At 72.5% G+C, this 54,809-nt stretch carries 56 protein-coding genes and 3 pseudogenes (1 of these 59 running past the window's edge); 21 read left to right on the forward strand and 38 right to left on the reverse strand.

What is annotated here, in order from left to right:
- Positions 1 to 1,023: 1,023 nt before the first annotated feature.
- Together AB0R04_RS19265 and rpe are read right to left on the reverse strand one after the other, a co-directional pair.
- Complete coding sequence (locus AB0R04_RS19265; protein WP_363372636.1) at positions 1,024 to 1,983, reverse strand: pirin family protein; 960 nt, start codon at positions 1,981 to 1,983, stop codon at positions 1,024 to 1,026.
- Positions 1,984 to 2,119: 136 nt separating this feature from the next.
- On the reverse strand, positions 2,120 to 2,803 hold the full coding sequence (rpe, locus tag AB0R04_RS19270) for a ribulose-phosphate 3-epimerase (protein WP_363372639.1): 684 nt from the start codon (positions 2,801 to 2,803) through the stop codon (positions 2,120 to 2,122).
- Positions 2,804 to 3,067: 264 nt separating this feature from the next.
- Between rpe and AB0R04_RS19275 the strand changes: the two genes are divergently transcribed.
- Positions 3,068 to 3,919 (forward strand): hypothetical protein, encoded by an 852-nt coding sequence (locus AB0R04_RS19275; protein ID WP_363372641.1) that lies wholly within the window; start codon positions 3,068 to 3,070, stop codon positions 3,917 to 3,919.
- A gap of 44 nt (positions 3,920 to 3,963) precedes the next feature.
- Here the strand turns inward: AB0R04_RS19275 and AB0R04_RS19280 are convergent, their stop codons facing one another.
- The 6 genes from AB0R04_RS19280 to AB0R04_RS19305 form a co-directional block, all read right to left on the reverse strand.
- Positions 3,964 to 4,620 carry a C39 family peptidase gene (locus AB0R04_RS19280; protein ID WP_363372643.1) on the reverse strand — a complete coding sequence of 219 codons (657 nt, stop codon included), beginning with the start codon at positions 4,618 to 4,620 and terminating at the stop codon, positions 3,964 to 3,966.
- A gap of 204 nt (positions 4,621 to 4,824) precedes the next feature.
- Positions 4,825 to 5,382, reverse strand: a complete 558-nt coding sequence (locus tag AB0R04_RS19285) for a DUF4188 domain-containing protein (RefSeq protein ID WP_363372889.1) — start codon at positions 5,380 to 5,382, stop codon at positions 4,825 to 4,827.
- A 112-nt stretch (positions 5,383 to 5,494) separates the two neighbouring features.
- Entirely contained in the window at positions 5,495 to 6,145 is a 651-nt protein-coding gene (locus AB0R04_RS19290; RefSeq protein ID WP_363372645.1) for a TetR/AcrR family transcriptional regulator, read from the reverse strand.
- Between the two features lie 160 nt (positions 6,146 to 6,305).
- Positions 6,306 to 7,292: an aldo/keto reductase gene (locus AB0R04_RS19295; protein WP_363372647.1), complete on the reverse strand. Its 987-nt coding sequence runs from the start codon at positions 7,290 to 7,292 to the stop codon at positions 6,306 to 6,308.
- Between the two features lie 113 nt (positions 7,293 to 7,405).
- Positions 7,406 to 8,269, reverse strand: a complete 864-nt coding sequence (locus tag AB0R04_RS19300) for an ABC transporter permease (RefSeq protein WP_363372650.1) — start codon at positions 8,267 to 8,269, stop codon at positions 7,406 to 7,408.
- Positions 8,269 to 9,240 carry an ATP-binding cassette domain-containing protein gene (locus tag AB0R04_RS19305; protein ID WP_363372652.1) on the reverse strand — a complete coding sequence of 324 codons (972 nt, stop codon included), beginning with the start codon at positions 9,238 to 9,240 and terminating at the stop codon, positions 8,269 to 8,271. Before AB0R04_RS19305 ends, AB0R04_RS19300 begins: the two co-directional genes overlap by 1 nt.
- A gap of 100 nt (positions 9,241 to 9,340) precedes the next feature.
- Here AB0R04_RS19305 and AB0R04_RS19310 point away from each other — a divergent pair, with 100 nt between their 5' ends.
- Entirely contained in the window at positions 9,341 to 10,075 is a 735-nt protein-coding gene (locus tag AB0R04_RS19310; protein WP_363372655.1) for a TetR/AcrR family transcriptional regulator C-terminal domain-containing protein, read from the forward strand.
- Between the two features lie 29 nt (positions 10,076 to 10,104).
- On the opposite strand, the gene AB0R04_RS19315 is transcribed toward AB0R04_RS19310, so the two are convergent.
- The 5 genes from AB0R04_RS19315 to AB0R04_RS19335 all read right to left on the reverse strand — a co-directional run bounded on the left by AB0R04_RS19315 (position 10,105) and on the right by AB0R04_RS19335 (position 13,731).
- Positions 10,105 to 11,544 carry a pyridoxal-phosphate dependent enzyme gene (locus AB0R04_RS19315; RefSeq protein WP_363372656.1) on the reverse strand — a complete coding sequence of 480 codons (1,440 nt, stop codon included), beginning with the start codon at positions 11,542 to 11,544 and terminating at the stop codon, positions 10,105 to 10,107.
- 151 nt (positions 11,545 to 11,695) lie between these two features.
- A complete protein-coding gene (locus tag AB0R04_RS19320) occupies positions 11,696 to 12,073 on the reverse strand; it encodes a nuclear transport factor 2 family protein (RefSeq protein ID WP_363372657.1) in 378 nt (125 codons plus the stop codon).
- Between the two features lie 259 nt (positions 12,074 to 12,332).
- Entirely contained in the window at positions 12,333 to 13,082 is a 750-nt protein-coding gene (locus tag AB0R04_RS19325; protein WP_063346729.1) for a hypothetical protein, read from the reverse strand.
- Positions 13,083 to 13,099: 17 nt separating this feature from the next.
- On the reverse strand, positions 13,100 to 13,291 hold the full coding sequence (locus AB0R04_RS19330; protein WP_363372660.1) for a hypothetical protein: 192 nt from the start codon (positions 13,289 to 13,291) through the stop codon (positions 13,100 to 13,102).
- Positions 13,288 to 13,731 (reverse strand): ATP-binding protein, encoded by a 444-nt coding sequence (locus tag AB0R04_RS19335; protein ID WP_363372663.1) that lies wholly within the window; start codon positions 13,729 to 13,731, stop codon positions 13,288 to 13,290. The genes AB0R04_RS19330 and AB0R04_RS19335 overlap by 4 nt, the downstream gene beginning before the upstream one ends.
- 173 nt (positions 13,732 to 13,904) lie before the next feature.
- Between AB0R04_RS19335 and AB0R04_RS19340 the strand changes: the two genes are divergently transcribed.
- The 4 genes from AB0R04_RS19340 to AB0R04_RS19355 all read left to right on the forward strand — a co-directional run bounded on the left by AB0R04_RS19340 (position 13,905) and on the right by AB0R04_RS19355 (position 16,323).
- Positions 13,905 to 14,765, forward strand: a complete 861-nt coding sequence (locus AB0R04_RS19340) for a helix-turn-helix transcriptional regulator (RefSeq protein WP_363372665.1) — start codon at positions 13,905 to 13,907, stop codon at positions 14,763 to 14,765.
- Positions 14,762 to 14,995, forward strand: a complete 234-nt coding sequence (locus tag AB0R04_RS19345; RefSeq protein ID WP_363372667.1) for a DUF397 domain-containing protein — start codon at positions 14,762 to 14,764, stop codon at positions 14,993 to 14,995. Before AB0R04_RS19340 ends, AB0R04_RS19345 begins: the two co-directional genes overlap by 4 nt.
- Before the next feature lie 20 nt (positions 14,996 to 15,015).
- A complete protein-coding gene (locus AB0R04_RS19350; protein WP_363372670.1) occupies positions 15,016 to 15,249 on the forward strand; it encodes a DUF397 domain-containing protein in 234 nt (77 codons plus the stop codon).
- Positions 15,250 to 15,774: 525 nt separating this feature from the next.
- Positions 15,775 to 16,323, forward strand: a complete 549-nt coding sequence (locus tag AB0R04_RS19355; protein WP_363372673.1) for a YceI family protein — start codon at positions 15,775 to 15,777, stop codon at positions 16,321 to 16,323.
- 166 nt (positions 16,324 to 16,489) lie between these two features.
- Here the strand turns inward: AB0R04_RS19355 and AB0R04_RS19360 are convergent, their stop codons facing one another.
- Positions 16,490 to 16,918, reverse strand: coding sequence for a hypothetical protein (locus AB0R04_RS19360; RefSeq protein WP_363372675.1), 429 nt, complete (start codon positions 16,916 to 16,918; stop codon positions 16,490 to 16,492).
- Here AB0R04_RS19360 and AB0R04_RS19365 point away from each other — a divergent pair.
- A pseudogene (locus tag AB0R04_RS19365) lies at positions 16,916 to 17,296 on the forward strand (zinc-binding dehydrogenase); the annotation flags it as partial. The gene AB0R04_RS19360 and the pseudogene AB0R04_RS19365 overlap by 3 nt on opposite strands.
- 100 nt (positions 17,297 to 17,396) lie before the next feature.
- On the opposite strand, the gene AB0R04_RS19370 reads toward AB0R04_RS19365, so the two are convergent.
- Positions 17,397 to 17,651, reverse strand: coding sequence for a hypothetical protein (locus AB0R04_RS19370; RefSeq protein WP_363372677.1), 255 nt, complete (start codon positions 17,649 to 17,651; stop codon positions 17,397 to 17,399).
- A 275-nt stretch (positions 17,652 to 17,926) separates the two neighbouring features.
- On the opposite strand from AB0R04_RS19370, the gene AB0R04_RS19375 reads away from it, so the two are divergent.
- Complete coding sequence (locus AB0R04_RS19375; RefSeq protein WP_363372680.1) at positions 17,927 to 19,447, forward strand: glycosyl hydrolase family 18 protein; 1,521 nt, start codon at positions 17,927 to 17,929, stop codon at positions 19,445 to 19,447.
- 84 nt (positions 19,448 to 19,531) lie between these two features.
- Here the strand turns inward: AB0R04_RS19375 and AB0R04_RS19380 are convergent.
- A pseudogene (locus tag AB0R04_RS19380) lies at positions 19,532 to 19,675 on the reverse strand (transposase); the annotation flags it as partial.
- A gap of 58 nt (positions 19,676 to 19,733) precedes the next feature.
- Here AB0R04_RS19380 and AB0R04_RS19385 point away from each other — a divergent pair.
- The 3 genes from AB0R04_RS19385 (at position 19,734) to AB0R04_RS19395 (ending at position 21,747) form a co-directional block, all read left to right on the forward strand.
- Positions 19,734 to 20,147, forward strand: a complete 414-nt coding sequence (locus AB0R04_RS19385; RefSeq protein ID WP_363372683.1) for a hypothetical protein — start codon at positions 19,734 to 19,736, stop codon at positions 20,145 to 20,147.
- 84 nt (positions 20,148 to 20,231) lie between these two features.
- Positions 20,232 to 20,450: a ferredoxin gene (locus AB0R04_RS19390; RefSeq protein ID WP_363372684.1), complete on the forward strand. Its 219-nt coding sequence runs from the start codon at positions 20,232 to 20,234 to the stop codon at positions 20,448 to 20,450.
- Positions 20,451 to 20,541: 91 nt separating this feature from the next.
- The gene (locus AB0R04_RS19395) at positions 20,542 to 21,747 is read left to right on the forward strand and encodes a cytochrome P450 (RefSeq protein ID WP_363372685.1); all 1,206 of its coding nucleotides are present in this window, start codon (positions 20,542 to 20,544) and stop codon (positions 21,745 to 21,747) included.
- On the opposite strand, the pseudogene AB0R04_RS19400 reads toward AB0R04_RS19395, so the two are convergent.
- Positions 21,710 to 22,030: pseudogene (locus AB0R04_RS19400) on the reverse strand (transposase); the annotation flags it as partial. The gene AB0R04_RS19395 and the pseudogene AB0R04_RS19400 sit on opposite strands and share 38 nt — an antisense overlap.
- A 254-nt stretch (positions 22,031 to 22,284) precedes the next feature.
- Here AB0R04_RS19400 and AB0R04_RS19405 point away from each other — a divergent pair.
- The gene (locus tag AB0R04_RS19405) at positions 22,285 to 23,427 is read left to right on the forward strand and encodes a serine hydrolase domain-containing protein (protein WP_363372688.1); all 1,143 of its coding nucleotides are present in this window, start codon (positions 22,285 to 22,287) and stop codon (positions 23,425 to 23,427) included.
- Positions 23,424 to 24,026 (forward strand): hypothetical protein, encoded by a 603-nt coding sequence (locus AB0R04_RS19410; RefSeq protein WP_363372690.1) that lies wholly within the window; start codon positions 23,424 to 23,426, stop codon positions 24,024 to 24,026. Before AB0R04_RS19405 ends, AB0R04_RS19410 begins: the two co-directional genes overlap by 4 nt.
- Positions 24,027 to 24,129: 103 nt before the next feature.
- Here the strand turns inward: AB0R04_RS19410 and AB0R04_RS19415 are convergent, their stop codons facing one another.
- Positions 24,130 to 24,939 carry an alpha/beta hydrolase gene (locus AB0R04_RS19415; protein ID WP_363372692.1) on the reverse strand — a complete coding sequence of 270 codons (810 nt, stop codon included), beginning with the start codon at positions 24,937 to 24,939 and terminating at the stop codon, positions 24,130 to 24,132.
- 146 nt (positions 24,940 to 25,085) lie between these two features.
- Positions 25,086 to 26,600: a PQQ-binding-like beta-propeller repeat protein gene (locus tag AB0R04_RS19420; protein WP_363372695.1), complete on the reverse strand. Its 1,515-nt coding sequence runs from the start codon at positions 26,598 to 26,600 to the stop codon at positions 25,086 to 25,088.
- 171 nt (positions 26,601 to 26,771) lie between these two features.
- On the opposite strand from AB0R04_RS19420, the gene AB0R04_RS19425 reads away from it, so the two are divergent.
- The 4 genes from AB0R04_RS19425 (at position 26,772) to AB0R04_RS19440 (ending at position 30,169) form a co-directional block, all read left to right on the forward strand.
- Positions 26,772 to 28,229, forward strand: a complete 1,458-nt coding sequence (locus AB0R04_RS19425; RefSeq protein WP_363372696.1) for a protein kinase — start codon at positions 26,772 to 26,774, stop codon at positions 28,227 to 28,229.
- 178 nt (positions 28,230 to 28,407) lie between these two features.
- Entirely contained in the window at positions 28,408 to 29,109 is a 702-nt protein-coding gene (locus tag AB0R04_RS19430) for an alpha/beta hydrolase (protein WP_363372699.1), read from the forward strand.
- A 70-nt stretch (positions 29,110 to 29,179) separates the two neighbouring features.
- Positions 29,180 to 29,533 carry a DUF6204 family protein gene (locus AB0R04_RS19435; protein WP_363372700.1) on the forward strand — a complete coding sequence of 118 codons (354 nt, stop codon included), beginning with the start codon at positions 29,180 to 29,182 and terminating at the stop codon, positions 29,531 to 29,533.
- 72 nt (positions 29,534 to 29,605) lie between these two features.
- Positions 29,606 to 30,169 (forward strand): MarR family transcriptional regulator, encoded by a 564-nt coding sequence (locus AB0R04_RS19440; RefSeq protein ID WP_363372702.1) that lies wholly within the window; start codon positions 29,606 to 29,608, stop codon positions 30,167 to 30,169.
- An 82-nt stretch (positions 30,170 to 30,251) separates the two neighbouring features.
- On the opposite strand, the gene AB0R04_RS19445 is transcribed toward AB0R04_RS19440, so the two are convergent.
- Positions 30,252 to 30,797: an N-acetyltransferase gene (locus AB0R04_RS19445; RefSeq protein WP_363372705.1), complete on the reverse strand. Its 546-nt coding sequence runs from the start codon at positions 30,795 to 30,797 to the stop codon at positions 30,252 to 30,254.
- Positions 30,798 to 31,168: 371 nt separating this feature from the next.
- Here AB0R04_RS19445 and AB0R04_RS19450 point away from each other — a divergent pair, with 371 nt between their 5' ends.
- Both AB0R04_RS19450 and AB0R04_RS19455 read left to right on the forward strand, forming a co-directional pair.
- Positions 31,169 to 31,501, forward strand: coding sequence for a sulfurtransferase TusA family protein (locus AB0R04_RS19450; protein WP_063346746.1), 333 nt, complete (start codon positions 31,169 to 31,171; stop codon positions 31,499 to 31,501).
- A 122-nt stretch (positions 31,502 to 31,623) separates the two neighbouring features.
- Positions 31,624 to 32,094, forward strand: coding sequence for a hypothetical protein (locus AB0R04_RS19455; RefSeq protein ID WP_363372707.1), 471 nt, complete (start codon positions 31,624 to 31,626; stop codon positions 32,092 to 32,094).
- A 56-nt stretch (positions 32,095 to 32,150) separates the two neighbouring features.
- Here AB0R04_RS19455 and AB0R04_RS19460 read toward each other — a convergent pair whose 3' ends face one another.
- The 3 genes from AB0R04_RS19460 to def all read right to left on the reverse strand — a co-directional run bounded on the left by AB0R04_RS19460 (position 32,151) and on the right by def (position 35,213).
- Entirely contained in the window at positions 32,151 to 33,584 is a 1,434-nt protein-coding gene (locus AB0R04_RS19460; protein WP_363372709.1) for a transcription antitermination factor NusB, read from the reverse strand.
- Positions 33,585 to 33,652: 68 nt separating this feature from the next.
- Complete coding sequence (gene fmt / locus AB0R04_RS19465) at positions 33,653 to 34,597, reverse strand: methionyl-tRNA formyltransferase (protein WP_063346749.1); 945 nt, start codon at positions 34,595 to 34,597, stop codon at positions 33,653 to 33,655.
- Positions 34,598 to 34,667: 70 nt separating this feature from the next.
- The gene (gene def / locus AB0R04_RS19470) at positions 34,668 to 35,213 is read right to left on the reverse strand and encodes a peptide deformylase (protein WP_363372712.1); all 546 of its coding nucleotides are present in this window, start codon (positions 35,211 to 35,213) and stop codon (positions 34,668 to 34,670) included.
- Between the two features lie 313 nt (positions 35,214 to 35,526).
- Between def and AB0R04_RS19475 the strand changes: the two genes are divergently transcribed.
- Positions 35,527 to 36,168, forward strand: a complete 642-nt coding sequence (locus tag AB0R04_RS19475; RefSeq protein WP_363372713.1) for a hypothetical protein — start codon at positions 35,527 to 35,529, stop codon at positions 36,166 to 36,168.
- Positions 36,169 to 36,229: 61 nt separating this feature from the next.
- Here the strand turns inward: AB0R04_RS19475 and AB0R04_RS19480 are convergent, their stop codons facing one another.
- From AB0R04_RS19480 to pyrR, 14 genes are all read right to left on the reverse strand, one after another.
- On the reverse strand, positions 36,230 to 38,326 hold the full coding sequence (locus AB0R04_RS19480) for a primosomal protein N' (protein WP_363372715.1): 2,097 nt from the start codon (positions 38,324 to 38,326) through the stop codon (positions 36,230 to 36,232).
- A gap of 95 nt (positions 38,327 to 38,421) precedes the next feature.
- Positions 38,422 to 39,630, reverse strand: a complete 1,209-nt coding sequence (gene metK, locus AB0R04_RS19485; RefSeq protein WP_063346752.1) for a methionine adenosyltransferase — start codon at positions 39,628 to 39,630, stop codon at positions 38,422 to 38,424.
- A 150-nt stretch (positions 39,631 to 39,780) separates the two neighbouring features.
- Complete coding sequence (gene coaBC, locus AB0R04_RS19490; protein WP_063346753.1) at positions 39,781 to 41,028, reverse strand: bifunctional phosphopantothenoylcysteine decarboxylase/phosphopantothenate--cysteine ligase CoaBC; 1,248 nt, start codon at positions 41,026 to 41,028, stop codon at positions 39,781 to 39,783.
- Between the two features lie 154 nt (positions 41,029 to 41,182).
- Positions 41,183 to 41,449 (reverse strand): DNA-directed RNA polymerase subunit omega, encoded by a 267-nt coding sequence (gene rpoZ / locus AB0R04_RS19495; protein ID WP_030240625.1) that lies wholly within the window; start codon positions 41,447 to 41,449, stop codon positions 41,183 to 41,185.
- Positions 41,450 to 41,486: 37 nt separating this feature from the next.
- Positions 41,487 to 42,044 carry a guanylate kinase gene (gmk, locus tag AB0R04_RS19500; RefSeq protein ID WP_063346754.1) on the reverse strand — a complete coding sequence of 186 codons (558 nt, stop codon included), beginning with the start codon at positions 42,042 to 42,044 and terminating at the stop codon, positions 41,487 to 41,489.
- A 48-nt stretch (positions 42,045 to 42,092) separates the two neighbouring features.
- Positions 42,093 to 42,419 (reverse strand): integration host factor, actinobacterial type, encoded by a 327-nt coding sequence (gene mihF / locus AB0R04_RS19505; RefSeq protein WP_063346755.1) that lies wholly within the window; start codon positions 42,417 to 42,419, stop codon positions 42,093 to 42,095.
- Positions 42,420 to 42,801: 382 nt separating this feature from the next.
- Positions 42,802 to 43,635, reverse strand: a complete 834-nt coding sequence (pyrF, locus tag AB0R04_RS19510; protein WP_350877835.1) for an orotidine-5'-phosphate decarboxylase — start codon at positions 43,633 to 43,635, stop codon at positions 42,802 to 42,804.
- Between the two features lie 100 nt (positions 43,636 to 43,735).
- Positions 43,736 to 44,851, reverse strand: a complete 1,116-nt coding sequence (locus AB0R04_RS19515; protein WP_363372719.1) for a quinone-dependent dihydroorotate dehydrogenase — start codon at positions 44,849 to 44,851, stop codon at positions 43,736 to 43,738.
- Between the two features lie 106 nt (positions 44,852 to 44,957).
- Complete coding sequence (carB, locus tag AB0R04_RS19520) at positions 44,958 to 48,266, reverse strand: carbamoyl-phosphate synthase large subunit (protein WP_363372722.1); 3,309 nt, start codon at positions 48,264 to 48,266, stop codon at positions 44,958 to 44,960.
- On the reverse strand, positions 48,259 to 49,449 hold the full coding sequence (gene carA, locus AB0R04_RS19525) for a glutamine-hydrolyzing carbamoyl-phosphate synthase small subunit (protein WP_063346759.1): 1,191 nt from the start codon (positions 49,447 to 49,449) through the stop codon (positions 48,259 to 48,261). The genes carB and carA overlap by 8 nt, the downstream gene beginning before the upstream one ends.
- Complete coding sequence (locus tag AB0R04_RS19530) at positions 49,446 to 50,012, reverse strand: hypothetical protein (RefSeq protein ID WP_363372725.1); 567 nt, start codon at positions 50,010 to 50,012, stop codon at positions 49,446 to 49,448. The genes carA and AB0R04_RS19530 overlap by 4 nt, the downstream gene beginning before the upstream one ends.
- On the reverse strand, positions 50,009 to 51,313 hold the full coding sequence (locus tag AB0R04_RS19535) for a dihydroorotase (protein WP_363372726.1): 1,305 nt from the start codon (positions 51,311 to 51,313) through the stop codon (positions 50,009 to 50,011). Before AB0R04_RS19535 ends, AB0R04_RS19530 begins: the two co-directional genes overlap by 4 nt.
- Entirely contained in the window at positions 51,310 to 52,284 is a 975-nt protein-coding gene (locus AB0R04_RS19540) for an aspartate carbamoyltransferase catalytic subunit (RefSeq protein ID WP_063346762.1), read from the reverse strand. The genes AB0R04_RS19535 and AB0R04_RS19540 overlap by 4 nt, the downstream gene beginning before the upstream one ends.
- Before the next feature lie 5 nt (positions 52,285 to 52,289).
- Complete coding sequence (pyrR, locus tag AB0R04_RS19545) at positions 52,290 to 52,937, reverse strand: bifunctional pyr operon transcriptional regulator/uracil phosphoribosyltransferase PyrR (RefSeq protein WP_363372728.1); 648 nt, start codon at positions 52,935 to 52,937, stop codon at positions 52,290 to 52,292.
- 330 nt (positions 52,938 to 53,267) lie between these two features.
- Between pyrR and AB0R04_RS19550 the strand changes: the two genes are divergently transcribed.
- Entirely contained in the window at positions 53,268 to 53,771 is a 504-nt protein-coding gene (locus tag AB0R04_RS19550) for a transcriptional regulator (RefSeq protein WP_031072501.1), read from the forward strand.
- 124 nt (positions 53,772 to 53,895) lie between these two features.
- Here AB0R04_RS19550 and AB0R04_RS19555 read toward each other — a convergent pair whose 3' ends face one another.
- Positions 53,896 to 54,809, reverse strand: partial view of a hypothetical protein gene (locus tag AB0R04_RS19555; protein WP_363372730.1) — the 3' portion only. The gene runs 28 nt beyond the window's last position; 914 of the gene's 942 nt are visible here — the last part of the coding sequence; the start codon falls outside the window, past its right edge; the stop codon is at positions 53,896 to 53,898.

Raw genomic sequence — 54,809 nt, forward strand, 5'->3', positions numbered from 1 at the left:
GGCTCGCCCAGGGCCGCTCCAACGCCGGCATCGCCCCGGGCCACTTCAACACCGAGAAGGCCGCGCCGCGGCGGACGCCCCCCGGCCGCCCTGCTACGGGTGCAGCCGCAGCCGCCGGAACCGGCATCGCGCCTGACCGGCGGCGGTGACCAGAGCGCCGATTCCGGCGAACCGCCACCCCGACCGTCTGTCGGCACATGCCAACGGCACAGTCGCGGCCGGGGCGACCGAGCCGAGGGAGACCGAAACTCGCCAGTAATCAAAGCCGGACGGCCTTCGGGCCGGCAGCGGGACACTGGTACGTTCGGTGGTGATCACGGGACGCATCGACCGCCCCGTGAGGGCGTAGCAGTGCATGACACTCCTCCGCTCCGGGCCCCGGCCGACGGTGGACAGACCATGGCCGGGGCTGCGCTTTCTTGACGCTGAAAAAGGTACTCCTCCGTGAAAGCGGTTTGCACCGCAGATGTCTCAACTCGGTGCTGCACGTGCTGATGGGAATGGCATTGCCGGTGAGATCCAGCAGTGCCTGCGGACCTCGCAGCGGCACCGGTTCCGCTCTCACCGTGGCGTGACGATCGGACAGAAGCGGGCATGTGTTGACGCCATCCGGGCTCTACCGATCGGTAATAGCCGATTTCCGGGCCGGTGCACCGCGTGGCGACTACAGGGCCGTAGATGGACGGGCCGGTTTTCGGTATTCATCGAATTGCAGATGCAAGCAATCGGATGATGAGATTCCACAAAAGCCGTGATGCAAGTCACATGATGTGGCGGTCGTGGGCGGCGATCATCGCGCGAGCGCACGGTACGGACAGATCGCCCGGCCCCATGCGCCGCAGCCTCAGGAGGACCCGACGGGTCCGCTGGCAGCTCGTCAGCAAAGGCGGCAAGAGGTCGGCAAAAGGTCAGCATCGGTCCGATTGAAGGCTGCCGCGCCGCCCCGAACGCGCGAGTCGACGTGACATCCCACAGGGCCCTCCCACCCAACCAGCGCGCGCCTCACGAGCGCATTTCGCCAGGTCAGCGCACGCGCCCTCGCGCCTTCAGCGGGAGGGCGGGGAGCTCCGGCGCGCGCAGGCGGTCGCCGGCGTAGCCGTGGACGTCGCCGAAGCGGGCGGTGGACGTCCAGTCCTCGCGGGCCTGGGTGATCTCCTCGCCGGTGCGGCCGATGAAGTTCCACCACATGAGGATCTGCTCGTCGAAGGGTTCGCCGCCGAGGAGGAGGACGGCGGCGTCGGTGCGGGCGTGGAGGGGGAGTTCGGGGCGGCCGCAGCCGAGGTAGAGCATGGAGCCGGGTTCGACGCGGACGCCGTCGACGTCGACGCTGCCGGACATGGAGAGGACGGCGTACTCGAAGTCGGGGACGAGCGGGAGCTTGAGGTCGGCGCCCTCGGTGAGGGCGAGGTCGGCGCCGACGAGGGGGGTGTAGGCGGTGCCGGGCGAGGTGGCGGTGTCGAGGGTGCCGAGGATGACGGTGCCGTGCAGGCCGGGGGCGGTGACGACGGGCAGGTCGGCGTGGTGCTCGAAGGTGGGGGCGGTGTGCCGGTGGGCGTCCGGGAGGGCGACCCAGAGCTGGGCGCCGTGCAGGTAGCGGGCGTGCGGGCGCGGGGATTCCTCGGAGTGGGAGATCGCCCGGCCGGAGGTCATCAGGCCCAGTTCGTACGGGCGGACGGTCTGGAGGCTGCCGAGGCTGTCGCGGTGCAGCACTTCGCCCTGGTGGAGCCAGCTGACCGTCTGGAGGCCCATGTGGGGGTGGGGCGGGACCTGCATGCCGGGTTCGTCGGCGATGTCATCGGGTCCGTAGTGGTCGACGAAGCACCAGGCGCCGACCATCCGGCGGCCCAGGTTGGGGAGCAGGCGGCGGACCATCGTGCTCTCGCCGAGCTGGACCTGACGTCCGGTCAGCAGGTCCTTGACCGGTCCGGTGTCGGCCTCGCGGCCGCAGGTGGTCGGGGAGGGTTTGCGGTCGAGGTTGCTCATGTGCGGTTCCACCACCGTGCGGAGAGGGGCCGGGCGAGGGGCGTTCGCCAACGATCATCCCTGACGGCCGGTGGATCCTCCACCCCTCCCCGGGCCGGGGCCCTGGACGACGCCCCCTTAACGGCCCCGCCCGGGCTCAGTGCCCGCAGGCCCACCAGGCGTCCGCCGAGGCCTTGGTCGCGAGCTCCCGCAGCTTGCGCACGGCCTCGGCCGGGTCCTCGGCCCCGTACACCGCCGAGCCGGCCACGAACACGTCGGCGCCGGCTTCGGCGCAGCGCTCGATGGTGTCGGCGGAGACGCCGCCGTCGACCTGGAGCCACAGTTCCAGGTCGTGCTTGGCGATCAGCTCCCGGGTGCGGCGGATCTTCGGCAGCATGATGTCGAGGAACGCCTGGCCGCCGAAGCCGGGCTCGACGGTCATGATCAGCAGCATGTCGAGCTCGGGCAGCAGGTCCTCGTACGGCTCGATGGGCGTGCCCGGCTTGAGGGCCATGGAGGCGCGGGCGCCCTTGGCGCGGATCTCGCGGGCGAGGCGGACGGGTGCGGCGGCGGCCTCGACGTGGAAGGTGACGGAGCCGGCGCCTGCCTCGACGTACTGGGGGGCCCAGCGGTCCGGGTCCTCGATCATCAGGTGGCAGTCGAGCGGGGTGTCGGTGGCGCGGGCGAGCGACTCGACGATCGGGACGCCCAGGGTGAGGTTGGGGACGAAGTGGTTGTCCATCACGTCGACGTGCAGCCAGTCCGAGCCCCTGACGGCCTCGGCCTCGTCGGCGAGCCGGGCGAAGTCCGCGGACAGGATGCTGGGGTTGATCTGCGCCATTACCGACTACCTTCACACGAGGGTTCACACGAGGGCTGCGGCGTCCCGGGAGCGGGCACCTCGTCCCATCATCTCGCGCCGCCGCCCGGCCGGGTGCACACCGGGACCTCCCCGTGACCGTCATCACACCCGGTCCGGGATTACCGTGGCCGCCGCCGTGGTCATCAGCACTGAAGCGGCCCGCGCGCGCCCGATCCGTCGGCGCCCGCCGAGCCGCCCCGTCCGGCCGGGTTCGCCCCGCCCCTCTCCGAGGAAGGTCCTTCGATGGCCGATCTCGTCCACCCCGCCCGTGCACTGTGGTGGCTCTTCGAACCGGTGCACGCCGTCACCTACTTCCTGCCCGAGAGCCGCGAGGCCTACGAGGCGGCCGGGCTGCACGGCGGCTGGCGCGGCTACTTCGCCAGCCGGTCGGCGCCGCTGGGCGCGGTGGACGCGCCGCCGGTGATCGCCGCGTTCTTCAGCTTCTCCCCGGCGATGGTCGAGCGCGCGCTGCCGGAGGTGTGGACGCACGCCAGCCCGGAGGAGGCGCTGGCCGCCCGGCTGAAGGGCTCGGCGGCGGCGCTGGCCCGGCTGCTGGAGCACGTGGACCCGGCGCAGGTCGAACTGGTGGTGGAGGCCCTGGAGCGGGCCGCGGGCCGGCTCGACTGCGTCGGCCGGGTGCTGGCCGCCGCCAACGCCGCGCTGCCCCGCCCCTCCGGCCTGTACGAACGGCTGTGGCAGGCCGCCACGGTGATGCGCGAGCACCGCGGGGACGGCCACGTGGCGGCCCTGGTGGCGGCCGGACTGGACGGCTGCGAGGCGCTGGTGGTCCGGTGCGCGATGGACGTCCGGCGCGAGATGCTCCAGCCGATGCGCGGCTGGACGGACGAGGAGTGGGACGCGGCCGCGGCGCGCCTGGTCGATCGGGGCTGGCTGACCACGGCGGGCTCGGTGACCGAACTCGGCCGGATCCGGCACCAGTCCCTGGAGGCCGCCACCGACCTGGCCGCCGCGCGGGTCTGGGAGGACTACCCGCGCGCCGAACTCGACCGACTGGCCGCCGCGTTGAAGCCGATATCGGCGCTCTGTCGCAGCCAGCTCCCGGTCAACCCGGCCGGGCTGCCGGACAACCCCTGATCAGCCCCTGATCAACCCCTCGTGAGGTCCCGATCAGCCGCCGGTCAGTTCCCGACCGGTTGCTGGTCGGGAACCGATCGGGCGCCACCCGTGCCCGGCGGGCCGAGGACGATCCCCCGCCCGGCGTAGAAGCGCTCGAACGACCGCCACGGCACGTGCGCGAAGGACTGCGACTCTCCCGGGAATCCGGACGGGTTGTGGATCACCACCGCCGTGTCCGTGGCGCCCACCACCAGCACCAGGTGTCCGCCCCGCCGCACCGGCGCCGGACCGGCCGGCTCCCGGATCGCGGGATGCACCGACACCATCACCAGCCGCCCGCCGGCCACCTCGGCCGCCAGCTCCGCGGGCGCCAACTCCCGTGCCTGCGCGGCCAGTCCCCACCGCCGCCGGACGTAGTCGGCGAACGGCGTGTGGATCAGTCCGCGCAGGCTCTCGCCGTCCCGGACGTACGCCCCCGCCGCCACGCACTCCCCGGCCAGCGTGAGCGCCGGGGGCGCCAGGCCCCACCAGTGGTCGAGCGCCATCCGCAGGCAGGCCACCCCGCACAGCCGCCACGACCACCACGCGTACTCCTCCGGGGTGGCCGCACCGGACTGCCCCCACCGAGGGTCCTCGGCCGCGTCGACCTGTCCGTCGATGATCACCCGCACCAACTCGGCCGATTCCCACTGCGCGTGGTACGGCACCTCGTGCACCACGGGCCCGCCCACCGGCCCGCCCGTGGGCGCGCCCGTCGCTGCGCCCGCGTGTGCTCCGCCCGATGCGCCGGTCGGCGCGCTCGCCCGTACACCTCTCGGCGCGCCCGTCGGCATCCCGCCCTGCTCCTCCGCCATCCCCCGACGCTCTCACGCCGCGGCACCCGGGCCGACCCGCGACACTCCCTGGGCGCCCGGCGAGCACCCCTACTCGGGCACGCGCTCCCCCGAGCCTTCCTTCGAGCCCTCCTTCAGGCCTTCCGTCGAACCCTCCGACCGGTAGGCCAGTCGCTGCGACGCGCGGCGCCCACGCGCCTCGAGCGGCAGGGAGCCGGTGGCGCCCGCGAGACCGAACGGCGGCATGTCGAAGTAGATCGACTCGTACCCGCCCTCCGGCACCACGTACGTCTCGTGCCACAGCCCGACGTGCCGACGGGCCTTCCCCTCCCGCAGTTTGCGGTTGACGATGCCCCAGACGCTGTGGTGGAAGCCGTCCGGCGCGCTCGCGTAGCCGTACAGCTTCTCCTTCGACTCCCAGTACTGGACGACGTAGTACGTGCGCGGCGAGGCGGTGAGCAGGATCCGCCCGCGCAGGCCGCGTTCGGGGCTGCGCCCCAGTTCGTACAGCATCCGGAACATCGCGAACATCACCGGGCCCCAGTGGTGGACGGCCCAGAAGCGGTTGATCCGCATGCCGATCAGCAGCACCACGGTGTCGCCGGTGGCGCCCGCGGTGGTGTAGCCCGGCGTCGGCTTGGCGAACATCGATCGGACGAACGTCGTTCCCATGGACATCTCAGCCTCCCGCACCCCATGTAATCGGTGATTACATCAGGGCCGGGAAACCCGGTCAAGGCTCGCTGCACGCACAAATCGGTTACTGCGAAGGATGGTTGGCGATTCCCTGGCCGAAGGTGTCGAGCACCTTCCCGGCCAGCTCCTCCGCCTCCTCCCCCGGCAGGTAGCCGTCCACGATCATCTGCGCCAGCCCGAACACCAGCGCCTGCCCGGCCAGCCCCATCAACCCCGGATCCCCCGGGCGCAACCGGCCCGCCTCCTGGTCCGCCACGATCAGACCGGTGAACGCCCGGTCCATACCGTCCAGTTGATCCCGCAGCTCCGGCTCCCGCGAGGCCACGAACACCCGCGAACGCACCAGATCGAACCGGTGCGGATGGTGCAGCGCGTACCGGACGAACCCGAGCCCGACCGCCCGCATCACCGACCCCCCAACCGACCCCCCGACCGACCCCCCGACCGGATCCACCGCCGCCACCGCCGCCACCTCGGCCTCCTGGCACCGTACGAAGTCCGCCAGCACCCGGTCCGCCAGCGCCGTCAACAACGCCTGCCGGTCCGCGAAGTGGCGAAACGGCGCCCCCGCCGAAACCCCGGCCCGCCGCGCCACCTCCCGCATGCTCACCTTCTCCTGCCCGTACTCGTCCAGCAGCTCGAACGCCGCGGCGACCAGCGCCTCCGGCAGCGATCCGTGGTGGTACGAGCTGCGCCCGCCAGGCCGTTCCGTCATGCCTGCCTTGCTACCACAGCAGGCCGCCCCACCAGGAAACCGTCACCCCACCGATCGGAGCCCCATGCCCACGCACATGCCCACGCCCACACCGACCTCCGCGGGGACGGCCGCAGGACGGGCGCCGGGGGGCAGTAGGCCTCCCGGCGCCCGTGCGCGGCTACCAGGCGTAGTCCTCCGGGGCGGGCTGGTGGCCGGGGAAGAGTTCGTCGAGGCGGTCGAGGGTCTTCTGGTCGAGCTTCAGGTCGAGGGCGGCGACGGCGGCGTCGAGGTGGGCGGGGGTGCGGGGGCCGATGATGGGGGCGGTGACGGCGGGGCGGGTGAGGAGCCAGGCGAGGGCGAGGTCGGCGGGGTCGGTGCCGAGTTCGGCGGCGAGGTCCTCGTAGGCCTGGATGCGGTCGCGGTGGGTGGCGAGGAGCTCGCCGGCGTGGGGCATGGCACCGCGGACGCGGGTGCCTTCGCGTTCCTTGCGGAGGATGCCGCCGAGGAGGCCGCTGCGCAGCGGGGACCAGGGCAGCAGGCCGAGGCCGTAGTGCTGGAGAGCGGGGATGACCTCCAGTTCGATGGTGCGGTCGAGGAGGTTGTAGAGGGACTGTTCGCTCACCAGGCCGAGGAAGTGGCGGGAGCGGGCGGCCTCCTGGGCCTGGGCGAGGTGCCAGCCGGCGAAGTTGCTGGAGCCGACGTAGATGATCTTGCCCTGGGCGACCAGGACCTCCATCGCCTGCCAGATCTCCTCCCAGGGCGTGCCCCGGTCGATGTGGTGCATCTGGTAAAGGTCGATGTGGTCGGTGTTCAGGCGCCGCAGGCTGGCCTCGACGGCGCGGCGGATGCCGAGGGCGGAGAGTTTGCCCTCGTTGGGCCAGTCGCCCATCGGCCCGTACACCTTGGTGGCGAGGACGGTGCGTTCGCGGCGGCCGCCGCCCTGGGCGAACCAGCGGCCGATGAACTCCTCGGTCCGGCCCTTGAGGTTGCCCTCGCTGTCGCGGCCGTAGGCGTTGGCGGTGTCGAAGAAGTTGATGCCCCGCTCGTGGGCGGTGTCCATGATGCCGTGGGCCTCGGACTCCTCGGTGTGGGGGCCGAAGTTCATGGTCCCCAGGCAGAGTCGGGAGACGGTCAGGCCGGTGCGGCCGAGGTGGGTGTACTCCATGGCGCCCACCTTCGGCCGTACCGGCGCCGGTGTCCAGCACATTCCGTCAGACGAGCAGGCCCACAGGCGCGCAGACGAACCGGGTCGGACGGAATCGCCGGATTCCGGCCTGTTCAGCGCCCGTGCGTGGCGAACTTCCGTACGGCTAGCGGCACGCAGAGCGCGAGCAGCAGTCCGCTCCAGAGCAGCGAGGCGAGGACGGCGTGCTGCATGGGCCAGGCGCCGCCGGCCGCGGAGGGGTTGCCGAAGAGTTCGCGGCAGGCCTGGACGACGGCGCTGACCGGGTTCCAGTCGGCGACGACCCGCAGCCACCCGGGCATGCCGCCGGTGGGGACGTAGGCGTTGGTGACCATCGCGATCGGGAAGACCGCGACGGAGAGTTGGCCGGCGGCCTCCTCCTTGCCGATGGTCAGGCCGAGGCAGGTGCCGACCCAGGTCATCACGAAGCGGAAGAGCAGCAGCAGGGCGAACGCGCCTGCCGCGTCCCCGGCGCCCTCGCGGACGCGCCAGCCGGCGGCGAGGCCGACGAGCGCGAGGAGGGTCAGGACGACGAAACTGACGAGCAGGTCGGCGAGGGTCTGTCCGAGCAGCAGTCCGGTGCGGGAGACGGGCATGGAGCGCAGCCGGTCGGTGATGCCGCGGCCGACGTCGCGGGCGGCGCCGACCATGGTCACCATGATGCCGTTGGTGGCGACCATGGCGAACAGGCCGGGCATCAGGAACTCGCGGTAGTCGCCGCCGCCCGGGATCCGCATGGCGCTGCCGAAGACGTATCCGAAGACCACCACCATGATCACCGGGACGCCCAGCGAGGCGGCCAACAGGCCGGGCGAGTGGCGGTAGTTGAGGAGGATTCGGAGCATCGACGTCCAGGTGTCGACGGCCAGCCGGGCGGGTCGGGACGGTTTCGGCGCAGGGCGGGACGGTGTCGGCGCGGGGCGGGACGACATCGGCGCGGGGGTGTACGCGGCGGCCATCAGGCGGCCCTCCTCAGGGTTTCGGCGGATTCGCGGGTGAGCGCGAGGAACACGTCGTCCAGCGAGGGGGCCCGTACGGCGGCGTCCTCGGCGGTGATCCCGACGGTGTCCAACTCCCGTACCAGCGAGGGCAGCAGGACGGACACGCCGGGCTGGGTCAGTACCGTCACGGTCCGTTCGGCCGCGTCGACCTGCGCGTCGCCGCCCGAGAGGGTGGACAGCACCACGGCGGCGGCGGCGAGTTGGGCCGGGTCGGCGAGGGTGACGGACAGCTGGCTGCCGATCGCGGCCTTGAGCCTGGCTGGTGGGCCGGTGGCGATGGCGGCGCCGTGATCGACGACGACGATGTCGTCGGCGAGCCGGTCGGCCTCCTCCAGGTACTGGGTGGTGAGCAGCACGGTGGTGCCGCCGTCGGCCAACTCCTTGACGGTGTTCCAGATTTCCTGGCGGCTGCGCGGGTCGAGCCCGGTGGTGGGCTCGTCGAGGAAGAGCACCGGGGGGCTGGTGACCAGGCTGGCGATGAGGTCGAGGCGTCGACGCATGCCGCCGGAGTAGGTGCGGACGAGCCGGTCGCCGGCCTCGGTGAGGTCGAAGCGTTCGAGCAGTTCGTCGGCGCGGGCGCGGGCGCGGCGGGCGCCGAGGCGGTGCAGCCGGCCGAACAGGTGGAGGTTGTCGCGCCCGGTGATGCCCTCGTCGACGGCGGCGTACTGCCCGGCGAGGCCGATGGCCCGGCGGACGTCCTCGGCGGCGCGGGCGACGTCGTGGCCGGCGACGCGGGCGGTGCCCCGGTCGGGGGCGACGAGGGTGGCGAGGACGCGGACGGCGGTGGTCTTGCCGGCGCCGTTGGGGCCGAGCAATCCGCAGACGGTGCCGGCGGGAACGGTGAGGTCGAGGCCGCGGAGGGCCTCGGTGGTCCCGAATCGTTTCTCCACGCCTGCCATCTCGATGGCGGGTCGGGCGGTGTCGGACATGGCTCTGCCCCTTCTCTAGGTACAGCGTACGTAGAAGCGTGAGCCAAATGCTACTACGTACGTCGTACGTATCTAAGATGGGGGGCGAGGTGATCACCCAGTGCCGTCCAACGAACCCCCCAGCAACAGCGAGCGCCCAGCCACCCCCGAGGCGCCCGAACTGATCTGGCTACGCCCCGAACGCACCGGCCGCGGGCCGAAACCCGCCCACAGCCGGACGTCCATCGCCGCCGCGGCCGTCGAGATCGCCGACGCGGAGGGCCTGGACGCCGCCTCCATGCGCCGGGTCGCGGCCGCCCTCGGGGCGGGCACCATGTCGCTCTACAACTACGTGCCGAAGAAGGAGCACCTGCTCGACCTCATGCTCGACGCCGTCACCGCCGAGTACGAGCTGCCGGCCGCGCCGAGCGGCGACGTCCGCGCCGACCTCGCGGCGCTCGCCCGCCAGCAACTCGCCATCTTCCGCCGCCACCCCTGGCTGCCGGCCCTGGTGCTCGCCCGCCCGGGCATCGGCCCCAACGCCCTGCGCTACACCGACCACTTCCTCGCCGTCACCGCCTCCACCGGCCTGGGCGGCGGCGCCCGGATGGAGGCCATGGCCCTGTTCAACGGCTTCGTCTGCCAGTACGCCCAGTACGAGCAGACGGCAGCCGCGGGCGCCAAGTGGCAGGCGGAGCTGGTCGGTTACCTCACCCGGGCCGCCATGAGCGGCGAATACCCGCACCTGGCCCAGGCGTTCGCGACGTCCGGACCGCCCTCCGATCCGGACGCCGCCTTCGACCGCTCGCTGGACCGGGTGATCACCGCCATCCTGGCCACGCCGACGCCCGGCTGACGCCCCGCTGAGCCCACCGACCGGCCCCGCTAAGCGGCCCCGCCCTCAAGCCGCGCCCGCGACAGCACCGCCACCGCCCGCCCGTCGACCAGCACCAACACGGCCTCGTGCGCGCCCCCCAGCGCCGCCCGCGCCTCGGCCGGCGACTGCCCGACGCCCACCGCCGGCAGCGCCGGCCCGACCAGCACGCCCAGCGAATCACCCGACGGATCACCCAGCGGGTCACCCAGCGAACCACCCACCGGATCGCCCGGCTTGGCGCCGCCGTCCGCGAGCGCCGCCGCCAGCACCGCCCGCGACACCGAGCCGACCACCTCCGTCGCGCTCACCCCGTACGGCCTCGCCGCCCGCGCCAGCACCACCGGCGCCACCCCGCCGGGCACGGCGCGCAGCGCCTCCAGTGCCTCGCCGACCGTCGCGCCGGCGTCGACCGCGACCAGCGGGCCGGCCTCGGCGAGCAGCGGCCGAAGGCTGCCCGCTGCCGCCTCCTCCAGGAAGCCCCACTGCCGCATCCAGTCGTCGCTGTGCACCTTGGACAGGTACGAGCGCCCGGAGTCCGGCAGCAGCACCACGACCAGGTCGTCCGGCCCGAGCCGCCGCGCGACCCGCAGCGCCGCCGCCACCGCCGTGCCCGAGGAAGGACCGGCCAGGATGCCCTCCTCGCGGGCGAGCCGACGGGCCGTCAGCAGCGACTCGCGGTCGGGGATGCGCTCGAAGGCGTCCACCACCTCCGACCGGTAGGCCTGCGGCCAGCGGTCCTCGACGGTGCCGGGGTGGAGGAAGTGCCCGATGCTCTCGACGAACCACGGGCTGCCGTCCCCGCCCCCGTACATCGAGGACTCCGGGTCGGCGCCGACCACGGTCACGGATCCGCCGGACACCTGCTGGAGGTACCCGCCGGTGCCGGTGACGGTCCCGCCGGTACCGACGCCCGCGACGAAGTGGGTCACCCGGCCGCCGGTCTGCTCCCAGATCTCGGGGCCGGTGGTGCGCACATGGGCGTCCGGATTGGCCAGGTTGTCGTACTGGTTGGCGAGCCAGGCGCCGGGGATCTCCTCCACCAGCCGCTGCACGACGTTGAACAGGTGCGCCGGGTCCTCGGCGGGCACGGCCGTCGGGGCGAGCACCACCTCGGCGCCGTACGCCCGCAGGATGTCGGACTTCTCGGGCGCCGACTTGTCGGACACCCCGGCGATCACCCGGTAGCCGCGCTGCCGCCCGACGATGGTCAGCCCGATGCCGGTGTTGCCGGAGGTCGCCTCGACGATCGTCCCGCCCGGCCGCAGCAGGCCGTCCCGCTCGGCGGCCAGCACCATGGACAGCGCGGCGCGGTCCTTGACGCTGCCGCCGATGTTGAGGAACTCGGCCTTGGCGTAGATCGGCGCGGGCAGCCCGGCGCCGAGCCGGGCGAGGCGGAACAGGGGCGTCCCGCCGATCGCGTCGAGTACGGATTCGTGCACTGCGGCCATCACGGCCCCTTTCACTGGCTGTCCGCCCGAGCCTGCCCGAACGCGCGGCCAGATAGTCGCTGGTGCTGTGACCACGTGACCGACCGCGAACCGCAGCCCCGGAGTGCCGAAAGGGACAAGTTCACGAGAAGGACAGCGACAGAAGGACGACTCAGGAGGCGAACGGCTCGATCTCCCCCGCAAAGACGATGACCTGGTCGATGAGGCTCCGCCGCAGATGGACGACGTCCGTTCCCGCCAGGCGGGGGCCTCCATCCGGCGTGGTGAAGACCCACTGGTACCGGGCCCACTCGTCAGGCATGTCCACCGCTGAGCAGCGCGCCATCGTGCCGGTCCCCGCCGGGTGGTGCCGGATGTCCAGCACGAACCGCTCGACCGCCGCGATTCCTTCGCTGCGACCCAACGGCCCCCAGAAGACCACGTCTGAGGTCAGGGCCTGGGAGAGCAGGGCAGTCACATAGCTGTCGTCCGAGGCGTTGAACGCGGAGATGAAGGTGTCGATCGCGGAGCGTGCCGTCTCTTCCTGCATGCCCCAGTAATACCAGCCGTTGCTCGTGCGCTCGTCCCGCGAGCCGCCTTCCGATCACGGTGGGCCATCCCGGTCACAGCACTGGCAGCCCCGGATCGTCGAGGCCGAGTCGGCGAGGGTTCTCGACCGTAAAGGGGCGCGGACAAAGGCGCGTGGCGCCCATTGCGCGCCCCTCAGATTTGCCGCGCTCCAAAGTGCGCAACGGTACGGCCCGCGCCCGCCCCGCCGATCGGGTGTGTGCGGAGAGTGATCGGCGCGATCAGATCAGTGGGTCGAAGAGGTCGCGCCCCCAGTGTCCGAGCCAGGACGCGGTGGCGGACCACCGGGCCTGACCTTCCGCGCCTTCCGCACCTTCCGTCGACTCGTCGTACGGCAGCACGGCGGTCGGGGCGAGCCAGCCCTCCCCCGGGTCGATGCGGACCCGCAGCACCTTGAGCGGTCTGCGCAGGGCGACGAACATCCGCAGGTCGTCGGTGTGCGGGCAGTGGGTCTCGTAACGGTCGTGGACGGTACGGCAGATGGACTTGATGTCGGTGTCCGCGAGCAGGAGGTGGCGGCTGCCGGGGCCGAGGTTGACGCAGAGGCGGCGGCGGGCGGTGTCGCGGTCCGGGTACGGCAGGTTCTGGTGGTTGTCGACGTGCAGGCCGAGGCACAGGCCGCTCTCGGGCAACCGGTGGGTGACCAGCTCGCCGGGCGGGTCCTCGGCCGGTTCGAGGGCGACGTGCAGCGGATCACCGAGGAGGCCGACGAGCGCGGCGACGGTGTGGACGTCGGTGACGGTCCCGGGGAGGCGGAAGAACTCGACCAGGCCGCTGTCCTTGGTGAAGAGGCCCGGCGCGTAGCGCTCGGGGTGCTCCTCGGGGAGCGGGGCCCAGTCGCCGGCGGGGACGACGGCTCCGTTCTCGTAGTCGGGCTCACCATGGACTCTGCGGACGTTGCCGATGTCGCAGCGGGCGCGGAGGGCCGCCGGGTCGCGGAAGGCGATGGCGGCGGGGTGCATGGTCGTCATGAGGGGGGCTCCTCGGTTCAGTCGTTGTCGTCGTCGGAGTTGTCGCCGTGGCGGTTGATGCCGGTCATCAGGGCGGCGGCCAGGGTGGTCCACCAGACGACGTCGGCGGTGGCCGGCTCGCGCGGCGGGACGAGGTTCGAGGCGAAGCAGGCGAGGGCGAGGCTGGCGGCGGTGATCGCAGCCGTGGTGGCGAGCTTGATGACGCTCAACTTTCGGGCGAGGGAACGTTGCTGTCCGCGGTACGGAGGACGCGCGCCCAGACGCGCTTGCCCGCGCCGCACCGCGCGATCACCCCGAAGTCGACGGCGAGCCGGCGGGCGAGTTCGATCCCACGGCCGCACTCGTTGAAACGGCCCGGACGCGGCTCGCGAAGCGGGAGGTCGCTGCGGGGGTCCCAGACTTCGAGGCGGCAGCCGCCGTCGAACTCCTGGAGGTAGAGCCGGACTTCGCCGTCGCCGTGACAGGCGTGGACGACGGCGTTGGTCACGAACTCGGAGGCGATGAGGACGAGGTCGTCGACCGGGTCACCGACCCAGCCCCAGGAAGTGAGCTGGTCACGGACCAGGCGGCGGGCAGTACGGACCGAGGTTTCGTGCTCGGTGAGGGTGGTCTCCCAGGTTCGGAGGACCGGGTTACGCAAGGTGGACATGAGTCACCCCACACCTTCAGTGGCGTGTTCGTGCGGTCACAGTGAGTGTGGAGCCTCGGAATTCGAAAAGGCAACCTGAACGCCTTAGAAAATCGGTGGATCTTGAAACGGCTTGAGTCGAGGCGCCCGCAGCAGCAAGACTGACCATCAACATCCGTAGGGAGGGAACCCACTTGAGCACTGACCTCTCCGCCATCAGGCAGATCAGACTCGGCGACGAGCTTCGCGCGCTGCGAGTGGATCAGAACAAGAAGCTGGTCGAGGTCACGAAGGGACTGAAAGGGTGGAGCGCGGCTCGTCTGAGCAAGATGGAGCGCGCCGAACAGCCAGTCGGAGCCGCCGATCTGGCGACCCTTCTGGACTGCTACGGAGTCACCGGCGCCGACCGCGAGTACTACGAGAACCTGCTCGGGGGTGGCCCGCCGAAGCAGTGGTGGCGCAGTCTCGACTATGCCGACGCCATCACGCCCGCGTTCGCCGAGTACCTCGCGCTCGAAGCCGACGCTTCGCACATGGTGGACTACTTCTTCTCGGGCTTCCCTGGCCTCATCCAGACCGAGGCCTACGCCAAGGAGATGATCGCCGCCGGAACGGACGCACCCAACGAGGAGGAGGTCGATGCGGGCGCCGAGGTCCGCATTCTCCGCCAACGCCGGCTGACCAGAGACCCTCTGCTCACCTTCGAGGCGTTCTTCGGTGAGGTCGCGTTGCTGGTCGCCGGCGATCAGCAGGTACTCACCGAGCAGATCCGGCATGCGATCAAGGTGGCTCAGTACCCGAACGTCACCTTGCAGATGGTGCCGCTGAGTGCCGGACGCCCTGGAGTCCTCAACTCCGGACTCACGCTCATGCGGTTCCCCGGCGACCTCGAAAATGGCTTCGTATTCATCGAAGCCGTCGGCGGTATGCTCCCACGCAGACGGGGACGCGACGTACGGCGTGCCGAGAGGGTCTTCGCTCGCGTCAAGCGATTCGCGTTGTCGCCCGAGGACACCATCACCGCACTTGAACGTAAGTTGGAAGAGCTGACGTGAGCAAGAAGCACGACCCCTACGACCACAACCCCGCCAACGCCGAGTGGGTCAAGTCCCCCTTCTCCGGGGAAGGTAACGGCAACTGCGTGGTTATCGCGCGCTTCCCCAACGGCGACGTCTGGCTCGGCGACGACAAGAACCCGAATCGCCCCCACCTCGCCTTCGACCAGGCCGAATGGACCGCCTTCATCCAAGCCATCGAAGCCCACGACCCCCGCTTCACCCCCTGACCACCCACCAGGAGGCCAAGATGCGAGACCGCCACGACCCCTACGACCACAACCCCGCCAACGCCGACTGGACCAAGTCCCCCTTCTCCGGTGACGACAACGGCAGTTGCATCATCGTCGCCCGCTTCCCCAACGGTGACGTCTGGCTCGGCGACGACAAGAACCCGAACCGGCCCCACCTCGCCTTCGACCAGGCCGAATGGACCGCCTTCATCCAAGCCATCGAAGCCCACGACCCCCGCTTCACCGCCTAATACTGCAACCGCATCTGCGTGACGGATGTGGTGTTGGGTTCGTTGGTATGTCTGTGTGCTGATGAGCTGATGGTCGAGCAGGTCGAGTCGCCCCTCGGGTAGGACGATTTGCATTTCGGGGCTCGGCGCCCCGCAGTGCGGCGGGACGCCGAGCGGGTCCTATCGAATCTCCCTACCCAGAGCTGGAGTCGGTGGCCTATTCGCGGCCGCTTCGAGACAGCCTCGGGGTGCCGACGGTGGCACCTCCATCGCCGGCTCCGAGCGACGGGTCGCCGCAGCCGACCGTGATGGACTGCACCAATCTCCGAATCGCCAGGCAACTGCGCATCAACGCAAGTAGGGTGGAGCAGCGCCTGACACGCGTGTACCGGAACTCGACGTCAAACGCCGAAGAGACCTTCCCGTGGGCCTGCGCAACGACGGAACCACGACCGGGCGGACAGGCCCCGGAGGCCTCTGACACGGAGCACTCCCAGCCGTCCTCGCCCCCACCGCGGAACCGACTGCCCCTCCCTAAGGATTCATGTGCCGCACACCTCGGACGACCGACCGGCCACCCTTGCAGTCGGCACCTACACCATCGACGCCGGACGCAGCACGATCGCCTTCACCACGCGCCACTTCTTCGGCCTGGGCGCCGTGCGCGGAACGTTCGACCTTACCTCGGGGCAGGTGCACGTCGCCGCCGAGCCCACGCAGTCGTCGGCCACGGCTGTCATCGATGCCGACAGCTTCTCGACCGACAGCGGTACCCGCGACAGGGTCGTGCGCTCACCCAAGTACCTGGGCACAGCCGCACACCCCCACATGGCCTTCGCCTCGAACGCCGTCCAGTCCACGGACACCGGGTACGTCCTGCGCGGAGAGCTGACCGTCAAAACCACTACGCAGCCCATCGAACTTACCGTCGAGCAGCCGGAATTCACAGCCGATGGAATCCGGTTCCGCGCCACCACCAGAATCGACAGGTACGCATTCGGTATCACCGTCGACAAAGGCATGACCGCCCGTCACCTCACCCTTTCCCTCGACATTCTCGCCGTGCCCGCCGTAGGCGGCATCCCCGGCGACTAGTACTGCAACCGCATCTGGGGGTTGTGGCCTCGGCGTTTGTGGTGGGAGCGGCGGGCTCGGGCCTGGCTGCGTCGGCGGAAGCGTGACCAGCGCAGATGGTGCTCGTTGGTGTGGTGGCGGGGTGTGACGATGAGGTGGCCCATCAAGCGGCGGATCTCGGGGACGCTCAGGGGTATGAGCTCGTTTTCGTCGTCGCTGGTGCCCCTTTTGCGGCTTCTTGGGCCCGGGCGGCGGCCACCTTGACCAGGTCTTTGAGACGGGTGCCGACGGGGCCGTAGCAGACGTAGTAGGCGATCTCGCTGGGGTCGCTGACGGATCGGCGAGCCAGGACCCAGTGCCCGAAGCTGTCCTCCCACACCGGGCGGATCGCGACACGAGCCCAGTCGTAGATCCGCTCGCCATGCGCGCCCTGGCCGCCGGACAGGCGCCTCCGTGCCTGCCGGGGCAGCGAGTTGATCAGGGCGTCCACGCGGGTGTTCGTCCCATTGGTGGTGATCACCGTGTCGCTGACCTTGGTGGCCATCACGTGGGCGATGCGGCGTTCCTCCAGCCAGAACCGCAGGTGCTGAACCTGCCCGTACGCCTCGTCGGCCACGCGTACCTCTCCTGCCTCGGCGCCCTTCCCACGACCTACGGCACGGGCCTTGCCGAACGACTCGCCGACCTGGTCCCCCACGGGATTGACCTCGTGCTCGATACCGCCGCCTCCGGGTCCCTCGCGGACCTCGTCAAGATCGCCGGAAGCCCGAACCGCGTTGTGACGGTCGCCGACTACATGAATGCCAGCCGCCTGGGCGTCCACCTGGCCAATGCGGTGAACGACCCCGTGCTCCTCGCCGAAGCCGCCCGATTCGGCGCGCAGGGCCGTTACACGCCACGCGTCGAACGGACCTACCCCCTGGAAGAGATCGCACAGGCTCACGCCCACTCCGAGCGCGGACACACCCGAGGAAAGATCGTCACTCTCATCTAGGCCCTGTCCGGCCGATCTTGCCGGACAGGACCTAACCCCGGGCCCAGTGGCGCCCGCAGGAGCGCGCGCACAACCGGTAGATGCGTCACAGGTGCGCGTTTTACGCGTTCGGGTCCCACTCTGCGAGCTGCTCCATCGGCTCGGTGTCGCCGGTGTTCTCCAGACTGTCGAGAGGGATGCGGGCGTAGCAGTAGAGGACCAGGTCGCTCGCCGCGCCTCGTATCACCATGTCGCCCGGCTCCGCGTCGGCGGCGAGGTCGTCGCAGCGGACGCCGTCGGCGTTGAGGGTCAGGCGCCAGGAGTCGTCCTCAAACTCCGCGCACTGCTCGCCAACGGCGCCCTCGATGCGAACCACTGACCGAGGGCCGGGACCTGGAGCCGATACGGCGCCGGCGATCACAGCCGGTCACCAGCAGGCTGGTTCCATTGATCCCCGAGTCCGCACCCGGCGCCGCTCACCGCGTCCCCCGCGGCGAGCGGCGTCGGCATTACCGCTCATCTGATCGACCGTCAACCAGTTCATCCGAACTGCCCCACACTCACAGCTCCCGCCATTACGCTCCCAAGCGTGATCACGCCCGGCGTCGATCCGGGCGCATTCCGTCATCACCACCACAGGGAGCGCATGCCATGAGCGAGCTGGTGTACCCGTCCGACCCCGGCCTCAACGGCCACGCCGTGGACGCGGCCGAACGCACGTACAAGATGAACGGCTTCGACCCGGCGCGGGAGGACTCGAAGCTCTCCTACACCCCCTGCCGGGTCGCCAAGCCCGCCTTCAACACCTACCGCCGCAGCGGCGAGCAGACCGTGTCCGGCTTCCTGGACACCACCTGGGCCTACGACAGCCGCCTGACGGACGACAGCGGCGGCCCCACCGGCGGGCCGGGCGCGGACCTGACCCGGCTGGAGGCCGCGAACGGCGCCTTCGATGAGATCGTCCTCGGCCTGGTCGGCCTCGTCGGCGGCCAGGGCAGCCTGGCGGCCGCCACCGCCCAGGCCGCCCAGGACTTCGGCATCGCCTCCTCCGAGCGCGGCGCCGTGACCTTCATCGACGCCTGGAGCGCGGCGGCCGCCTACCTCGGCTACGGGTTCGACGGCTGGGTCTCCAACGACTACCAGGGCCTGTCCACCCAGCCGAAGGCCCAAGGCCTGCTGGGCGCCGCCCGGCGCCTCAAGGAGCGCAACCCGAACCTCTCGGTCGGCCTGCACATCGGCGGCTGGGACCTGAGCGAGGCGTTCCACTCCATCGCCCAGGAGCCCGCCTCCCGGCGGCGGTTCGCCCAGTCCGCCGTACGGATCTTCCGTGCCTTCCCGATGTTCTCCACCCTCCACCTGGACTGGCGCTGGCCCGGCTCGGCCGGCGCCCCGGAGGCCGGGTACGGCCCGGAGGACGCCGGGAACTTCGCCGAGCTCATCCGCGAGACCAAGGCCGCGCTGTCCGCCGCCGACCGGAACGCCACGATCGCCGTCGCGGTGCCGGCCTCCGCCGCCCAACTCGACGCGATGAACGTCCCGCTCCTGGTCGAGGCCGGCGCCGACCGACTGGACCTGATGTCCTTCGACTTCTTCGGCAGCCCCTGGTCCGAGGGGCTCGGACACCACACCTCGCTGCGCCGCGATCAGAACAGCGGCCAGACGGACTGCGTCGACAACGCCGTCACCCACCTCATCGAGCACGCCGGCGTGGCTCCTCACCGCATCCACCTCGGCTACGCCACCACCACCCGCAACGCCAAGCACGCACACATCACCGGCATTTCGCCCCTGCGCGGCAGGTACGACAACGGCTCGGGCGAGACGGTCGGCTCCTTCGCCCCCGGCACGAGCACCTGCGCCGACGTGCTGCGCAACTACCTCGACCTGGAGCAGGGCAAGGGCCGCAACGGCTTCGAGCTGTACACGGACGCCGTCGCCGACGCCGACTACCTCCACAACCCCAGCACCGGCGTCTTCCTCTCCCTCGACACCCCGCGCTCCGTCCGCGCCAAGGCCGAGTACGCCCGCGCCCGGGGCCTCGGCGGCCTGTTCGCCGAGCACGCCGAGGCCGACCCCGGCGTGCTCACCAACGCCGCCCGCGAGGGCCTGGGGCACACCGTCACCGCGACGGTCGTCGACATGAAGCCCCTCTACGTCACCGGCCGCAGCTGACGGCGGGCGGCGCCGTCCGCACCGCGGGCATCACGGGAGGTCCCGTGATGCCCGTCGTCGGCCCCCTGGGTTCTGTCCGCGCGATCATGAGCGGAGCCAGATGACCAGTGCGGCGACAGTGACCGTGCCGAGGAAGATGTACACGCGCTTGTCATACCTGGTCGCGACGGCGCGGAAGTTCTTCAACTTGTTGATCGCGCGCTCGACGACATTGCGCTTCTTGTCGCGCTCCTTGTCGAATCCGGGCGGCCGGGCGGCGGGCGAGCCGGGGCTCGGCCCATGGGCGATGCTCGGCACGACCTTCAAGGGGCTGACCGACCGGACGCTCGTTTGGCAGACCGGCGAGTTGCTCGCCCGGGAGACCGGGCGGGACGCCCGGGCGGTGCTGGTCCGGCCGGAACTGGTCGTCGAGGTCGCCTTCGACGGCCTCCGGCGCAGCCCCCGCCACCCCGCCGGGCTGGCCCTGCGGTTCGCCCGGGTGGTGCGCTACCGGCCGGACAAGAGCGCCGCCGAGGCCGACACGGTGGCCTCCGTACGGGAGTTGGCCACCGCCGAAGGGCCTGTGAGGCCGTCCGCGCGGCCGGGTCCGCCGACCCGTCCGGCGAAGTACCGCGGGCTGAAACGCATAGCGCCGCAATGGGGGTTCACACACAGGGGCCGAATCAGCCATTCTCGATCCGGCCACCGTACCCCTCCGTGAACGGACCAGCGATGGCTAGGTTGACCGTGACAACGAGAGGCGGCCGCCTGGCAGTCGGCGCCGCCCTGGCGAAAGGTGCCCGACATGCAGGTGAGCGTCGACCGGGACCGTTGCTGCAGCTCCGGCATGTGCGTGATGAACGCCCCCGCGGTCTTCGACCAGGACGACCGGGACAGTCTTGTGATGCTCCGTCAGACCGTCGTGCTGCCCGAGCAGTTCGACGACGTCAGACTCGCCTCCGAGCTCTGCCCGGGCCGGGCGATCACCGTCACCGGGGACGAGCCCGCGCGGACCGGGGCCTGACGGACCCCCGCCGCCGGCCCCGCAGGCCGCCGGGAACCTTCCCGGGCCCCGAACCCCACGAGAACACCCGCGACGTGAGGAGACCCCCGCCTTGACCACCGCACCCACCACCCCCGTCCTCCCACTGCCGGCCCGGCACTCCGGCGGCTGCCCGTTCGGCCCGCCGCCCGCGTACCCCGAGGCCGCCGCCACCGGGCCGGTGACCAGGGCCGAGCTGCCCGACGGCGACCTCTGCTGGCTGGTCACCGGCTTCGCCGAGGTCCGCACCGTGCTGTCCGACCGCCGGTTCAGTGCCGACATACGCCACCCGGCCTTCCCGCTGCTGGTCGCCGGCGCTCGCGAGCTGATCACCGACAATCCGGACTTCCTGCGGCTCGACGACCCCGAGCACGCCCGCCAGCGCCGCATGCTCACCGGGGAATTCCTGGTCAAGCGGGTGGAGGCGCTGCGCCCGGAGATCCAGCGGATCGTGGACGAGGCACTGGACCGGATGACCGCGGGCCGGACCACGGCCGACCTGGTCACCGACTTCGCGCTGCCGGTGCCCTCGCTGGTGATCTGCCTGCTGCTCGGCGTGCCGTACGAGGACCACGACCGCTTCCAGAACCTGAGCCGCACGATGCTCAACCAGGAGAGCACCGTGGAGCAGCTCCGGGAGGCCCAGGAGGAGATCCTGGACTACCTGCGCGACCTGACGGCCCGCAAGCGCGCACAGCCGGAGGACGACGTCCTCAGCCGACTCGCGGCGCGGGACGACCTGACCCCGGAAGACGCGGCCAGCATGAGCGTGCTGCTGCTGGTCGCCGGGCACGAGACGACCGCGAACATGATCGCGCTGTCGACCGCGCTGCTGCTGGAGCACCCCGAGCAGATCCCCGGCCTGGCCGACCCGGCCACCCTGCCGGGCGCGGTGGAGGAGCTGTTGCGGCTGCTGACCATCGTGCACACCGGCCTGCCCCGGGTGGCGCTGGAGGACGTGGAGCTGGGCGGCGTCACCGTCCGGGCCGGGGAGGGCGTGATGGCGATGCTCTCCACCGCCAACCGGGACGAGGCGGTGTTCGGCGGCGCCGGCCATCGGGCGACGGACGAGCTGGACCTGTACCGGGACGCCCGGCGGCAGCTGGCGTTCGGCTTCGGCGTGCACCAGTGCCTGGGCCAGCCGCTGGCCCGCGCCGAACTCCAGATCGCCCTGGAGACGCTGTTCCGCCGGCTGCCGGGGCTGCGGCCGGCCGGCGAGCGCGAGTTCCGTACCGAGTCGTTCATCTACGGGATGCGGTCACTGCCCGTGACCTGGTGAACGGGGCCCAATGGAGAACTCTCACCGGGCACCCGCCGCGTGAGCCTTTGCGCAGGCGGGCGGCCTGACCGTCCGCCTTCTCCGGGATCGTGTGCCGGATGCCGCGCCTGCGCAGGTAGGCGCGGCACGGTCCGTTGCTGTAGGCCTTGTCGGCGGCCACGCTGTCGGGCGTCTTCCGGGGCCTGCCCGGCCCTGTCCGCGGGACACGGATCTTCTCCGGTACCGGCTCGAACTGCGTGCAGCCCGCCCGCTGCCCCGGCGTGACGACCGGGGACAGCGGGCGGCACCGGCCGTCCGCCCCTTTGAGGCCACCGCTGGGACCACAGCGCGGTCAGCGCGTCCAGTGCTTCACGATCCACTCCGAGCCCTCCCCAGTCGTCTACCCTCATGCCCGACGACGGCTCCCCGCCCGACGAGGGCCGCCCCGACCGCTGGCCGGGAAACCGGTCGTGCCGAGCGGCCCGACCCCGTACCGTGGTCCGGTCGACGATCTTGGGGCAGCGGCTCCACGAGGACCAGAGGACGGGGCGGAACACCATGCAGCAGTACCAGGGCTGGGCCGATGAACGGTTCGGCGCCGTGGCGGACGTCTTCGCCCGCAACTTCGACGAGTTCCCCGAACTCGGCGCCGCCGTCACGGTGTTCTCCGGCGGCCGCAAGGTGGTCGAGCTGTGGGGCGGGACGGCCGACGAACGCACCGGCCGGGCCTGGACGCAGGACACCGTCGTCCCGGTGTTCTCCTGCGCCAAGGGCGCGGTGAGCATCAGCACCCACCTGCTCGCCCAGCAGGGCCGCCTCGACCTCGACGCGCCGATCGCCCGCTACTGGCCCGAGTTCGCCCGCCACGGCAAGCAGGACATCACCACCCGCATGATCCTCGGCCACCGCGCGGGCATCCCGGCCCTGGACGCGGTGCTCTCCTTCGAGGAGATCGCCGCCTGGGCTCCCGTCGTCCGCGCGATCGAGGAGCAGGAGCCGCTCTGGGAGCCCGGCACGGCCTACGAGTACCACGGCCACGTCCTGGGCTTCGCGGTCGGCGAGGTGATCCGCCGGATCACCGGGCTCACGCCGGGCGCGTTCCTCCGCAAGGAGATCGCCGAGCCGCTCGGCCTGCCGGTCTGGATCGGCCTGCCGGAGAGCGAACTCCCGCACCTGGCCCGGCTGGTGGAGGCGGAGGGCCGCCGCCCGATGCCCGGCCCGGAGCACCTGCTGACCCGGATCGTGACGATGAACGGCGCCCTGGTCTTCCCCGGCCTGGACGTGCCGCACGGCTGGAACGACCCGGCCCTGCACGCGATCGAGCTGCCCGGCGCGGGCGCGGTCGCCTCCGCCACCGGGCTGGCGGGGCTGTACGCGGCGGCCGCCACCGGCCTGGACGGCGGCCCGCGCCTGCTCTCGCACGAGACCGTCACCGACGCGGTGCGCGAAGTCTCCTCCGGCGCGGGCTTCCTGGGCTTCGACATGGGCGCCCGCTGGGGTTCCGGCCTGCTGCTCGACTCCCCCGCCTTCCGCCCGCTGCTGGGCGCGCGCAGCTTCGGCAACGACGGCGCGGGCGGCCAGTTCGCCTTCGGGGACGACGAGTTCGGCGTCGGCTTCGGCTACGTCGCCAACCGGATGATCGGCCACGGCGACGCCCGCGCCAACCGGCTGATCGAGGCGGTGCGGGGGTGCCTGGGGTGACGGACTTCCTCGCGCGGCTCACCGCGCTGGCGGCCACCGGCGGCCTGGACGGCCCGGACGGGCTGCGCTACAACGCCTCGCTGCCCGAACTCGCCGCCCACTACGGCGATCCCTGGGACGGCGGGCGGATCCACCGCGAGTCCCGCTGGCCGCACGGCTTCAGCTGGGGCGACGTGCAGACGGTGTTCTGCCACTGCCGCCGGCTCCAGTCGCTGTCCCTGCCCGTGTGGCACGGCGAACTCGAACTCCCGCTGGCCGGCGGCGGGTTGTTGACGCTCGACACGCACGTCACCGAGTCGGCCCTGATCGCCGCGCTGACCGCCGCCGGCTGCCGCTGGGAGACCGTGACGTACGAGAACGTCCCCGACCAGCGCACCCTGGAGGTGGCGGTGGCCGAGGAGGTCCGGGTGGCGTTCGTCCTCACCGACCGCGACGGCCACCAGGCCCTCGACGGCCACGCGGACCGCGAGGGCGGTGACGCGCCACCGCCCGAGGACTGGCTGCTGAACAAGGCCCTGCTGTGGGGCTACGACCACACCGACTGCCCCGAGCCGGACCGCACCCTCCCGGACGACGGCTGGGGCGCCTCGCCCAACTGACGCGTACGGCCGGCCCGTTGCGCTCAGCTCGTTCCGCCCCCGTTGCGCCCGGCCCGTTGCGCCCCCGCGCGCAACGAGCCGGGCGCGCGCCCGGAGTGACGGCTCACGCCAGGGCGCGCGGCAGCACCACCCGCACCCACTCCTCCGGCTGCGACAGGTGCGGTGCGTGGCCAGCACCCGGGTACAGGTGCCGTTCCACCTTCGCCAGGGTGAGGTCGATGATGTCCAGCACCTCGCCGTACATCGGCGGACTGTTGTCACTCTGCGTGAGCAGGGCCGGTTCCGTGAAGCGGGCCAGCGCGGTCAGGTCGAGGTCCAGGGCGTCCGGGTCCCGCAGCTCGTCCAGGTACGTCGGCGCGTTGCGCACGTACGTGTGCCGCACCGGCGCGGGCAGCTGCGCCCAGGCCCCCGGCCCGAAGGTGACCGTCTCCACGAACAGCTCCGCCGCCGCGGCCGACTCGGCCTGCTCCAGCAGCTCCCGGACGGCGGTGATCCGGTCGGCGAGCGCGGTGGCGACCGGCCGCAGCTCGGGGTCGGCGAGCAGGATGCCGGCGCCGGGCGGCTCGTGCACGGCGATCCCCCGCAGCAGGTCGGGCCGGGCGGCGGCGAGCCGCAGCGTGATCAGCGAACCGTACGAGTTCCCGCAGACGAACGCCGGCGCGAGCCCGAGCCCCTCGATCAGCCCGGCCAGGTCGGCCGCGTCCTCGTAGACCGAACCCTGGGTGAGCGGGTCCTCACTGCGGCTGTGGCCCCGCCGGTCGTAGGCGACGACGGTGGTCGACTCGGCCAGGCCCGGCATCACGCGCGCCCAGCTGTCGGCGTCGCTCCACGAGCCGTGCACCAGGACGACGCCGGGCCCCTCGCCACGGGCCTCGTAGTGCAGCGACACCCCGTTCACCCTGATCTCGGCCATCACGAGCCTCCCGATCTCGGCGGTGCTCCCCCACCAGCCTGACACAGCCGCTCGGGGCGGCACCCCGGGCCGCAACCGTCACCGAGCGTGACGAACAGCGGGCGGTCAAGGGCCGAGCTGAGAGACCAGGCGGGGGACGGACCGGCTCAGCCCATGCCCCGGGCCGGCGGCTCGTCCCGCGTGCCGTCCTCCGCCACCACCGTGAACCGGCCGGGCCCGGAGACCGACAGGTCCACCGGGTGGACGGACTTCGAGTCGTTGACGTCCAGTTGGCTGCTCTGTCGCCCGGTCGCGGCGTCGACCCGGGTCAGCTTGTCCCGGGTCAGCGCCCACACCGACGCGCCGTCCACCAGCAGCCCCGTCACCTGGTCGTCCAGCCCGGACGTCCAGCGCTTCCCGCCGTCGGCGAGCGAGTAGGCGACCAGGCGCCCGGTGGCGATGCGGCTGGGGTTCTTCCCCCCGCTGATCCGGACGTCGTCCGGCTTCTCGCCGGGGACGATCAGCTGGTCGCCGACGACCACCCCGCCGAACAGCGGACGGGCGGCGAACGCGTCGTAGGCGTGGGCGCCGCCCAGCATGACGTCGAGGTCGTACTCGTCCCCCGCGACCGGGATCGACGCCCGCTGCCGCCCCGCCCCGTCGAAGCTGAGGACGGCGTGCGTCCCGCGCTCGCCCTGCGCGTCGACCCACACCGCGAGGGGCTCGGTGGAGACCACCGCGACGTCCTTCAGCCCGCCCGTGACCGGCAGGGCGACCCGGGTCCGCTCCTGCCCGTCCGCCGGGGCCAGCGACCGCAGCACCGGCGCGGCGTCGCCGCACTGCGCGACCGTCACCACCTCCGCCGCCCCGCCCGCCACCTGCAACGGCGCGCAGCCGGCGTCCGCGTCGCCGCGCCAGGAAGCGCGCCCGTCGGCCAGGTGCACCGCGCGCCAGCCGGTCCGCTCCTGGAGGACGGCCTCGTCCCCGGCGACGGCGAGCAGATCGGGCGCCGCCGTGTCCCCGACGCGGCCGGGCGCGTCCGCCGCGGCGGTCCAGGCGGCCGTGCCGTTGGCGAGGTTGAGCGCCGTCACCGCCGCGCACGGCCGGTCGTGCGGGGAGTGGCCGAGCAGTCCGAGGCCGTGGCCCGTCCCGCGGCTCATGGCGCAGACGGAGTCCTCGCCCGGCGGCGTCCACCGCCACGCGACCTGCCCGGTGGCGCCGCGGTAGGCCACCACCTGGTCGGGCCGGACCCGCACCACCACGTCCCCGCTGGTCCAGCTGCCGACGGCGCGGATCGACGACGGCCGGTCCAGCGGCGCCTCCCAGGCGTCGTTGAGGCCGGTCCCGGCGAAGGAGACGAACACGGCGAGCCCGAACAGGATCCCGACGGCGACCGCGGGGAAGCCGCGCCGGGGGTGGAGCAGCGCCCAGAGCAGGCCGGCCCCGCAGGGCATCAGGCCGAGGATGCTGACGATGCCCATGAAGTCGAGGCTCTCGCCGCCGTACCCCTGGGACGGCCCGATCAGCACGGCCAGGCCCATGCTCGCGAACATGGCCCCCAGCACCCCGCCGGAGACCACCATCCAGGCCTCCTTGTCCATCGCGAACCCGCCCCTGGCGCGGCGGACGGACCTTCGGGCCCACCCGGCCCCGGCGGCACTGTCCACGGGCCCCTCGGCCATGTCGGTCACTCCCCCGTCAAGCGCCGCCCACCGCATGAGCGACGATCATCGGATGATCGCAGAGCCTCGCTGGATCCTGAACAAAGACAACGGAAAACTCCCGACCCCACCGACGGACGGTAGGTTGGCCCGGGGGCCGGGGCGCGGCACCGGGGCGCGAAAGGGGCGGGGATGCAGCCGGGCGACGTACTCGACGGGCGGTACGAGCTGGTCGAGCAGATCGGCGAGGGCGCCTTCGGCGCGGTCTGGAAGGCCCGCGACGCGCGGATCCAACGGCTCGTCGCCGTCAAGGTGATGCTCCCGGGCAGCAACAACACCCCCAAGGACGCGGCCCGGTTCGTCCGCGAGGTGGCCACCGCCGGCGCGCTCAACCACCCGTCCATCGTCACCGTGCACGACTTCGGCCAACACGACGAGGCCGGCCGGCCGTTCTACTTCCTGGTCATGGAACTGCTCGACGGCGCCCCGCTCAGCCGCCACCTCGGCGACGGGCCGCTGCCCCTGCGCCAGGCCCTCACCTGGGCCGTCCAGATCTCCCAGGCCCTCGCCACCGCCCACCGGGCCGGCGTCGTCCACCGGGACGTCAAACCGGCCAACGTGATGATCCAGTCCTCCGGCGAGGTCAAGGTCGTCGACTTCGGCATCGCCCGGGTCGGCACCGCCGACGACGGCATCACCAGCACCAACGTCATCGTCGGCACCCCCGCCTACATGGCCCCCGAACGCTTCGACAGCCGCGGCCTCGACGCCCGCTCCGACCTCTACGCCTTCGGCTGCCTCCTGTACGAACTCCTCACCGGCCGCACGCCGTTCCGCGGCACCCTCTACGAACTCATCCGCCAGCACGGCGAGGTCCACCCGGCCGCCCCCGGCACCCTGCGGCCCGGCCTGCCCGCCGACGTCGACACCCTCGTCCTCGAACTGCTCGCCAAGGACCCCGACCGGCGGCCGCCGCACGCCGACCAGGTCGCCGAACGCCTGCTCCAGCTCGCCGAGCAGGCCGAACAGCCCCCGGCCGGCTACCACGCCACCGTCCGGGACGTCCCCGCCGCCGAGGAGGACCCTTACGTCCTTGCCCGCCGACGGGAGGCGGACGCGCTGTTCCAGCACACCCGCGACCAGGCCGCCCAGGTCGCGCTGCAGTTCGAGACCAGCATCGCCCAGCGCCGCCGCCAGCTCGACCAGGACCTCGCCGACCAGCGGGCCCATGCCGAGGCCCGGGCGCAACAGATCGTCACCGACGCCCAGCAGCGCGGCGAGGAGCTCGAACGGGAGGCCGCCGCCCGGGCGGCCGCCAGCCTCAAGCAGCTCACCGAGGCCGAACAGCGCACCGACCTGCTGCGCCGGCAGACCGACAAGCTGCGCAACGACGCCGAGAGCCTGCGCCGCACGGTCGACAACGCCCGCCGCCAGGCCTCCGACTTCCTCGCCGACGCGGCCGCCAAGGCCGGCCTCGGCCCGGCCACCGAACCCCGCCGCTCGATCGCCCCGCCGGCCGGCACGCAAACCGGCTCCCAGAGCGGCGCGCAAACCGGCTCGCAGCGCCGGAAGCTCCCAAGCATGCAGGACCTGCTCTCCGGCCGGAGCCGCTCCACCGGCGGCGGCGACCAGCCGGGCCGCCCCTCCTGACCTCACCCCGACGCCTCGCCCCAACGCCTCGTACCCGGAGGCGAGTCGGCCCGCCAGGCCCAGTCCACGCAGGCCCCGCACCCGCGCCAGCGGCTGGGCCCTGCGGCCCCTGCTCACGCACCGCGACCCGCCCGCGGAACCGTAGAATCCGCAGGTAGACACCAGGGAGGGATTTCGCGTGTTCCAGGCGCAGCGGCCGCGCACCGCACAACTGACCCCACGACTCGGCGACGACGGGACGGGGCGGGTCGACGCCGTCGCCCTGCTGCTGCCCGGCGGGTTCCTGCGCAGCCGGCGCGGACCGCTGAAGGTCGCCGAACTGGGCCTGCGCCGCCTCACCGCCGAACTCGCCGACCGCGGCCGCCCGCACGGCCTCGCCGTCCACCTGCTGCGCTACCGCTACAGCGGCTGGAACGGCGCCGACGCCGACACCGCCGTCGACACCCGCTGGGCCCTCGACGAACTCGCCCGCCGCTACGGCGACGTACCCGTCGTCCTCATCGGCAACTCCCTCGGCGGGCGCGCCGCCTTCTGGTGCGCCGGGCACCCGAACGTCGTCGGCGTCGCCGGCATCGCGCCCTGGCTGCCCAGCGGCGACCCTGTCGACCACCTCGCCGGCCGGCGCGTCCTGATCGTCCACGGCACCGGCGACCACAGCGCCGCCAACGCCAACCAGTCCCTCGAATACGCCCTGCGGGCCCGCCCGGTCGTCCCCGACCTCGCCCGCTACGAAGCCCCCGGCGCCAACCACTACCTCATCCGGCAGACCGCCGACATCAGCGCCCTCACCACGGACTTCACCCTCGACACCCTCAAGGCCGAACCGGCCCCGCTCGCCTCCGGCACCGTCTGTACCCGCCTGCCCACCAGGCGCGCCTAGGAATCCGCTGTCGACCAGCGGCACGAAATCGGGTTGGCGGTCGACCGCCCGCCTTGCCTATGGTCGGGGGATGACCACTCGAACCTTCCGCATCATGGTGCGCGGCGTCTTCGACGGCCTCAGCGCCGAGCAGCACGCCGAACTCCTCGCCCACGCGCCCGAACACGACGTGCTGCGCGCGGCCTTCACCCGCGAGGGACACCTCAGCTACGACCTCGGCGCGCGGGCCGCCTTCACCTTCCGCTTCCTCGACTCGGGCGAGGCGGAGGAGGACATCCTGGCGGCCGCCGAGCGGGCCGAGCAGGCGGCGCGGGCCTGGCTGGCCGAGCGCGGCTACGGCTACAAGAACCTGCGCTCCCAGGCCGAGGACCTCTCGCAGGCACCGCTCGGCAAGCGGCAGCGCCGCGCCGCCAACGCCGGCTAGCCCCCTCCCCCCTCCCGCTACCTCCTTGACGGCTCACCGCACCGGTATGCTTGAGTAGTCAAGGAGGTAGCAATGACAGACCCGCACGCCAACCCGCACGCCAACCCGCACACGAACCCACCGGCCGACCCGCAGGCCAACCCCCAGACCGACCCACACCCGGGCACCCAGCCCGACCCGCTGGACACCGCCCTGCGGCTGGTCCGCGCCCAGGCCGCCGTGGCCAAGCGCTTCGACGCGGGCCTCAGCCGCCTGCACGGCGTGAGCCTGTCCGACTTCACCCTGCTCCTCCACCTCGGCCACGCCCCCGGCGGCCGGATGCGCCGGGTCGACCTCGCCGAGGCCCTCGGCGTCACCGCCTCGGGCGTCACCCGCGGACTGGCGCCACTGGAGCGGATCGGTCTGGTGAGCCGGGAGGCGGCGGCCCGCGACGCCCGGGTCGCCTACGCGGCCCTGACGCCGACCGGCCGCGAACGGCTCGCCGAGATGCTGTACACGGCCCGGAAGGTCGCGGCCGAGCTCTTCGCCCCCGACCAGTGGAGCCCCGACGACCTCGACCGCCTCGCCGTCCTGCTCACCCGCCTCGGCGGTACCGCCCCCGACCAGCGGCCGGGGGCGGCCACAGCCCGCGACTAGGCCCTGTCCGGCCGATCTTGCCGGACAGGGCCTAGCGGACTGTTGAACCGTCGGACTGTCGAACCGTCCGACTACGAAACTGCTAGATCCCGAACGGCGCCGCGTACCGCACCGTCCCGGACGGCAACGGGTGCCGCTCCGGGTCCAGGGCGAGAGCCATCAGCGCCTCGTCCGGCACCTCGATGGTCAGCCCGATCCCGTACCCGGAGGCCCGGCCGAAGCCGAACCGCGGGTAGTAGTCCGGGTGTCCGAGGACGACGACGAAGCGCTCGCCCAGCCGCCGCGCCGCCTCCAGGGCGGCGCGGGTGGCGGCGGAGCCGGCACCGGTCCGCTGGTACTCGGGCAGGACGGCGACGGGTGCCAGGCAGAGCGCCGGGGTGCCACCGATGTGGCAGCGCGTCAGCAGGGCGTGGCCGACCGGACGGCCGTCCTCGGCGAGGGCGAGCTGCGACAGTTCGTCGATCCAGGCCTCGTCCGCGCGCAGGGCGTCGACGAGGTCGGCCTCCCCCGGGGTGTCGAAGGCGGCCAGCACGATCTCCCGGACGGCTGCGGCGTCCGCGGCGGTCTCGACGCGGGTGGTCCACGGGGAGTGCGAGGGGGTGTGCGAGGTCACGTTGAACGTGGTCATGATGAACGAGGATCCGTTCCGGAGTGGTGTGTTCGTCCGAGGGCGTCAATGCGTCCTCGGCCCCGCGAGCTCACGCTCCCAGCGGGGACAGGGGGTTGGGGGGAAGGTCAGGCCGACGCCCGGGACGTGAGGGTGGTCCGGGCGCTGCACACGGCGACGGCCTTGGGCGCGGTCATCAACCCCACCTCCTCGTTTCCCTTGATCCTGGTCGAACACGAACTCCCCCACCGTAACACCGCCCCCTCGCGGCCGTCACCCGGATTTCCGAACCCTCCCAGCGCCCCGCCCCGGCCCACCTCCTAGGCTGAACCCGGCACCCCTGCACCCCTGCACCCCGGCACCGCCGCACCACCGCGAAGGGCAGCAACCCCATGACCCACACCCCCGGGCAGCAGCCCGGCCAGGAACCCGCCCCCGACCTGACCGTCGACGGCACCGGCCTGCTCTGCGTCCAACTGCTGCTGCGCCTGCGCGCCCGGATCGCCGACCTGCCGGCCGGCGCGGTGGTGCACATCCACACCACCGACCCCGCCGCCCCCCTCGACCTGCCCGCCTGGTGCCACCTGACCGGCCACGACTACCTCGGCCCCGTCCCGCACCCGGCCACCGACCGCGAGGTGTACGCCCTGCGCCTCACCGCCGCAGCCCGCCCGACCCGCGCCGACCGCCCCTGGCACCCCGCGCCGGACCCGGCCACCGACTGACCACCCCCGGCCCGAAATCCCCACGCGCCCCCGCCGGCCGCCCCGCCCGGCCCCCTTCGGCGGTCCGGTGTGCCACGATGGGGAGAGCCGAACGGCCAAGCCTCACAAGGAGGTTGACCACCATGGATCCGATCCTCAGCTGCCACTGGCACGACCAGGACGGCGAGTGGGCACTGTCCGTCAGCCGCAACGGCGGCGGCTGGGAGCTGCTCGCCGCCGCGCCCCGCTGGTCCGAGTCGCTCCCGTTCGCCGGGCCGGAGGACGTCCGCCGGCTCGCCCAGGCGCTGCTGGACCTGCCGTCCGATCCGGAGCCGTACGAGTTCGAATGGCGGCTCTCCCGGACGGAGTTCGAGCGCACCGAGAACGAGCGCACCCACTTCGCGACGCTCGCCGTCGGGCTGGACCCCACCGACGGCCACCGCCCCTACCTCGCCTACCAGTCGTACTACCACCGGGGGCAGGCGAGCGGGCTCGGCCTGGAGGTGATCTGCGAGGACCCCCCGGTCGACCGCCTCCGCGCCCAGGCCCACGCCCTCCTCACCGACCTCCCCGGCCCCCCGCCCGCCCGGCCGCAGCCCCCCTCACCCGGCTGAGCGCACCGCCCTCCCCAGTCCCCCCCACCGGGTCACGGGATCACCGGATCAGCGGATCACGCCGTCCGCCGCAGCAGCGCCAGGTACATCGCGTCCGTCCCGTGCAGGTGCGGCCAGAGCTGCACGTCCGGCCCGTCCCCGAGCGCGGGGACGCCGGGCAGCAGCGGGCGCGCGTCGATCCACTCGACCCGGCCGCCCTCGGCCCGCAGCACGTCGTCCACGACGGCCCGGGTCTCCGCGAGGTGCGGCGAGCAGGTCGCGTACCCGACCACCCCGCCGACCCGGGTGGCGTCGATCGCCGAGCGCAGCAGGTCCCGCTGGAGCGGGCCGAAGGCCGCGACGTCGGCGGGGCGGCGACGCCAGCGCGCTTCGGGGCGGCGGCGCAGGGCGCCCAGGCCGGAGCACGGCACGTCGACCAGCACCCGGTCGAAGCCGCCGGAGCGCCAGGCCGGGCGGGTGCCGTCCGCGGTGATCACCGTGTACGGGCCGGGGTTGCCCTCCAGCGCCCGGGCGACCAGCCGCGCGCGGTGCGGCTGCTTCTCGCTCGCGACCAGCCCGGCGCCGCGTTCGGCGGCCAGCGCCGCGAGCAGCGCGGCCTTGCCGCCGGGGCCGGCGCAGCCGTCCAGCCAGAGCCGGTCCGGGCCGTCCAGCGGGGCGTTGGCCAGGGCGAGGGCGACCAGCTGGCTGCCTTCGTCCTGGACGCCCGCCCGGTTGTCCCGGACGGCCTCCAGCGAGCCCGGGTCGCCGCCTTCGGCGAGCCGCAGCGCGAACGGGGACCAGCGACCGGGCTCGGCCTCGGGCAGCGCGTCGGCGAGTTCGCCGACGTCGACCCGGCCGGGGCGGGCGACGAGGGTCACCTCGGGCCGCTCGTTGTCGGCGCGCAGCAGGTCCTCCAGGGCGCTGCGCCCGGAGGCGTCGGGCTGCCAGCGGCCGAGCGAGTCCCAGAGCGCGGAGACGACCCAGCGCGGGTGCGAGTGGACGACGGCGAGGTGGTCCTCGGCGTCCTTCTCGTACGGCGGGGCGACCTTCTCGATCCAGGCGTCCAGGTCGTGGGCGCTGATCCGGCGCAGGACGGCGTTGACGAACTTGGCCTTGCCGTCGCCGAGCACCACCCGGGCCAGCTCGACGGTGGCCGAGACCGCCGCGTGGCTGGGGATGCGGGTGGTGAGCAGCTGGTGGGCGCCGAGCGAGAGTACGTCCAGGACCGGCGGGTCGACCTTGCTGAGCGGCCGGTCGATGCAGGCGGCGATGATCGCGTCGTAGGTGCCCTGCAAGCGCAGGGTGCCGTAGACGAGTTCGGTGGCGAGGGCGGCGTCGCGCCGGTCCATGCCCTTCTGCTCGGCTTCGCGGAGCAGCGACGGCAGGATCAGGTTGGCGTACGCGTCGCGCTCGTCGACGGCGCGCAGCGCGCGGAACGCGACGATCCGGGCCGGGTCCTTCTTCGGGCGGCGGTGCGGGCGGGGGGCGCGCTGAGCGCTGGGGGTGGTCACAGGGTGCCTCAAGGTGCTGCGGTGGTTATCGGTGGCTATCAGACGAACAGTAACGCTAAACCTGAGCCTCAGCCCTCGGAGCCGAAGCGCTCCCCGGACTCCAGCCGCGCCCCGCGCGCCCAGTCCGCCGCCCGCATCTCCTTCTTCCCCTGCGGGCGGACCTCCCCGAGTTCGACCTCGTGGCTGCCCGTCCCGACCCGCACGCTGTTCTTGCCGACCACGGCCAGCTCCCCGGGCGCCAGGGCGGACGAGTCGGTCAGCAGCTTCACCGGCCCGGTGATCTTCAGCCGCTCGCCGCGGAACTCCGTCCAGGCGCCGGGCGCCGGGGCGCAGCCGCGCACCACGCGGTCGATCCGCAGGGCGGGGTGGCTCCACTCGATCCGTGCGTCCTCGACGGTGATCTTCGGGGCGAGCGTGACGCCCTCGGCCGGCTGCGGGAGGGCGTGCAGGGAGCCGTCCTCGATGCCGTCCATGGTGGCGGTGAGCAGTCGCGCGCCGGACACCGAGAGGCGGGTGAGCAGTTCGCCGCTGGTGTCGGTCGGGCGGATCTCCTCGGTGATCACGCCGTAGACCGGACCGGAGTCCAGACCCTGCTCGATCAGGAAGGTGGCCGCGCCGGTGACCTCGTCGCCGGCCAGCACCGCGTGCTGGACGGGGGCCGCGCCGCGCCAGGCGGGCAGCAGCGAGAAGTGCAGGTTGACCCAGCCGTGCTTGGGGATCTCCAGGGTGCCGGGGCGCAGCAGCGCGCCGTAGGCGACCACCGGGCAGCAGTCGGGGGCGAGTTCGGTGAGCCGGGCGACGAACTCCGGGTCGCTGGGCTTCGCCGGCTTGAGGACCTCGATCCCGGCCTCCTCGGCGCGCTGGGCGACGGGGCTGGCGACCAGCTTGCGCCCTCGCCCGGCGGGGGCGTCGGGGCGGGTGACCACCGCGACGACCTCGTGCCGGTCGGAGGCGAGCAGGGCGTCCAGGGCGGGAACGGCGACCTCGGGGGTGCCGGCGAAGACGAGACGCATCAAGTGCCTTTCTGCAAGAAGACGTTGGAGATCAGAGGGTTCAGCGCCAGAAGGGTCGGCGTCAGAGGGTTCAGCGCGCGGCGCCGAACGTGCTGTGCGGGGAGACCTTGACGACCGGCGCGGGCGCGCCGCCCCAGTCGGTGTCGCGGATCGCCTTCAGCGCGGCCTTGCGCTGCTCGCGGTCGAGCCGGTCGATGAAGATGATGCCGTCGAGGTGGTCGGTCTCGTGCTGGATGCAACGGGCGAGCAGCCGGGTGCCCTCCAGGGTGACCGGATCGCCGTACATGGTGAAACCCTTGGCGACCACGCCGTAGGCGCGCTTGGTGTCGTAGCGCAGGCCGGGCAGCGAGAGGCAGCCCTCGGGGCCGTCCTGCTCCTCCTCGGTCAGCGACAGGTCCGGGTTGATCAGGTGCCCGGTGACACCGTCCACGTGGTAGGTGAACACCCGCAGGGAGACGCCGAGTTGGGGCGCGGCAAGGCCTGCACCAGGGGCGTTGAGCATGGTTTCGGTGAGATCGCCGACCAGGGTGCGCAGTTCCTTGTCGAACGTGGTCACCGGCTGGGCGGTGGCCCGCAGGACGGGGTCTCCGAAGAGCCGGATCGGCTGGATCGCCACGGGGTACGGGCTCCTGTCCGTCTAGGGTGCGGGGCTGCGGGCAACTACGGGTTCCCGGCAAGTCTATGCAACGCACCCGGCCCGCCGCCCATGCCCTCACACCGCCCCTCGCGCGGCCCCTCGCACCGCCCTTCGCGCGGCCCCGAACGCCCCTCCCCCACTCCGGCACCGGCTTCTGGCATATCCCGAGTCTGCCCGGCGGCGTTACCCCGGCCCCCGCTTCGGCGTTGGTCAAGTGAGATTGACCGGGGCCGGGCGCACGGGACACCGCGCCCCGGCCGAGCTGAACCGTACGGAAGGTGGCACGTAGGCCATGGCCGAGCAGATCAACCACGACGCCCGGGCGCGGGCGAGCCTGCACCTGCTGGTGCGGGACATCGAGCGGGTGAGGCGGCAGGTCGACGCGCTGCGGACGCTCACCGCCCAGTTGGGCAACGTCTACCGTCCGCGCCGGCCCAGCACGTCGGCCGGCTTCGTGGTGTACGGACGGGCGCCCGCGCCGACCGTGCGCCTGGCGCAGGAGCTGAGGGAGAGCGTGGAGACCCTGGTCGCGGCGGCGGTCGAGTTCGACCGGGCGCTGGGCTTCTCCTGGGACTCGGTGGGCTCGGCCCTCGGGGTCACCAAGCAGGCCGTGCACCGCCGGTACGGGATGCGCCGCCCGACCAGCGAACTCCTCGCCGCCAGCGGTGCCGTCCCGGGCCAGGGCCGCCCGGACCGCTCGGAGGAGCTGCCCGCCGTGCCGTCCGGCGGCCTGGCGGCGACCGTCCCGGCGGCCCGCCAGGGCGGCCTGGACCGCAGCAGCCTCGACCGCAACGCCCTGGAGCGCAACGCCCTCGACCGCAACGCCCTCGACCGCGGCAACCTCGACCGCCCCCCGGTCGACCGCACCACCCCCGAGCGCACCCCGATCGACCGCACCCCGATCGACCGCACCGGCATCCCGCTGCGCGGCTGACACCGCCGTCCGACCAACGCCATCCGGGGCGGGGTGGCCACTCACCCCGCCCCCGCCGGCCTCACCCGATGTCGGTCGGATCCACCCGCACCCGGACCGCCTCCGGCGTCCGCAGCGCGATCCGCGCGATCTGTGCCGCCTTGAGGGCCGCCGCCAGCGCCGCCCCCTGCCCGGGCGGCACCCGCAGCAGCGCGCGCTCCTGTTCCTCCCCGCGCAGGGCCGGGGCCGGTACCGGCCCGAGCACGTCCGCCTCCGAGGGCAGCCGGATCAGCCCCAGCAGGTCGGCCACGGCCGCCGGGCTGCCGCTGACCGACGCCATCCGCGACACCGGTGGGAAGTGCAGCTGCGCCCGCTCGTCGCGTTCCAGCCCGGCGTGGCCCAGCGGGTCCCAGCGGACCAGGGCCTGCACCGGCCGCGCCGACGGCTCGGCGACCACGACCACCGAGCCGCCCTCCTCGGCGGACCGGACCAGCGCGGCGGCCGCCAGCCAGAGCCGCAGCGTCTCCTCCCCGGCCCGCAGGTCGGGCCGGCCGAGCAGCGCCCAGCCGTCCAGCAGCAGCGCGGCCCCGTACCCGGTGCCACCGTCCACCACCGGCTCCGCACCGGGCGTGGAGATCACCAGCGACGGCTCGTCCGGGACGGTGGCCAGCACCGCGTCCCGTCCGGAGGTGCGCACCGGGATGCGCGGGAACGCCTTGCCCAGTTCCTCCGCCGTGCGCCGGGCGCCGACCACCTGGGCGCGCAGCCGGAACGGGCCGCACTCGGGGCAGTGCCAGTCCGTCTCCGCCTCCCCGCACCAGCCGCAGTTCAGCGCGGCGTCGGCTGCGGGCGCCTCCAGCGGGCCCTCGCACCGCCGGCACCGGGCGGGGGTGCGGCAGCGCGCGCAGGACAGCCGGGGCACGTAGCCGCGCCGGGGCACCTGGATGAGCACCGGGTGCCCGGCGGCCAGCGACTCCCGGGCGGCCTCCCAGGCCACCGAGGGCAGCCGGGCGGACTGGGCGGCGCCGTCGCGGTGCTGGTCCTGGTCGGTGACGGTCCGCACCCGCGGCGCGATCCGGCGCACGGTCTCCCGGTCGGCGGTCAGCGGGCGGGCCCACCCGGTGCTGACCAGCTGCGCGCCCTCCACCGTGACGGCGTGGCCGCCGAGCAGCACGGCCGCGCCCTCTTCGGCGGCGCGCAGCAGCGCGACCTCGCGCACGTGCGGGTGGGGGGCGCGCGGGTCGCTGTGGCTGTTGTCGCCGTCGGACCAGACGACGACCAGCCCGAGGTCGCGCACTGGCGCGAACATGGTGGCGCGGGTGCCGATCACGGCGTGCACCGAGCCTCGGCTCACCGCCAGCCAGCGCCGGTAGCGCTCGCGCGGGCCGAGGTCGGCCTCCAGGGCCACGTGCCGGCCCGCGCCGAGCAGTTCGGTGAGCGCCTGGTCGACCCGGGCCACCGACCGCCCCTCGGGCAGCACGACGAGCGCGCCGCGCCCGCCCGCCAGCGTGGCGGCGACGGCGCGCGCGATCTCGTACGGCCAGCCGGGGCCGGGCAGCGCCGCCCAGACGGCGCGCGGCGCGCCGCCGTCGGCCAGCGCGGCGAGGAAGTCGGGCCCGGCCGGGTAGCGCTGCCAGCCCCCGGGGGCTGGGGCCGGGGGGCGCGGGAGCGCCGGCGGCGAGGGCTCGGCCTCGGCCTTGGCGTGCCGGGGCGGTACGGCCAGTTGGAGGACGTCCGCGAGGGTGCCGGCGTAGCGGTCGGCGACGGTCCGGCAGAGCCGGAGCAGCTGGGGGGTGAGCACGGGCTCGGGCGAGAGCACCTGGGCGAGCGGGGCGAGCGGGCCGGGGAAGTCGCTCTTCTCCAGCCGGGCGACGATGAACCCGTCGTGCAGTTCCCCGCCCTCGCGCTGGCCCTTCACCACGCGCGCGCCGAAGCGCACCCGCACCCGGGCGCCCGGGCGGGCCTCCTCGGCCATCGCGGCCGGCACCTCGTAGTCGAAGAACTTGTCGATGGTGAGCACGCCCTTGTCCACCACGACCCGGGCCACCGGCAGGTGCTCGGCCCGCTTGGCGCCGCGCCACGTCCGGGGCTTGGCCCGTTTGACCGTCTCCCGGATGAACGCCAGCTGCTCCGGCTCGGCCCCGTTCTCCGTGTTCTCCGTCTCCCCTGTGCTGCTCATCGCTCCCAAGTACTACCAGGTCACACCGACAGAACGCACAGAAGCGGCGCCCACCCCGCCCGGGGGTAGGCGCCGCTTCCGGACGATCAGGCCGTTCAGTCCTTCACGGCCGCCTTCAGCTGCTCCACCCGGTCGGTGCGCTCCCAGGTGAAGTCGGGCAGCTCACGGCCGAAGTGGCCGTACGCCGCGGTCTGGGAGTAGATCGGGCGCAGCAGGTCCAGGTCGCGGATGATCGCGGCCGGGCGCAGGTCGAAGACGTCGGTGACGGCCTTCTGGATGGACAGCACCGGCACGGTCTCGGTGCCGAAGGTCTCGACGAACAGGCCCACGGGCTCGGCCTTGCCGATCGCGTACGCGACCTGCACCTCGGCGCGGCGGGCGAGGCCGGCGGCGACGATGTTCTTCGCCACCCAGCGCATCGCGTACGCGGCCGAGCGGTCGACCTTGGACGGGTCCTTGCCGGAGAAGGCGCCGCCACCGTGGCGGGCCATGCCGCCGTAGGTGTCGATGATGATCTTGCGGCCGGTGAGGCCGGCGTCGCCCATCGGGCCGCCGATCTCGAAGCGGCCGGTCGGGTTCACCAGCAGGCGGTAGCCCTCGGTGACCAGCTTGATGCCCTGGTCGGCGAGCGCCTTCAGCTCGGGCTCGACCACGAACTCGCGGATGTCCGGGGTGAGCAGCGACTCCAGGTCGATGTCACTGGCGTGCTGGGTGGAGACCACCACGGTGTCGAGGCGGACGGCCTTGTCGCCGTCGTACTCGATGGTGACCTGGGTCTTGCCGTCGGGGCGCAGGTACGGGATGGTCCCGTTCTTGCGGACCTCGGTCAGGCGGCGCGAGAGGCGGTGCGCGATGGTGATCGGCAGCGGCATCAGCTCGGGCGTCTCGTCGGACGCGTAGCCGAACATCAGGCCCTGGTCGCCGGCGCCCTGCTTGTCCAGGTCGTCCTCGTCGCCTTCGACCCGAGCCTCGTACGCGGTGTCGACGCCCTGAGCGATGTCGGGCGACTGCGCGCCGATGGACACCGACACGCCGCAGGAGGCGCCGTCGAAGCCCTTCTTGGAGCTGTCGTAGCCGATCTCCAGGATCTTGTCCCGGACGAGCTGGGCGATCGGCGCGTACGCCTTGGTGGTCACCTCGCCGGCCACGTGCACCTGGCCGGTGGTGATGAGCGTCTCCACGGCGACCCGGGAGGTCGGGTCCTCTCGCAGGAGAGCGTCAAGGATGGTGTCGCTGATCTGGTCAGCGATCTTGTCGGGGTGTCCCTCGGTGACGGACTCCGAGGTGAACAGGCGGCGAGACACAGCGCTCCCTGGGGTTGCAGCGGCTGCTGACTGAAGGCCCCCGGCGAACCGAGGACATCCGGAAAGACTTGATTCCTGGAGTCTAACGGGATGCCTCCGCCGAACGTCACCCGCTTCCGGAAATCTCGACCGATCTCCAGCAGGGCTTGATCAGTCGCCGACCGTTTCCAGCCGCTTGACGACCAGGTCCCAGACCACGTCCGCCAACGCCTCCTTCGGGCCCACCGGAACGGCCGTCTCACTGCCGTCCGAGCCCAGCACCACGGCCTCGTTGACGTCCGTCCCGAAGGCCTTGCCGTTGCCCACCTCGTTGACGACCAGCAGGTCGCAACCCTTGCGGGCGAGCTTGGCGCGGCCGTTGGCGAGCACGTCGTCGGTCTCCGCCGCGAAACCCACCACGAGTTGGCCCGAACGGGCGCGGTGCGCCGCCAGCTCGGCCAGGACGTCGGGGTTGCGGACGAGGGCGACCGGCGCCGGCTCCACCCCCTCGACCTTCTTGATCTTGCCGCTGGCGTACTCGGCGGGCCGGAAGTCCGCCACGGCCGCGGCCATGACCACGGCGTCGGCCGACGCGGCCGCCTTCAGCGCCGCCTCGCGCAGCTCCAGCGCGGTCGAGACGTGCACCACGTCGACCCCGGCCGGGTCGGCGAGCTCCGCGTTGGCCGAGACCAACGTCACGCGCGCCCCACGGGCCGCGGCCGTCACGGCGAGCGCGTAGCCCTGCTTGCCGGAGGAGCGGTTGCCCAGGAACCGCACCGGGTCCAGCGGCTCGCGGGTGCCGCCGGCCGAGACCACCACGTGCCGGCCCGCCAGGTCGGTCGGGGCGGCCCCGCCCCGGCGCAGCACGGCCCGGCAGGCGTCGAAGATCGCGGACGGCTCGGGCAGCCGCCCCTTGCCGGTGTCCTTGCCGGTGAGCCGCCCGACGGCCGGCTCCAGCACGATCACGCCGCGGCGGCGCAGCGTGGCGACGTTGTCCCGGGTGGCGGGGTGCTCCCACATCTCGGTGTGCATGGCGGGCGCCAGGACGACCGGACAGCGGGCGGTGAGCAGGGTGTTGGTGAGCAGGTCGTCGGCGAGGCCGTGGGCGGCCTTGGCGATCAGGTCGGCGGTGGCGGGGGCGACCACGACCAGGTCGGCCTGCTGGCCGATCCGCACGTGCGGCACCTCGTGCACGCGCTCCCAGGTCTCGGTGGCGGCCGGGCGGCCGGAGAGCGCGGCCCAGGTGGCCTCGCCGACGAAGTGCAGCGCGGCCTCGGTGGGCACCACGGTGACCTGGTGGCCGGACTCGGTGAACCGGCGGAGCAGCTCGCACGCCTTGTAGGCGGCGATGCCGCCGCTGACGCCGAGGGCGACGCGCGGCGCGTCCGCCGACCCGCTCCGGTCCGAAGTCGCGCTCATACTCCCGCTCTCCTCCACTCCTGGGACGTGCACACCCTACGGCCCCTCAGCCGCCGCGCGCACCGTGGTCGATCCCACAGCCCCCGGGAATGCCGAAGGGCCCGGCGGAAACGATTCCGCCGGGCCCTTCCACAAGAAACTTCGGAGCACCGCCTCAGGCGGCTTCGATCGCCTCGGCGGTCAGCATGCCCGCGTTGATCTCGCGCAGCGCGATCGACAGCGGCTTCTCGTGCACGTGGGTGTCGACCAGCGGGCCGACGTACTCGAGCAGGCCCTCACCGAGCTGGGAGTAGTACGCGTTGATCTGACGCGCGCGCTTGGCGGCGTAGATCACGAGGCTGTACTTGGAGTCGGTGGCCTCAAGCAGCTCGTCGATCGGCGGGTTGATGATGCCCTCGGGCGCGGTCATGGAAGAGGACACGCGAAAACCTTCCGAAAGGGTGGAAAAGACAGACAGGTCAGGCTACACCGAGCAAGGCTAGCAGTTCGCCCGCTACCTGCTCGACGGAGGTGTTGACAAGGGTCGTGTCGAACTCGGTCTCGGCCGCGAGCTCGACCTTGGCCGCCTCCAGCCGCTTCGCGATCACGTCCTGCGACTCCGTGCCCCGACCGGTCAGCCGTCGGACCAGCTCGTCCCAGCTCGGCGGAGCCAGGAAGACCAGCTGCGCCTCGGGCATCGACTCACGCACCTGGCGGGCGCCCTGGAGGTCGATCTCCAGCAGGACGGGCTCGCCGCGCTCCAGCTTCTCCAGCACCGCCGAGCGCGGGGTGCCGTAGCGGTTGCCGGCGAAGACGGCCCACTCCAGCAGCTCGCCGTTGGCGATCAGCTTGTCGAACTCGTCGTTGTCGACGAAGTGGTACTGGACCCCGTTCTGCTCGCCCGGCCTCGGGTGCCGGGTCGTCGCCGACACCGAGAGCCAGACCTCGGGGTGCTGCTTCCTCATATGAGCGACGACCGTGCTCTTGCCGACCCCCGAAGGGCCGGAGAGCACGGTCAGCCGCGGACGCTCACTCATGCACCGATTATCCCGGATCGCGGACGGTCCCGGGACCACGGGGCACGGTCAGGCGGCACCGCCGCCGAACTCCCGCTCCAGGGAGGCGATCTGGTTCGTGCCGAGGCCGCGGACGCGCCGGCTCTCGCTGATGCCGAGGCGTTCCATGATCTGCTTGGCACGGACCTTGCCGACGCCGGGAAGGGACTCCAGCAGTGCGGAGACCTTCATCTTGCCGATGACGTCGTTCTCGGCCTTTCCGGCCTTGATCACCTCGTGCAGGGAGGCGCCGGAGTGCTTGAGCCGGTTCTTGACCTCGGCGCGCTCCCGGCGAGCCTCGGCGGCCTTGGCGAGCGCGGCGGTGCGCTGTTCAGGGGTAAGGGGCGGAAGAGCCACGCCGTTCACCTCAGGGTGTGGAAGGAAGGGATTGAGCTATGACTGGTTTGGATCCCAGGACACCGTCCGCAAGGGGAACCACAGGGCCCTTGACCTGCGGGAGCTACGGGTTTCGCGGCTCGCCGATGACCTATCGCCGGACACTACCCGGATTGCGGCGCCACGTCAGGAAAAGAACACGAAAAGTCCTGGTCAGCCAAGGCCGACCAGGACTTTCCAGGGCAAAATGACCGCGATTGCGAAACTTTGACGCCGCCAATGTGACGGCGCTCACGTCAACTCCGGCGGGGTCCGGGGACCCTCGCCGGGCTGCGCACACTGCGCAGGGTCATCGCCCCGCTACGTGCTCGCGCCCGCGATCGCCGCTACTTCACCGCGTCCGCTACTTCACCGCGTCCGCGTACTCGCCGACGAACCGCTCGGCCGCCGAGCGCAGGGCCGCCACCGACGGACCGTGCTTGAGCACGTCCCGACTGACGCTCGGCACCACGTTGATCACCGCGGCGCCGAACACCCGCGGCAGGTCGGCCATCGTCGCGCCCTGGGCGCCGATCCCGGGAGCCAGCAGCGGGCCGTTGATCGCCAGTTCCACGCCCGCGTCGGCGAGCGTCGCGCCGACGACCGCGCCGAAGGAGCCCAGCGGGGCGGCGTCGCCGTTCTCCGCCGCCAGCTGCCGCAGCACCGAGGCCGCGACCGACTCGCCGTCCGCGCCGACCGCCCGCTGCACCTCGTGGCCCTCCGGGTTGGAGGTGAGCGCCAGCGCGAACACGCCGCAGCCCTGCGCGCGGGCCAGGTCGAGGGCCGGGCGCAGCGAGCCGAAGCCCAGGTACGGGCTGACCGTGACGGCGTCCGAGAACAGCGGGCTGCCGGGCGACAGGAAGGCCTCCGCGTAGGCGGCCATGGTGGAGCCGATGTCGCCGCGCTTGGCGTCCATCAGGACCAGCGCGCCGGCCGCCCTGGCCTCCTCGACGGACTTCTCCAGCACCGCGACGCCCTTGCTGCCGAAGCGTTCGAAGAAGGCGGCCTGCGGCTTGAGCACGGCCACCCGGTCGGCCAGCGCCTCGACGACGGTGCGGCTGAAGGTCTCCAGCCCGGCGAGGTCGTCGCCGAGCCCCCAGGCGGCGAGCAGGGAGGCGTGCGGGTCGATGCCGACGCAGAGCTGGCCACGGGTGTCGAGGGCCTGGCGCAGCCGGGCGCCGAACGGGGCGAGGGTCATGTCGTCCTTCCGGAAGGTCGTGGGGAGGCCGCACGGAGGCCGTGCGCGGGTCCTACACGGCTCGCACGGGGCGTCGTACGGAGCCGTGGCGTACGGAGGTTCAGGAGGAGGCCTTGGCGCCGTCGACGGCACTGCCGACGGCGGCGGCCAGGTCGCGGAAGCCCGCGGCCCGGATCCGGGCGGAGAGGCCCCGGTGGATCCGGCGGCACCAGAACGGGCCCTCGTAGATGAAGGCGCTGTAGCCCTGGACGAGGTCCGCGCCGTGGACGATCCGCTGCCAGACGTCCTCGGCGGTCTCGACGCCGCCGACCGAGACCAGCGTCAGCCGGCCCCCGGTCCGGGCGCGCAGGCGCTGGAGCACCTCCAGGGCGCGGGCCTTGAGCGGGGCACCGGACAGGCCGCCCATGCCGATCTCCTCGACCCGGGCGGCGTCGGCGCGCAGGCCTTCGCGGCCGATCGTGGTGTTGGTGGCGATGATGCCGTCCAGGCCCAGTTCCAGGGCGAGGTCGGCGACCGCGTCGACGTCCTCGTCGGCCAGGTCGGGGGCGATCTTGACCAGCAGCGGGACGTGGTGCGCGGTGGTGCGGTCGGCGGCCTCGCGGACGGCGGCGAGCAGCGGGCGCAGGTGGTCCACGGCCTGGAGGTTGCGCAGTCCGGGGGTGTTCGGCGAACTGACGTTGACGACCAGGTAGTCGGCGTACTTGGCCAGCCGCTCGGTGGACTTGACGTAGTCGGCGACGGCGTCGGCCTCCTCGACCACCTTGGTCTTGCCGATGTTGACGCCGATCACCGGGGTGGAGCTGGTGTGCGGGCGGGCGGCGAGGCGCGCGGCGACCCGGGCCGAGCCCTGGTTGTTGAAGCCCATCCGGTTGATCAGCGCGCGGTCCTCGACCAGGCGGAACAGCCGGGGCGTCGGGTTGCCCGGCTGGGGCTCGCCGGTGATGGTGCCGATCTCGACGTAGTCGAAGCCGAGCATCGCCAGGCCGTCGATGCCGACGCCGTTCTTGTCGAAGCCGGCCGCCAGGCCGAACGGGCCCGGCAGGTCGAGGCCGAGGGCCGTGGTGTGCAGCGCCCGGTCACGCGGGGCGAGCACCAGCCGCGCCAGCGTGCGCAGGCCGGGCACCGAGGAGGCGAGCCGGATCCAGAAGAAGGCGAGGTGGTGGGCCTTCTCGGGGTCCATCTTCTTGAAGACGAGGTCGAACAGCAGCTTGTACAAAAACCCAACTCCCGGATCAGGGCCCGGATCTGAGCGTGAGCACCCGGATCAGGGCATGGAAGTGGGGGGCACCCGGCTGGCCTCGGTGCCCCCCACTGCGGTGGTGCTACTTGCGGCCGGCGTTGATCAGCGCGGCGTGCTCCTGGAGCGACATCACCCCGACCTCGTCGCGCAGCAGCGCGTCCATGCCCTGGACGGCCGCGCCCATCGCCTGGACCGTGGTCAGGCAGGGCACGCCGCGGGACACGGCGGCGGTGCGGATCTCGTAGCCGTCGAGGCGCCCGCCGGTGCCGTACGGCGTGTTGATGATGAGGTCGACCTCACCGTCGTGGATCAGCTGGACGATGGTCCGCTCGCCGTTGGGGCCCTCGCCCTCGCTGTGCTTGCGCACCAGCGTGGACGGGATGCCGCCGCGGTGCAGCACCTCGGCGGTGCCGGCGGTGGCGAGCACCTCGAAGCCGAGGCCGACCAGCGCGCGGGCCGGGAAGACCAGGTTGCGCTTGTCGCGGTTGGCGACCGAGACGAAGACCTTGCCCTTGGTCGGCAGCGCGCCGTAGGCGCCGGCCTGGGCCTTGGCGTAGGCCGTGCCGAAGACCTTGTCGATGCCCATGACCTCGCCGGTCGAGCGCATCTCCGGGCCGAGCACGGTGTCCACGCCGCGGCCGTGGATGTCGCGGAAGCGGCTCCAGGGCATCACGGCCTCCTTGACCGCGATCGGCGCGTCGGCCGGCAGCGTGCCGCCGTCGCCCTCGGCCGGGAGCAGGCCCTCGGCGCGCAGTTCGGCGATGGTGGCGCCGAGCGAGATCCGGGCGGCGGCCTTGGCCAGCGGCACGGCGGTCGCCTTGGAGGTGAACGGCACGGTGCGGGAGGCGCGCGGGTTGGCCTCCAGCACGTACAGGATGTCCCCGGCCAGCGCGAACTGGATGTTGATCAGGCCGCGGACGCCGACGCCGCGCGCGATGGCCTCGGTGGAGGTGCGCAGGCGCTTGATGTCGTAGCCGCCGAGGGTGATCGGGGGCAGCGCGCAGGCGGAGTCGCCGGAGTGGATGCCGGCCTCCTCGATGTGCTCCATGACGCCGCCGAGGTAGAGCTCGGTGCCGTCGTACAGCGCGTCGACGTCGATCTCCACCGCGTCGTCGAGGAAGCGGTCGATGAGCACCGGGTGCTCGGAGATCAGGCCGGCGTGGCGCTCCAGGTAGGAGGCGAGCGAGGCCTCGTCGTAGACGATCTCCATGCCGCGGCCGCCGAGCACGTACGACGGGCGGGCGAGCACCGGGTAGCCGATCTCGTCGGCGATGGCCTTGGCCTCGGCGAAGGAGAAGGCGGTGCCGTGCTTGGGGGCGGGCAGGCCGGCGTCGCGCAGCACGCGGCCGAAGGCGCCGCGCTCCTCGGCGAGGTCGATCGCCTCGGGCTGGGTGCCGACGATCGGCACGCCGTTGTCCTTGAGCGCCTGGGCCAGGCCGAGCGGGGTCTGGCCGCCGAGCTGGACGATCACGCCGGCCAGCGGGCCGGCCTGCTGCTCGGCGTGGACGATCTCCAGCACGTCCTCCAGGGTGAGCGGCTCGAAGTAGAGCCGGTCGGAGGTGTCGTAGTCGGTGGAGACGGTCTCCGGGTTGCAGTTGACCATCACGGTCTCGTACCCGGCGTCGGCCAGCGCGAAGGAGGCGTGCACGCAGGAGTAGTCGAACTCGATGCCCTGGCCGATGCGGTTCGGGCCGGAGCCGAGGATGATCACGGCCGGCTTGGTGCGCGGGGCGACCTCGTTCTCCTCGTCGTAGGACGAGTAGAAGTACGGGGTCTTGGCGGCGAACTCGGCGGCGCAGGTGTCGACGGTCTTGAACACCGGGCGGATGCCGAGCGCGTGCCGGACCTCGCGGACGACGTCCGGCTTCAGGCCGCGGATCTCGCCGATCTGCTGGTCGGAGAAGCCGTGCCGCTTGGCGTGGCGCAGCAGCTCGGGGGTGAGCTTCGCGGCCTCGGTCAGCTCGGCGGCGATCTCGTCGAGCAGGAAGAGCTGGTCGACGAACCACGGGTCGATCTTGGTGGCCTCGAACACCTCCTCCGGGGTGGCGCCGGCCCGGATGGCCTCCATCACGGTGTTGATCCGGCCGTCGGTCGGCACGACCGCCTTGGCCAGCAGTTCGGCCTTGTCGCCGACCGGGCCGGTCCAGGAGAACTGGGAGCCCTTCTTCTCCAGCGAGCGCAGCGCCTTCTGCAGCGCCTCGGGGAAGTTGCGGCCCATGGCCATGGCCTCGCCGACCGACTTCATGGTGGTGGTCAGCGTGGCGTCGGCGCTCGGGAACTTCTCGAACGCGAACCGGGGGACCTTCACCACGACGTAGTCGAGGGCCGGCTCGAAGGAGGCCGGGGTCTGCTCGGTGATGTCGTTGGGGATCTCGTCGAGCGTGTAGCCGACGGCCAGCTTGGCGGCGATCTTGGCGATCGGGAAGCCGGTCGCCTTCGAGGCCAGCGCGGAGGAGCGCGACACCCGCGGGTTCATCTCGATGACGATGACCCGGCCGCTGTCGGGGTTGACGGCGAACTGGATGTTGCAGCCGCCGGTGTCGACGCCGACCTCGCGGATCACGGCGATGCCGATGTCGCGCAGGATCTGGTACTCACGGTCGGTGAGGGTCATCGCCGGGGCGACGGTGATCGAGTCACCGGTGTGCACGCCCATCGGGTCGAAGTTCTCGATGGAGCAGACGACCACGACGTTGTCGTTCTTGTCGCGCATCAGCTCCAGCTCGTACTCCTTCCAGCCGAGGATGGACTCCTCCAGGAGCACCTCGGTGGTCGGCGAGAGGGCCAGGCCCTGGCCGGCGATGCGGCGCAGGTCCTCCTCGTCGTGGGCGAAGCCGGAGCCGGCGCCGCCCATGGTGAAGGAGGGGCGGACGACGACGGGGTAGCCGCCGAGCGTGTCGACGCCGGCCAGCACGTCGTCCATCGAGTGGCAGATGACCGAACGGGCGGACTCGCCGTGGCCGATCTTGGCGTTGACCGCCTCGACGACGCCCTTGAACAGCTGGCGGTCCTCGCCCTTGTTGATCGCCACCACGTCGGCGCCGATCAGCTCGACGCCGTACTTCTCCAGCGTGCCGGCCGCGTGCAGGGAGATCGCGGTGTTGAGCGCGGTCTGCCCGCCGAGGGTCGGCAGCAGCGCGTCGGGGCGCTCCTTGGCGATGATCCGCTCGACGAACTCCGGGGTGATCGGCTCGACGTAGGTGGCGTCGGCGATCTCCGGGTCGGTCATGATCGTGGCCGGGTTGGAGTTGACCAGCACGACCCGCAGGCCCTCGGCCTTGAGGACGCGGCAGGCCTGCGTGCCCGAGTAGTCGAACTCGGCGGCCTGGCCGATCACGATCGGGCCGGACCCGATCACCAGGACGGACTTGATGTCAGTGCGCTTAGGCACGCTGGCCCTCCATGAGCTTCGCGCTGTGCTTGTCGTCGCCGCGCATGAGCTCGACGAACCGGTCGAAGAGGTAGGCCGCGTCGTGCGGGCCGGCCGCCGCTTCGGGGTGGTACTGCACGCTGAAGGCGGGGACGTCGAGCGCCTGGAGGCCCTCGACCACGTCGTCGTTGAGGCAGACGTGGGAGACCTCGACCCGCCCGAAGGGGGTGTCGCTCACCCGGTCCAGCGGTGCGTTCACGGCGAAGCCGTGGTTGTGCGCGGTCACCTCGACCTTGCCGGTGGTGCGGTCCTGCACCGGCTGGTTGATGCCGCGGTGGCCGTACTTGAGCTTGTAGGTGCCGAAGCCCAGTGCGCGGCCGAGGATCTGGTTGCCGAAGCAGATCCCGAAGAACGGGGTCCCGCGCTCCAGCACGCCCTGCGCGACGGCGACCTGGTGGTCGGCGGTGGCCGGGTCGCCCGGGCCGTTGGAGAAGAACACGCCGTCCGGCTGGACCGCGTAGAGGTCCTCCAGGGTGGAGTTGGCCGGCAGCACGTGCACCTCGATGCCGCGCTCGGCCATCCGCTGCGGGGTCATCCCCTTGATGCCGAGGTCCAGCGCGGCGACGGTGAACTTCTTCTCACCGATCGCGGGCACGACGTACGCCTCGGTGGTGGCCACCTCGGCGCACAGGTCGGCGCCCTTCATCTCGGGCGACTGCTGCACCCGGGCGAGCAGTTCGGCCTGGTCGGTCAGCGCCTCGCCGGAGAAGATGCCGCAGCGCATCGCGCCGCGCTCGCGCAGGTGGCGGGTGAGCGCCCGGGTGTCGATGCCACTGATGCCGACGACGCCCTGGCGGACGAGCTCCTCGTCCAGCGAGCGGGTGGAGCGCCAGTTGGACGCCACCCGGGCGGGGTCGCGCACGACGTACCCGGCGACCCAGATCCGCTTGGACTCGTCGTCCTCGTCGTTCCAGCCGGTGTTGCCGATCTGCGGGGCGGTCATCACGACCACCTGGCGGTGGTACGACGGGTCGGTGAGGGTCTCCTGGTAGCCGGACATGCCGGTGTTGAAGACGGCCTCGCCGAAGGTCTCGCCGGTCGCGCCGTAGGCCTCGCCGCGGAAGGTCCGGCCGTCCTCCAGGACGAGCACGGCGGGGGTGCGCTCCCGCCGTCGGCGCTGCGTGGTGGGGGCAGGTGCGGTCATTGAGCGGCCTCTTCCGTCTTCGTCTTCGTACGTGTTGCGAGTTGGGCGATCGCCTCGACCCAGGCGGCGTGCTCGTCGGGGTGGTCGGCCCGGAAGCCCGAGTCCAGCTCGGTGCCCTCGTGCGTCCAGCTGACGACGAGCAGCCCGGCCGGGACGACCTTGCCGGCGATCCCGGAGTCCGTGCGGGCACCGGTCAGGTGCCCGGCCGGGATCCAGAGGTCGACGTCACCGGGGCGCCGCACCAGCAGGCCGTCCTCGCCGAGGGTGAGGTCGGCGCGGCTGCGGGTGCCCAGGCCGTGCGCGACGACCCGGTCGAGCCAGTTCCCGGCGGTGGTGGAGCCGTGGTACCGCCCGCTGGTCTCCAGGATGGTCCGCCCGGCGCCGGCCGGCACGGCGGGCAGCGGCGGGATGCCGGACTGGAGGGTGCGCCGCCAGTTCCAGCCCTGCCGCATCAGCCAGTAGACGAGCCCGATGACGATCAGCAGGCCGACGGCCCAGCCGATGTACCCGGGCCAGTTGGTGACCTTGGCCTGCTCCTGGGCGAGCGCGGCCGGGCCGGTCACGCCGCCCCGCCCTGCTCGGCCAGCTCGCCGGCCAGCACGGTGGCGCGCCCGCGCAGGAAGGTGGCGTGCACCCGTCCGGGCAGGTCAAGGCCCTTGTAGGGGGTGTTGCGGCTGCGGGTGGCGAAGCTGTCCGGGTTCACGGCACCACGGTACGCGGGATCGAACAGCACCAGGTTGGCCGGCTCACCGACCGAGACGGGACGGCCCTGTCCGGCGAGACGGCCGATCCGGGCCGGGCGGTGCGACATGCGGTCGGCGACGCCCTCCCAGTTCAGCAGGCCGGTGTCCACCATGGTCTGCTGCACGACCGACAGCGCGGTCTCCAGGCCGACCATGCCCATCGCGGCGACGGCCCACTCGCAGTCCTTGTCCTCGTCCGGGTGCGGCGCGTGGTCGGTGGCGACGGCGTCGATGGTGCCGTCCGCGAGCGCCTTGCGCAGCGCCTGGACGTCCTCGGCGGTGCGCAGCGGCGGGTTGACCTTGTAGACCGGGTCGTAGGAGCGGACCAGCTCGTCGGTGAGCAGCAGGTGGTGCGGGGTGACCTCGGCGGTGACGTCCCAGCCCTTGGCCTTGGCCCAGCGGATGATCTCGACCGAGCCGGCGGTGGAGACGTGGCAGACGTGCAGCCGGGAGCCGACGTGCGCGGCGAGCAGCACGTCCCGCGCGATGATCGACTCCTCGGCGACGGCCGGCCAGCCGCCGAGCCCGAGCTCGCCGGAGACCTGGCCCTCGTTCATCTGGGCGCCCTCGGTGAGCCGCGGCTCCTGGGCGTGCTGGGCGACGACGCCGTCGAAGGCCTTGACGTACTCCAGGGCGCGGCGCATCAGCACCGCGTCGTCCACGCACTTGCCGTCGTCGGAGAAGACCCGCACGTTCGCGGCGGACTCGTGCATCGCGCCCAGCTCGGCGAGCTTGTTGCCCTCCAGGCCGACGGTGACGGCGCCGACCGGCTGCACGTCGCAGTAGCCGGCCTCCTGGCCGAGCCGCCAGACCTGCTCGACCACGCCGGCGGTGTCGGCCACCGGGGTGGTGTTGGCCATCGCGTGCACGGCGGTGAAGCCGCCCATCGCGGCGGCCCGGGTGCCGGTGAGCACGGTCTCGGCGTCCTCGCGGCCGGGCTCGCGCAGGTGGGTGTGCAGGTCGACGAGACCGGGCAGCACGATCAGGCCGCCGGCGTCGATCTCGATGTCCGCCTCGACCGCCAGGTCGGTGCCGATCGCCTTGATCACACCGTCGGCGAGGTGGAGGTCCTGCGGGGCACCGCCGAGGATCTGGGCGTTGCGGATCAGGTAGGTGGTCACTGAGCGGTCTCCACGGAGTCGGTGCGGGCGTCGTTGAGGGTGGCTCCCCCGAGCAGCAGGTACAGGACGGCCATCCGGACCGACACGCCGTTGGCGACCTGCTCGACCACGGTGCAGCGCGGCGAGTCGGCGACCTCGGCGGTGATCTCCATGCCGCGCACCATCGGGCCGGGGTGCATCACGATGGCGTGCTCGGGCAGCTGGGACATCCGGGTGCCGTTCAGGCCGTAGCGGCGGCTGTACTCGCGCTCGGTCGGGAAGAACGCGGCGTTCATCCGCTCGCGCTGCACCCGCAGCATCATCACCGCGTCCGTCTTGGGGAGCACGCGGTCCAGGTCGTAGCTGACCTCGCAGGGCCAGTTCTGGATGCCGATCGGGAGCAGCGTCGGCGGGGCGACGAAGGTGACCTGGGCACCGAGGGTGGTCAGCAGGTGCACGTTGGACCGGGCGACCCGGCTGTGCAGGATGTCGCCGACGATGGTCACCCGGCGCCCGGCGAGGTCGTTGCCCAGCCCGGCGTTGAGGTGGCGGCGCATGGTGAAGGCGTCGAGCAGCGCCTGGGTGGGGTGCTCGTGGGTGCCGTCACCGGCGTTGATCACGCTGCCGTGCAGCCAGTCGGACTGGGCGAGGCGGGCCGGCGCGCCCGAGGCGTGGTGCCGGACGACGACCGCGTCGGCGCCCATCGCCTGGAGGGTGAGCGCGGTGTCCTTGAGGCTCTCGCCCTTGGAGACCGAGGAGCCCTTGGCGGAGAAGTTGATGACGTCGGCGGAGAGCCGCTTCTCGGCGACCTCGAAGGAGGTCTTGGTGCGGGTCGAGTCCTCGAAGAAGAGGTTGACGACGGTCCGGCCGCGCAGCGTGGGCAGCTTCTTGACGGCCCGTCCGGAGAGCTGGGCCAGCTCCTCGGCGGTGTCCAGGATCAGCAGCGCGTCGTCGCGGGTGAGGTCGGCGGCGGAGACGAGGTGGCGCTTCACGCGGGCTACTCCGGGAGGTGCGGTTCGGACGGCTGGGAGGCCAGGGCCTGCGAACCCTGTTCATCGCGCGCGGAGCGCGACGCATCGGTGTAGTCGCGGTCGCCGACCAGCACGGCGTCCACGCCGTCGCTGTCGGACAGGCGCACCTGCACGGCCTCGCGCAGCGAGGTGGGGAGGTTCTTGCCCACGTAGTCGGCCCGGATCGGCAGCTCGCGGTGGCCTCGGTCGACCAGGACGGCGAGCTGGACGGCGCGCGGGCGGCCGATGTCGTTCAGCGCGTCGAGCGCGGCCCGGATGGTGCGGCCGGAGAAGAGCACGTCGTCGACGAGGATGACGAGCTTGCCGTCGATGCCGCCGGACGGGATCTCGGTGTGCTCCAGGGCGCGGGCGGGCTTGAGCCGCAGGTCGTCCCGGTACATGGTGATGTCCAGGGCGCCCAGCGGGATCTCGCGCCCGGTGATCTGGGCCAGCCGACCGTGCAGGCGGCGGGCGAGGTGGACGCCCCTGGTGTGGATGCCGAGCAGCACGACGTCCTCGGCGCCCTTGGCGCGCTCGACGATCTCGTGCGCTATCCGGGTGACGACCCGGGCGATGTCCGTGCCGTCCAGCACCTGGTGCGGCGGTCGCGGCGTCGAATCTTGGTGTGTGGTCATGCCGAAGCGGACCTCCTTCCCCGCCTCACTGGACGGGCCTTAAAGGATGTCTGGGACTGCCCTCGCCGACCGGGCGCGGGCTTCGAGCCATCCTAGCAGCGGGCCGGGAGGCAACCGGACACGCACCATTCCGCTTCGCCGGGTTCACGCCCCGGACGCGCCGCGGATGCGGGCCATTCGCACGACTGCCCCATTCGGCTTGACGCAGCTACCTTACTCTACGTAACCTCACAGTGAGTTACGAGACGGACGTCGAACCCACCGGTAACGGCGTCGACCATCGTCCGTGACCCACCACTGAACGCGAAGCAATCTCGTCCGGGGAGACCAATGTCCAGCGACTACGCGAAGCAACTCGGGGGCAAGCTCCGAGCGATCCGCACTCAGCAGGGTCTCTCCCTGCACGGTGTCGAGGAGAAGTCCCAGGGGCGCTGGAAGGCAGTCGTCGTCGGCTCGTACGAGCGCGGCGACCGTGCGGTCACCGTGCAGCGGCTGGCCGAGCTGGCGGAGTTCTACGGCGTCCCGGTGCAGGAGCTGCTGCCCGGCGGCACCCCCGGCGGCGCGGCCGAGCCGCCGCCGCGCCTGGTGCTCGACCTGGAGAGACTGACCCAGGTCCCGTCCGAGAAGGCCGGCCCGCTGCAGCGCTACGCGGCGACGATCCAGAGCCAGCGCGGCGACTACAACGGCAAGGTGCTGTCGATCCGCCAGGACGACCTGCGCACTCTGGCGGTCATCTACGACCAGTCGCCGTCGATCCTCACCGAGCAGCTGATCTCCTGGGGCGTGCTGAACCCCGACGCGCGCCGTGCGGTGCGCGAGGAGGAGGCGAGCTGACGCTCGCCGCACCGGCTCCCGTCGGCTCGGTCCGCGGTCCGGGCCACGCCCCGGGCCTTGCAGAAACGTCACGGCGCGGCACCCCGCATCCCGGGGGCCGCGCCGTCGCGCGTCCACGGCCGGCTCAGCAGACCGTCCCCAGGCTGTAGCCGGGCTGCGCCGCCACGCCGTCCAGCCGCACCGGCCCGGCAGCCGGCGCCCAGTCCTGCCCGCCGCTCGACCAGGCCCAGGAGGCCGGCAGGAAGTGCTCGTCAGCGGCCCCGCCACGGGCGCCGCCCGCCGCCACCGAGCCCTGCGAGCCGTGCAGCACCGCCACCCCCGGCAGCTCCAGCGCCAATCCGGCGCACAGCACCGCACAGACCAGCTCCAGGTCCTCGTCGTTGATCCGGACCACGCCGTCCTCCCACTGCAGCACCCGGGCCGCCGCGGTCAGCCGCCCGCCCGGCGCGTCCACCCGCAGCCGCAGCTCGTACACCCCGGCGCCCGCACCGACCAGCATCCGGCGGAACACCTCGGCGCCGCGCTGGCGGGCGGCGCGCACCCAGCGGGTGTGCTCCTCGTCGACCTCGCCCGCGGCCCCGGACAGGCCGCCGTCCAGCAGCAGGTCGGCGTGGCAGAGCGTCAGCCCGTTCTCCCGGGCCCGGACCAGGCGCGGCACGAAGTCCCCGGCCAGTTCCTCGCCCTGATAGGCCAACAGCTGGGTCTGCAACGGCGGATTGACCAGGTAGCGGTCGCGGGCGAGCGGCTCGGCCGGGTCCAGCCCGTGCAGCACGCAGAACTCCGCGAAGTCCTGCGGGTGGAACATCCGGGCCCGCACGGTGTCGAAGCGCTCCAGGGCGTCGGCCAGCAGCTCGGCGGTCTCGGCCAGGTAGTGCTCGTGGTCGGCGGCGTTCGACAGCCCCCAGGCGCGGGCCCGGGCGAAATCGGCCGCGCTGGTCAGGATCCCGATGACGAACGCCTGCTCGGCCCCCTCGACCCGCCGCCGCTGGTGCGGCGCCCGCACCGTGGGTCGCGGGCCGCCGGCGGTGCAGTCGGAGT

This window comes from Kitasatospora sp. NPDC056731 (assembly GCF_040687675.1).
In the GTDB taxonomy this organism is placed as follows: Bacteria; Actinomycetota; Actinomycetes; order Streptomycetales; family Streptomycetaceae; genus Kitasatospora.

Excerpts from the sequence above, each read along its gene's own strand:
- AB0R04_RS19265 (WP_363372636.1), bottom strand. The coding sequence starts at position 1,983 with ATGAGCAACCTCGACCGCAAACCCTCCCCGACCACCTGCGGCCGCGAG.
- rpe (WP_363372639.1), bottom strand. The coding sequence starts at position 2,803 with ATGGCGCAGATCAACCCCAGCATCCTGTCCGCGGACTTCGCCCGGCTC.
- AB0R04_RS19275 (WP_363372641.1), top strand. The coding sequence starts at position 3,068 with ATGGCCGATCTCGTCCACCCCGCCCGTGCACTGTGGTGGCTCTTCGAA.
- AB0R04_RS19285 (WP_363372889.1), bottom strand. The coding sequence starts at position 5,382 with ATGTTCGCCAAGCCGACGCCGGGCTACACCACCGCGGGCGCCACCGGC.
- AB0R04_RS19290 (WP_363372645.1), bottom strand. The coding sequence starts at position 6,145 with ATGACGGAACGGCCTGGCGGGCGCAGCTCGTACCACCACGGATCGCTG.
- AB0R04_RS19295 (WP_363372647.1), bottom strand. The coding sequence starts at position 7,292 with ATGGAGTACACCCACCTCGGCCGCACCGGCCTGACCGTCTCCCGACTC.
- AB0R04_RS19300 (WP_363372650.1), bottom strand. The coding sequence starts at position 8,269 with ATGGCCGCCGCGTACACCCCCGCGCCGATGTCGTCCCGCCCCGCGCCG.
- AB0R04_RS19305 (WP_363372652.1), bottom strand. The coding sequence starts at position 9,240 with ATGTCCGACACCGCCCGACCCGCCATCGAGATGGCAGGCGTGGAGAAA.
- AB0R04_RS19315 (WP_363372656.1), bottom strand. The coding sequence starts at position 11,544 with ATGGCCGCAGTGCACGAATCCGTACTCGACGCGATCGGCGGGACGCCC.
- AB0R04_RS19320 (WP_363372657.1), bottom strand. The coding sequence starts at position 12,073 with ATGCAGGAAGAGACGGCACGCTCCGCGATCGACACCTTCATCTCCGCG.
- AB0R04_RS19325 (WP_063346729.1), bottom strand. The coding sequence starts at position 13,082 with ATGACGACCATGCACCCCGCCGCCATCGCCTTCCGCGACCCGGCGGCC.
- AB0R04_RS19335 (WP_363372663.1), bottom strand. The coding sequence starts at position 13,731 with ATGTCCACCTTGCGTAACCCGGTCCTCCGAACCTGGGAGACCACCCTC.
- AB0R04_RS19350 (WP_363372670.1), top strand. The coding sequence starts at position 15,016 with ATGCGAGACCGCCACGACCCCTACGACCACAACCCCGCCAACGCCGAC.
- AB0R04_RS19375 (WP_363372680.1), top strand. The coding sequence starts at position 17,927 with ATGAGCGAGCTGGTGTACCCGTCCGACCCCGGCCTCAACGGCCACGCC.
- AB0R04_RS19385 (WP_363372683.1), top strand. The coding sequence starts at position 19,734 with ATGCTCGGCACGACCTTCAAGGGGCTGACCGACCGGACGCTCGTTTGG.
- AB0R04_RS19390 (WP_363372684.1), top strand. The coding sequence starts at position 20,232 with ATGCAGGTGAGCGTCGACCGGGACCGTTGCTGCAGCTCCGGCATGTGC.
- AB0R04_RS19405 (WP_363372688.1), top strand. The coding sequence starts at position 22,285 with ATGCAGCAGTACCAGGGCTGGGCCGATGAACGGTTCGGCGCCGTGGCG.
- AB0R04_RS19415 (WP_363372692.1), bottom strand. The coding sequence starts at position 24,939 with ATGGCCGAGATCAGGGTGAACGGGGTGTCGCTGCACTACGAGGCCCGT.
- AB0R04_RS19420 (WP_363372695.1), bottom strand. The coding sequence starts at position 26,600 with ATGGCCGAGGGGCCCGTGGACAGTGCCGCCGGGGCCGGGTGGGCCCGA.
- AB0R04_RS19425 (WP_363372696.1), top strand. The coding sequence starts at position 26,772 with ATGCAGCCGGGCGACGTACTCGACGGGCGGTACGAGCTGGTCGAGCAG.
- AB0R04_RS19435 (WP_363372700.1), top strand. The coding sequence starts at position 29,180 with ATGACCACTCGAACCTTCCGCATCATGGTGCGCGGCGTCTTCGACGGC.
- AB0R04_RS19440 (WP_363372702.1), top strand. The coding sequence starts at position 29,606 with ATGACAGACCCGCACGCCAACCCGCACGCCAACCCGCACACGAACCCA.
- AB0R04_RS19445 (WP_363372705.1), bottom strand. The coding sequence starts at position 30,797 with ATGACCACGTTCAACGTGACCTCGCACACCCCCTCGCACTCCCCGTGG.
- AB0R04_RS19450 (WP_063346746.1), top strand. The coding sequence starts at position 31,169 with ATGACCCACACCCCCGGGCAGCAGCCCGGCCAGGAACCCGCCCCCGAC.
- AB0R04_RS19455 (WP_363372707.1), top strand. The coding sequence starts at position 31,624 with ATGGATCCGATCCTCAGCTGCCACTGGCACGACCAGGACGGCGAGTGG.
- fmt (WP_063346749.1), bottom strand. The coding sequence starts at position 34,597 with ATGCGTCTCGTCTTCGCCGGCACCCCCGAGGTCGCCGTTCCCGCCCTG.
- AB0R04_RS19475 (WP_363372713.1), top strand. The coding sequence starts at position 35,527 with ATGGCCGAGCAGATCAACCACGACGCCCGGGCGCGGGCGAGCCTGCAC.
- AB0R04_RS19480 (WP_363372715.1), bottom strand. The coding sequence starts at position 38,326 with ATGAGCAGCACAGGGGAGACGGAGAACACGGAGAACGGGGCCGAGCCG.
- coaBC (WP_063346753.1), bottom strand. The coding sequence starts at position 41,028 with ATGAGCGCGACTTCGGACCGGAGCGGGTCGGCGGACGCGCCGCGCGTC.
- gmk (WP_063346754.1), bottom strand. The coding sequence starts at position 42,044 with ATGAGTGAGCGTCCGCGGCTGACCGTGCTCTCCGGCCCTTCGGGGGTC.
- pyrF (WP_350877835.1), bottom strand. The coding sequence starts at position 43,635 with ATGACCCTCGCCCCGTTCGGCGCCCGGCTGCGCCAGGCCCTCGACACC.
- carA (WP_063346759.1), bottom strand. The coding sequence starts at position 49,449 with ATGACCGCACCTGCCCCCACCACGCAGCGCCGACGGCGGGAGCGCACC.
- pyrR (WP_363372728.1), bottom strand. The coding sequence starts at position 52,937 with ATGACCACACACCAAGATTCGACGCCGCGACCGCCGCACCAGGTGCTG.
- AB0R04_RS19550 (WP_031072501.1), top strand. The coding sequence starts at position 53,268 with ATGTCCAGCGACTACGCGAAGCAACTCGGGGGCAAGCTCCGAGCGATC.